The 56,388-nt window shown below is 72.5% G+C and carries 53 protein-coding genes and 7 pseudogenes (1 of these 60 cut by a window edge); 31 read left to right on the forward strand and 29 right to left on the reverse strand.

What is annotated here, in order from left to right; all coding sequences use genetic code 11:
- Positions 1-4: 4 nt before the first annotated feature.
- Positions 5-235: a hypothetical protein gene (locus tag ACIP5W_RS11010; RefSeq protein ID WP_401470472.1), complete on the reverse strand. Its 231-nt coding sequence runs from the start codon at positions 233-235 to the stop codon at positions 5-7.
- A 211-nt stretch (positions 236-446) separates the two neighbouring features.
- A pseudogene (locus ACIP5W_RS11015) lies at positions 447-1,559 on the reverse strand (IS3 family transposase); the annotation flags it as partial.
- Positions 1,560-1,873: 314 nt separating this feature from the next.
- On the opposite strand from ACIP5W_RS11015, the pseudogene ACIP5W_RS11020 reads away from it, so the two are divergent.
- The 4 genes and pseudogenes from ACIP5W_RS11020 to ACIP5W_RS11035 form a co-directional block, all read left to right on the forward strand.
- Positions 1,874-2,026, forward strand: a pseudogene (locus tag ACIP5W_RS11020) (helix-turn-helix domain-containing protein); the annotation flags it as partial.
- Positions 2,027-2,233: 207 nt separating this feature from the next.
- A complete protein-coding gene (locus ACIP5W_RS11025) occupies positions 2,234-4,096 on the forward strand; it encodes an NB-ARC domain-containing protein (RefSeq protein ID WP_401470454.1) in 1,863 nt (620 codons plus the stop codon).
- Between the two features lie 438 nt (positions 4,097-4,534).
- A complete protein-coding gene (locus tag ACIP5W_RS11030; protein ID WP_401470033.1) occupies positions 4,535-4,762 on the forward strand; it encodes a hypothetical protein in 228 nt (75 codons plus the stop codon).
- A 117-nt stretch (positions 4,763-4,879) separates the two neighbouring features.
- Positions 4,880-5,293: a hypothetical protein gene (locus ACIP5W_RS11035; RefSeq protein ID WP_401470036.1), complete on the forward strand. Its 414-nt coding sequence runs from the start codon at positions 4,880-4,882 to the stop codon at positions 5,291-5,293.
- An 84-nt stretch (positions 5,294-5,377) separates the two neighbouring features.
- On the opposite strand, the gene ACIP5W_RS11040 is transcribed toward ACIP5W_RS11035, so the two are convergent.
- Both ACIP5W_RS11040 and ACIP5W_RS11045 read right to left on the reverse strand, forming a co-directional pair.
- The gene (locus tag ACIP5W_RS11040; protein WP_401470038.1) at positions 5,378-5,533 is read right to left on the reverse strand and encodes a hypothetical protein; all 156 of its coding nucleotides are present in this window, start codon (positions 5,531-5,533) and stop codon (positions 5,378-5,380) included.
- 353 nt (positions 5,534-5,886) lie between these two features.
- Entirely contained in the window at positions 5,887-6,339 is a 453-nt protein-coding gene (locus tag ACIP5W_RS11045) for a hypothetical protein (RefSeq protein ID WP_401470041.1), read from the reverse strand.
- 86 nt (positions 6,340-6,425) lie between these two features.
- Between ACIP5W_RS11045 and ACIP5W_RS11050 the strand changes: the two genes are divergently transcribed.
- From ACIP5W_RS11050 to ACIP5W_RS11060, 3 genes are all read left to right on the forward strand, one after another.
- Positions 6,426-6,677 carry a fibronectin type III domain-containing protein gene (locus tag ACIP5W_RS11050; protein WP_401470044.1) on the forward strand — a complete coding sequence of 84 codons (252 nt, stop codon included), beginning with the start codon at positions 6,426-6,428 and terminating at the stop codon, positions 6,675-6,677.
- A 417-nt stretch (positions 6,678-7,094) separates the two neighbouring features.
- Positions 7,095-7,391, forward strand: a complete 297-nt coding sequence (locus ACIP5W_RS11055) for a DUF1778 domain-containing protein (protein ID WP_401470047.1) — start codon at positions 7,095-7,097, stop codon at positions 7,389-7,391.
- Positions 7,388-7,771 carry a fic family toxin-antitoxin system, toxin component gene (locus ACIP5W_RS11060; RefSeq protein WP_401470050.1) on the forward strand — a complete coding sequence of 128 codons (384 nt, stop codon included), beginning with the start codon at positions 7,388-7,390 and terminating at the stop codon, positions 7,769-7,771. The genes ACIP5W_RS11055 and ACIP5W_RS11060 overlap by 4 nt, the downstream gene beginning before the upstream one ends.
- 138 nt (positions 7,772-7,909) lie before the next feature.
- Here the strand turns inward: ACIP5W_RS11060 and ACIP5W_RS11065 are convergent, their stop codons facing one another.
- The 4 genes from ACIP5W_RS11065 to ACIP5W_RS11080 form a co-directional block, all read right to left on the reverse strand.
- Positions 7,910-8,788, reverse strand: a complete 879-nt coding sequence (locus ACIP5W_RS11065) for an IS3 family transposase (protein WP_401470053.1) — start codon at positions 8,786-8,788, stop codon at positions 7,910-7,912.
- Positions 8,785-9,096 (reverse strand): transposase, encoded by a 312-nt coding sequence (locus ACIP5W_RS11070; protein WP_401470056.1) that lies wholly within the window; start codon positions 9,094-9,096, stop codon positions 8,785-8,787. The genes ACIP5W_RS11065 and ACIP5W_RS11070 overlap by 4 nt, the downstream gene beginning before the upstream one ends.
- A 285-nt stretch (positions 9,097-9,381) precedes the next feature.
- The gene (locus ACIP5W_RS11075; RefSeq protein WP_401470059.1) at positions 9,382-9,789 is read right to left on the reverse strand and encodes a hypothetical protein; all 408 of its coding nucleotides are present in this window, start codon (positions 9,787-9,789) and stop codon (positions 9,382-9,384) included.
- A gap of 507 nt (positions 9,790-10,296) precedes the next feature.
- Positions 10,297-10,818 (reverse strand): hypothetical protein, encoded by a 522-nt coding sequence (locus ACIP5W_RS11080; protein WP_401470062.1) that lies wholly within the window; start codon positions 10,816-10,818, stop codon positions 10,297-10,299.
- 335 nt (positions 10,819-11,153) lie between these two features.
- Here ACIP5W_RS11080 and ACIP5W_RS11085 point away from each other — a divergent pair, with 335 nt between their 5' ends.
- Both ACIP5W_RS11085 and ACIP5W_RS11090 read left to right on the forward strand, forming a co-directional pair.
- Positions 11,154-11,369: a hypothetical protein gene (locus tag ACIP5W_RS11085; RefSeq protein ID WP_401470065.1), complete on the forward strand. Its 216-nt coding sequence runs from the start codon at positions 11,154-11,156 to the stop codon at positions 11,367-11,369.
- A gap of 591 nt (positions 11,370-11,960) precedes the next feature.
- Positions 11,961-13,190 carry a hypothetical protein gene (locus ACIP5W_RS11090; protein ID WP_401470068.1) on the forward strand — a complete coding sequence of 410 codons (1,230 nt, stop codon included), beginning with the start codon at positions 11,961-11,963 and terminating at the stop codon, positions 13,188-13,190.
- A gap of 195 nt (positions 13,191-13,385) precedes the next feature.
- On the opposite strand, the gene ACIP5W_RS11095 is transcribed toward ACIP5W_RS11090, so the two are convergent.
- Positions 13,386-14,129 carry an SDR family oxidoreductase gene (locus ACIP5W_RS11095; RefSeq protein ID WP_401470071.1) on the reverse strand — a complete coding sequence of 248 codons (744 nt, stop codon included), beginning with the start codon at positions 14,127-14,129 and terminating at the stop codon, positions 13,386-13,388.
- A gap of 95 nt (positions 14,130-14,224) precedes the next feature.
- Between ACIP5W_RS11095 and ACIP5W_RS11100 the strand changes: the two genes are divergently transcribed.
- A complete protein-coding gene (locus ACIP5W_RS11100; RefSeq protein WP_401470074.1) occupies positions 14,225-14,785 on the forward strand; it encodes a TetR/AcrR family transcriptional regulator in 561 nt (186 codons plus the stop codon).
- Between the two features lie 475 nt (positions 14,786-15,260).
- Here the strand turns inward: ACIP5W_RS11100 and ACIP5W_RS11105 are convergent, their stop codons facing one another.
- Positions 15,261-16,400 carry a PucR family transcriptional regulator gene (locus ACIP5W_RS11105; protein ID WP_401470077.1) on the reverse strand — a complete coding sequence of 380 codons (1,140 nt, stop codon included), beginning with the start codon at positions 16,398-16,400 and terminating at the stop codon, positions 15,261-15,263.
- Positions 16,401-16,487: 87 nt separating this feature from the next.
- On the opposite strand from ACIP5W_RS11105, the gene ACIP5W_RS11110 reads away from it, so the two are divergent.
- From ACIP5W_RS11110 to ACIP5W_RS11120, 3 genes and pseudogenes are all read left to right on the forward strand, one after another.
- A complete protein-coding gene (locus ACIP5W_RS11110; RefSeq protein ID WP_401470080.1) occupies positions 16,488-17,543 on the forward strand; it encodes a ferredoxin reductase in 1,056 nt (351 codons plus the stop codon).
- Between the two features lie 7 nt (positions 17,544-17,550).
- Positions 17,551-18,669, forward strand: a complete 1,119-nt coding sequence (locus ACIP5W_RS11115) for a fatty acid desaturase family protein (protein WP_401470083.1) — start codon at positions 17,551-17,553, stop codon at positions 18,667-18,669.
- 69 nt (positions 18,670-18,738) lie between these two features.
- A pseudogene (locus ACIP5W_RS11120) lies at positions 18,739-19,062 on the forward strand (transposase); the annotation flags it as partial.
- Between the two features lie 340 nt (positions 19,063-19,402).
- Here ACIP5W_RS11120 and ACIP5W_RS11125 read toward each other — a convergent pair.
- From ACIP5W_RS11125 to ACIP5W_RS11140, 4 genes are all read right to left on the reverse strand, one after another.
- On the reverse strand, positions 19,403-19,744 hold the full coding sequence (locus ACIP5W_RS11125) for a universal stress protein (protein WP_401470086.1): 342 nt from the start codon (positions 19,742-19,744) through the stop codon (positions 19,403-19,405).
- The gene (locus tag ACIP5W_RS11130; RefSeq protein WP_401470089.1) at positions 19,734-19,907 is read right to left on the reverse strand and encodes a universal stress protein; all 174 of its coding nucleotides are present in this window, start codon (positions 19,905-19,907) and stop codon (positions 19,734-19,736) included. Before ACIP5W_RS11130 ends, ACIP5W_RS11125 begins: the two co-directional genes overlap by 11 nt.
- Positions 19,904-20,596, reverse strand: a complete 693-nt coding sequence (locus ACIP5W_RS11135) for a hypothetical protein (protein WP_401470092.1) — start codon at positions 20,594-20,596, stop codon at positions 19,904-19,906. The genes ACIP5W_RS11130 and ACIP5W_RS11135 overlap by 4 nt, the downstream gene beginning before the upstream one ends.
- A 103-nt stretch (positions 20,597-20,699) precedes the next feature.
- Positions 20,700-20,807: a hypothetical protein gene (locus tag ACIP5W_RS11140; protein ID WP_401470095.1), complete on the reverse strand. Its 108-nt coding sequence runs from the start codon at positions 20,805-20,807 to the stop codon at positions 20,700-20,702.
- Positions 20,808-20,811: 4 nt separating this feature from the next.
- On the opposite strand from ACIP5W_RS11140, the gene ACIP5W_RS11145 reads away from it, so the two are divergent.
- From ACIP5W_RS11145 to ACIP5W_RS11170, 6 genes and pseudogenes are all read left to right on the forward strand, one after another.
- Positions 20,812-21,558: a LysR family transcriptional regulator substrate-binding protein gene (locus ACIP5W_RS11145; RefSeq protein WP_401470098.1), complete on the forward strand. Its 747-nt coding sequence runs from the start codon at positions 20,812-20,814 to the stop codon at positions 21,556-21,558.
- A 161-nt stretch (positions 21,559-21,719) separates the two neighbouring features.
- Positions 21,720-21,947 (forward strand): hypothetical protein, encoded by a 228-nt coding sequence (locus ACIP5W_RS11150; protein ID WP_401470101.1) that lies wholly within the window; start codon positions 21,720-21,722, stop codon positions 21,945-21,947.
- A 373-nt stretch (positions 21,948-22,320) separates the two neighbouring features.
- Positions 22,321-22,884, forward strand: a complete 564-nt coding sequence (locus tag ACIP5W_RS11155; protein ID WP_401470104.1) for a dihydrofolate reductase family protein — start codon at positions 22,321-22,323, stop codon at positions 22,882-22,884.
- A gap of 163 nt (positions 22,885-23,047) precedes the next feature.
- Positions 23,048-23,218: pseudogene (locus ACIP5W_RS11160) on the forward strand (zinc-binding dehydrogenase); the annotation flags it as partial.
- A gap of 189 nt (positions 23,219-23,407) precedes the next feature.
- Positions 23,408-23,800, forward strand: a complete 393-nt coding sequence (locus tag ACIP5W_RS11165) for a hypothetical protein (protein WP_401470107.1) — start codon at positions 23,408-23,410, stop codon at positions 23,798-23,800.
- 328 nt (positions 23,801-24,128) lie between these two features.
- Positions 24,129-25,016 (forward strand): restriction endonuclease, encoded by an 888-nt coding sequence (locus tag ACIP5W_RS11170; protein ID WP_401470110.1) that lies wholly within the window; start codon positions 24,129-24,131, stop codon positions 25,014-25,016.
- On the opposite strand, the pseudogene ACIP5W_RS11175 reads toward ACIP5W_RS11170, so the two are convergent.
- A pseudogene (locus ACIP5W_RS11175) lies at positions 25,007-25,111 on the reverse strand (IS481 family transposase); the annotation flags it as partial. The gene ACIP5W_RS11170 and the pseudogene ACIP5W_RS11175 overlap by 10 nt on opposite strands.
- Positions 25,112-25,332: 221 nt before the next feature.
- Here ACIP5W_RS11175 and ACIP5W_RS11180 point away from each other — a divergent pair.
- From ACIP5W_RS11180 to ACIP5W_RS11200, 5 genes are all read left to right on the forward strand, one after another.
- Positions 25,333-26,154 (forward strand): helix-turn-helix transcriptional regulator, encoded by an 822-nt coding sequence (locus tag ACIP5W_RS11180; RefSeq protein WP_401470113.1) that lies wholly within the window; start codon positions 25,333-25,335, stop codon positions 26,152-26,154.
- A gap of 115 nt (positions 26,155-26,269) precedes the next feature.
- Positions 26,270-27,211: an NADP-dependent oxidoreductase gene (locus ACIP5W_RS11185; protein ID WP_401470116.1), complete on the forward strand. Its 942-nt coding sequence runs from the start codon at positions 26,270-26,272 to the stop codon at positions 27,209-27,211.
- Between the two features lie 192 nt (positions 27,212-27,403).
- Entirely contained in the window at positions 27,404-28,378 is a 975-nt protein-coding gene (locus ACIP5W_RS11190) for an alpha/beta hydrolase (RefSeq protein ID WP_401470119.1), read from the forward strand.
- Between the two features lie 47 nt (positions 28,379-28,425).
- Complete coding sequence (locus ACIP5W_RS11195; RefSeq protein ID WP_401470122.1) at positions 28,426-29,493, forward strand: alkene reductase; 1,068 nt, start codon at positions 28,426-28,428, stop codon at positions 29,491-29,493.
- Between the two features lie 3 nt (positions 29,494-29,496).
- Positions 29,497-30,027: an SRPBCC family protein gene (locus ACIP5W_RS11200; protein WP_401470125.1), complete on the forward strand. Its 531-nt coding sequence runs from the start codon at positions 29,497-29,499 to the stop codon at positions 30,025-30,027.
- Between the two features lie 267 nt (positions 30,028-30,294).
- Here ACIP5W_RS11200 and ACIP5W_RS11205 read toward each other — a convergent pair whose 3' ends face one another.
- The 4 genes and pseudogenes from ACIP5W_RS11205 to ACIP5W_RS11220 form a co-directional block, all read right to left on the reverse strand.
- Complete coding sequence (locus tag ACIP5W_RS11205; RefSeq protein ID WP_401470128.1) at positions 30,295-30,828, reverse strand: 2'-5' RNA ligase family protein; 534 nt, start codon at positions 30,826-30,828, stop codon at positions 30,295-30,297.
- 276 nt (positions 30,829-31,104) lie between these two features.
- A pseudogene (locus ACIP5W_RS11210) lies at positions 31,105-31,458 on the reverse strand (DoxX family protein).
- Positions 31,428-32,282: a CAP domain-containing protein gene (locus ACIP5W_RS11215; protein ID WP_401470130.1), complete on the reverse strand. Its 855-nt coding sequence runs from the start codon at positions 32,280-32,282 to the stop codon at positions 31,428-31,430. The pseudogene ACIP5W_RS11210 and the gene ACIP5W_RS11215 overlap by 31 nt, the downstream one beginning before the upstream one ends.
- 687 nt (positions 32,283-32,969) lie before the next feature.
- Positions 32,970-33,279: pseudogene (locus ACIP5W_RS11220) on the reverse strand (transcriptional regulator); the annotation flags it as partial.
- On the opposite strand from ACIP5W_RS11220, the gene ACIP5W_RS11225 reads away from it, so the two are divergent.
- Positions 33,259-33,543 carry a hypothetical protein gene (locus tag ACIP5W_RS11225; RefSeq protein ID WP_401470133.1) on the forward strand — a complete coding sequence of 95 codons (285 nt, stop codon included), beginning with the start codon at positions 33,259-33,261 and terminating at the stop codon, positions 33,541-33,543. The pseudogene ACIP5W_RS11220 and the gene ACIP5W_RS11225 overlap by 21 nt on opposite strands.
- 233 nt (positions 33,544-33,776) lie before the next feature.
- Here the strand turns inward: ACIP5W_RS11225 and ACIP5W_RS11230 are convergent, their stop codons facing one another.
- Positions 33,777-35,516, reverse strand: coding sequence for a protein kinase (locus ACIP5W_RS11230; RefSeq protein ID WP_401470136.1), 1,740 nt, complete (start codon positions 35,514-35,516; stop codon positions 33,777-33,779).
- A 550-nt stretch (positions 35,517-36,066) separates the two neighbouring features.
- On the opposite strand from ACIP5W_RS11230, the gene ACIP5W_RS11235 reads away from it, so the two are divergent.
- Positions 36,067-36,711 (forward strand): dihydrofolate reductase family protein, encoded by a 645-nt coding sequence (locus ACIP5W_RS11235; RefSeq protein WP_401470139.1) that lies wholly within the window; start codon positions 36,067-36,069, stop codon positions 36,709-36,711.
- A gap of 859 nt (positions 36,712-37,570) precedes the next feature.
- Here the strand turns inward: ACIP5W_RS11235 and ACIP5W_RS11240 are convergent.
- The 4 genes from ACIP5W_RS11240 to ACIP5W_RS11255 all read right to left on the reverse strand — a co-directional run bounded on the left by ACIP5W_RS11240 (position 37,571) and on the right by ACIP5W_RS11255 (position 42,922).
- Positions 37,571-38,341 carry a phosphatase PAP2 family protein gene (locus ACIP5W_RS11240; protein ID WP_401470142.1) on the reverse strand — a complete coding sequence of 257 codons (771 nt, stop codon included), beginning with the start codon at positions 38,339-38,341 and terminating at the stop codon, positions 37,571-37,573.
- 2 nt (positions 38,342-38,343) lie between these two features.
- Positions 38,344-39,297 (reverse strand): YihY/virulence factor BrkB family protein, encoded by a 954-nt coding sequence (locus ACIP5W_RS11245; protein WP_401470145.1) that lies wholly within the window; start codon positions 39,295-39,297, stop codon positions 38,344-38,346.
- A gap of 1 nt (position 39,298) precedes the next feature.
- A complete protein-coding gene (locus ACIP5W_RS11250) occupies positions 39,299-41,053 on the reverse strand; it encodes a diacylglycerol kinase family protein (protein WP_401470148.1) in 1,755 nt (584 codons plus the stop codon).
- Between the two features lie 462 nt (positions 41,054-41,515).
- Positions 41,516-42,922: an NAD(P)-binding domain-containing protein gene (locus ACIP5W_RS11255; protein WP_401470151.1), complete on the reverse strand. Its 1,407-nt coding sequence runs from the start codon at positions 42,920-42,922 to the stop codon at positions 41,516-41,518.
- A gap of 298 nt (positions 42,923-43,220) precedes the next feature.
- Between ACIP5W_RS11255 and ACIP5W_RS11260 the strand changes: the two genes are divergently transcribed.
- Positions 43,221-43,598: an ArsR/SmtB family transcription factor gene (locus tag ACIP5W_RS11260; protein ID WP_401470154.1), complete on the forward strand. Its 378-nt coding sequence runs from the start codon at positions 43,221-43,223 to the stop codon at positions 43,596-43,598.
- A gap of 494 nt (positions 43,599-44,092) precedes the next feature.
- Here ACIP5W_RS11260 and ACIP5W_RS11265 read toward each other — a convergent pair whose 3' ends face one another.
- Positions 44,093-45,277 (reverse strand): RNA polymerase sigma factor, encoded by a 1,185-nt coding sequence (locus tag ACIP5W_RS11265; RefSeq protein ID WP_401470457.1) that lies wholly within the window; start codon positions 45,275-45,277, stop codon positions 44,093-44,095.
- Positions 45,278-45,285: 8 nt separating this feature from the next.
- Positions 45,286-45,693 (reverse strand): YciI family protein, encoded by a 408-nt coding sequence (locus ACIP5W_RS11270; RefSeq protein ID WP_401470157.1) that lies wholly within the window; start codon positions 45,691-45,693, stop codon positions 45,286-45,288.
- Between the two features lie 925 nt (positions 45,694-46,618).
- Between ACIP5W_RS11270 and ACIP5W_RS11275 the strand changes: the two genes are divergently transcribed.
- Positions 46,619-47,524 (forward strand): ParB/RepB/Spo0J family partition protein, encoded by a 906-nt coding sequence (locus ACIP5W_RS11275; protein ID WP_401470160.1) that lies wholly within the window; start codon positions 46,619-46,621, stop codon positions 47,522-47,524.
- A gap of 171 nt (positions 47,525-47,695) precedes the next feature.
- On the opposite strand, the gene ACIP5W_RS11280 is transcribed toward ACIP5W_RS11275, so the two are convergent.
- From ACIP5W_RS11280 to ACIP5W_RS11290, 3 genes are all read right to left on the reverse strand, one after another.
- Positions 47,696-48,517 (reverse strand): BTAD domain-containing putative transcriptional regulator, encoded by an 822-nt coding sequence (locus ACIP5W_RS11280; RefSeq protein WP_401470163.1) that lies wholly within the window; start codon positions 48,515-48,517, stop codon positions 47,696-47,698.
- 930 nt (positions 48,518-49,447) lie between these two features.
- Positions 49,448-51,040 carry an acyl-CoA carboxylase subunit beta gene (locus ACIP5W_RS11285; protein WP_401470166.1) on the reverse strand — a complete coding sequence of 531 codons (1,593 nt, stop codon included), beginning with the start codon at positions 51,038-51,040 and terminating at the stop codon, positions 49,448-49,450.
- A gap of 30 nt (positions 51,041-51,070) precedes the next feature.
- Positions 51,071-51,286, reverse strand: a complete 216-nt coding sequence (locus ACIP5W_RS11290; RefSeq protein WP_401470169.1) for an acyl-CoA carboxylase subunit epsilon — start codon at positions 51,284-51,286, stop codon at positions 51,071-51,073.
- Positions 51,287-51,569: 283 nt separating this feature from the next.
- Here ACIP5W_RS11290 and ACIP5W_RS11295 point away from each other — a divergent pair, with 283 nt between their 5' ends.
- The 3 genes from ACIP5W_RS11295 to ACIP5W_RS11305 all read left to right on the forward strand — a co-directional run.
- Positions 51,570-53,588 carry an FAD/NAD(P)-binding protein gene (locus ACIP5W_RS11295; RefSeq protein ID WP_401470172.1) on the forward strand — a complete coding sequence of 673 codons (2,019 nt, stop codon included), beginning with the start codon at positions 51,570-51,572 and terminating at the stop codon, positions 53,586-53,588.
- Positions 53,585-55,021 carry a lyase family protein gene (locus tag ACIP5W_RS11300; RefSeq protein ID WP_401470175.1) on the forward strand — a complete coding sequence of 479 codons (1,437 nt, stop codon included), beginning with the start codon at positions 53,585-53,587 and terminating at the stop codon, positions 55,019-55,021. Before ACIP5W_RS11295 ends, ACIP5W_RS11300 begins: the two co-directional genes overlap by 4 nt.
- A gap of 442 nt (positions 55,022-55,463) precedes the next feature.
- Positions 55,464-56,388, forward strand: the 5' portion of a protein-coding gene (locus tag ACIP5W_RS11305; protein WP_401470178.1) for a methyltransferase. It continues 161 nt past the right edge of the window; the window shows 925 of its 1,086 coding nt (coding positions 1-925); the start codon lies at positions 55,464-55,466; its stop codon lies off the right edge, out of view.

Here is a 56,388-nt window from a genome sequence, read left to right on the forward strand (position 1 = left end):
TGGCTCAGGCCGTGGTCCGCAGCACAGCCGACTCCGGGAGAGCGGGCAGGAGTCCCCGACGCCTTCGCCCGAGCCGTAGCGGCCGAGCACGGTTGCCGGACTGGTGGCATCCGGGGAGGAGCCGGCCTATGGCGACGTCCGCGCCCAGGTCGCCGCTCTTGCCGCTGACGATGACGTCTCGGCCGACCGGCGCGCCCACAGCAGCGCCCAGCGCGGCCGCGGCGAGCACTGCCACCGGAACAGGCCACACCGTCGACCGGTTCGCGACCACCCGCACCACTGCTGCGGCGGCCGCCACCACACCCCAGAGCTGCAGTTTCTTGCGAGTCTTCTTCAGGCGCCGTCGACGTGCCGTCCTCGTCGTCCGGGTCGTGCGGGCACGGAGGGACCGCTGCGGGGTTGGGTGACAGCGGGGTTGATGCCGCCAGGGCTGCGGGTGGGGTCATGATGGTCTCGTACTCGACGGGGTCGATCGGGCCAGGCGTCTTTGACGCCGGCGTCGGTGACAGGTGCGCTCGATGCAGGTCACGATCGCGATCCGCAGCTCCTGGCGGGTGGCCCAGTACGGCGGTCGAGGACGTTCTTCTGCAGCAGCGCGAAGAAGCTCTCCACGGCCGCGTTGCCGCCGGCCGCACCGACCCGGCCCGTGGAGCCGACCAGGCCGTGACGTGCGAGGACGGACACGAACTTCCGTGAGCGGAACTGCGATCCGCGATCGGAATGAACCATGCATCCGGCGGCCTGGCCGCAACGGGCCACCGCGGATTCAAGGGCTCTCACCGCGAGTCTGGATTTCATCCGGGCGTCGATGGAGCAGCCCACGATGCGGCCCAAGTACACGTCCTTGACGGCACACAGATACAGCTTGTCCTCGCCGATTGCATGTTCGGTGGTGTCCGTCAGCCACAACCGGTTCGGTCCGGCTGCGGTGAACTCCCGCCGGACCAGATCATCATGGACAGGTGTCCCGGCCTCGGCGTTCTTCCCACGGCCCCTGCGCCTGCCGAACACGCTCCACCAGCCGTTGTCCCGGCAGATCCGCCAGGCGGTCCGCTCGGCCGTCGACTCACCGGCGGCCCGGGCCTCGTCGAGCAGGAAGCGGTGGCCGAACTCGGGATCGTCGCGGTGCGCGTCGAACAGAGCGTTGGCCCGGTATGCCCCGGCGAGCTCGGCGTCGGTGACCAGCCTGGTCAGCCACCGGTAACAGGGCTGGCGGGCCGGCCCTGGCACCCGGCACGTCAACGCCACCGGCACCCGGCCAGGGGCAGCGGCGGCAGCCGGCTCGCGGACGAGCGGGTACGTCATTTTGACGGCAGGTTCGCCTGTGACAGATACGCCGCAGCCCTCCGCAGAACCTCGTTCTCCTGCTCCAGCAGCCGGATGCGCTTGCGGGCCTCGTGCAGCCTCGGGGCTCGCTCGGCGAGAAGGTCGACCGTCTCGCTCACGTACCGGCTGACGGTAAAGACGCCGAACCCCGCGGCGACCTGGGCCAGAGTCTCGTTCTTGCGCAGGTGCACCGGAACCAGCAGGGCCTGCCGGAAGCAGCACAGCCTGCGCAGGCGGGAGTTCAGCTCACGCCTTCGGGCGGAGAGGAGCCGGGAAACGTGCTCAACGACCTCGTGCGGGACATCGAGCACGGCTCGATACAGGACCAACAGGGCTCCTGTGTCGAGACGTTGGCGAGTGAGATCACCAGCCGAAACGACCAGGAGCCCTGCCGCGTTACGCCCTCCGACCACCAGCCGTCATCACCCGCGAACCACAGGATGAGAAGCGTTCAGTGCCTTTCACCTGCAAAAGTAATGTCGTGCATACTTTTGCAGGAGAGGTGCGGCATTCCGGCTGGGCCGCACTGAGCAGGGGATTTCCAGACATGGACACCGGTACACCGGCCACCGGCGGCTTCGGCGCACTTTTGCGTGGTCTTCGCACAGGAGCTGGGCTGAGCCAGGAGGAGCTGGCGCTTGCTGCGGGGGTGAGTGTGCGGGCGCTGTCGTACATGGAGCGCGGACGCTCCCGGGGGCCGCAGCGCCGCACCGTGCAGGCGCTGGCTGCAGCCCTGGGCCTGGACGCGGATGGTGCCCGGCAGCTGGAGCACACCGCGAGCCTTGGCCGTCCCCGCAGCGCCCCTGCGACCGACGTCCCGCCACCTGCCGCTGTACCGGATGCTGTCACGCCGACCGGTGCACCCGACCTGCTGCCGCGCGCGCCTCGCGGCTTTCACAGGCGGGCGGTGGAACTGGCCGCTCTGTCGCGTGCTGCCGAAGGCGAGGCGCCCGTCTGTCTGGTCGTCGGGCCCGCCGGGGTCGGGAAGACGGCCCTCGTGCTGCACTGGGCCCACCGCGGCCGTGCCGGATATCCCGACGGGCTGCTCCATGCCGACCTACGCGGCTTCGGCGACACGGGCGAGCCGACCTTCGCAGAGGTGCTGCGCGAGTTCCTGTCGGCGCTGGGTGTGCCGCACGGCCGGATACCGCAGTCGGCGAACGGCGCGGCCGCGCTGTTCCGGTCGCTCACTGCCGACCGTCGGCTCCTCGTGGTACTCGACAACGCTCGGGACTCCGCGCAGGTAAGGCCGCTCCTTCCAGGCGGTCGCCGCTGCGTGACCGTCGTCACGAGCCGGCACCGGCTGCCGGGGCTCATCGTCACCGACACGGCCCGGCCCGTTGCCGTGGACGTGTTCGATCCGCAGGACGCCACGATGCTCCTCGCGGAGGTGCTCGGAGAGAAACGGGTGCTCGCAGAGCCGGCAGCCGCACGACGGCTGGCCGAGCTGTGCGGCGGGCTGCCCCTCGCGCTGCGGGTGGCAGCCGCCCGCCTGGCGCAACGGCCCTCCTGGTCGCTGGCCGCGATGGCCGCCGAGCTGTCCGACGAGAGCCGCCGGCTGAGCCTGCTGGACGTGGAGGACACCGGCGTACGAGCGGCGTTACGGCTGACGCTGCAACAGCTCCCGCGGGAGGTCTCCGATCTCTTCGCCCATCTCGGCCGCCACCCCGGTACGCACGTCGACCGGTACGCGGCGGCGGCCCTGGCGGGCACGGACCCGGGCGCCGCCGAAGCGTCCTTGGAGCGACTGGCCGTCGCGCACCTCGTCACGGAGACGGCGCCCGGCCGTTGGACGATGCACGATCTCGTGCGGCTCTACGCACGCAGCCTGGACACCGGGCCCGACGCGCTCACGCGCGTGCTCGACCACTACATCGCCACGGCCCTCGCGGCGATCGCTGCGGCCGAGCCCGGCAACGAGGACTGCTTCCCGCTGCCTGCGGACTACCTCCCGCCCGCCGCCGTACGGGAGTTCACCGACCGGTCCGCCGCCGTGGCCTGGTACACGACCGAGAGGAACGACCTCACGCAGGCGGTGTCCGCAGCGCACGCCGCCGGACTGCACGACAGGACCTGGCGCATCGTCATGACGCTGTGGCCGCTGATGGTGTGGCGTGTCCGCGACGGCTGGGCCCCGCTCCTGGAGACCGGCCTCGAGGCGGCCCGAGCCGACGCCGACCAGTACGGCGAGGCGCGGGTTTTGAACGTACTCGGCTGGGTGCTCACCGAGGAAGGACGCATCGCGGAGGCGCTCACCCGTCTGGAAGCCGCCTCCGCGCTCGCCTCGTGGGCAGGCGACACGGTCGCCGAGGCGAACGCCCTGATCGCCCTGGCCATGGCACAAGCGGCGCTCGGCAGCCTGGACGACGCTGCGCAGGGATGCGAACGGGCGGTGGAGCTGGCGCGGAAGGCCGGTGACCGGGTCCTCGAGAGACTGGCCATGCAGCACCTCGCCCGCCACCGGGCCGACGCCGGCAGATGGCGCGAAGCCCTCGACACCACGACCGAGGCCCTGGCCTTCGACGACTGCTCGGCCACTGCCGACATTCCTCGGATCCTGCTCCTCGTCGTGAGGGGAGAGGCCCTGTTCGGGCTCGGCAACAAGACCGAGGGCATCGCCCAACTCGACATGGTGGCCCGAGAGGCGGAATCGTCCGGCAACGAGGACGGCGCAGTACGAGCCCTCGGCGCGCTGCTGCGCGTATCCCCGAACGCGGCCCTCCGAACACGCTACGACGCGGCACTCGCCCGTCTCACGACGCGCACCTGAAACCGGGCAGGTCTTCGCCGGGCTCGACGCACTCGGCGTGGTCGTCCCAGCCGTAGTGGCTGCGGTGTGCTGTGAAGCAGGCCCTCCCGGTGCTCACCCGGACGCGGAGCGCCTCGAGGTGAAGGGTCTGCCCGGTGGTGCCCGCGGTCACCCCTGACGGATACCCCGGCATCGGCAGCGCGGCCCCGCCGGTACAGCGGCAACCGCGCCGGTGCAGCACATCCGAGGCCCGGCAGAAGAACACCGACCGTATTTTTGCAGGTGGAATTGCCTGGGACCGTACCCGTCCACCGTGATCGACTGGGCCTGCCGCAGAGGCGCTGCCCCGCACCGGCGGACAACCCCACCGCCGACGCACAGCGTCCCCGCCTGGCCCCTCTCGGTGGTCCAGGAACGAAAAGCGGGAAATGTCGAGCAGAGCGAAAGGTAAGAGCGAACATGAAGCAGAAGATCACTTCGCTTGCCGGTGCCATGGCCATGGCCGGTGGCGTCGTCATCGCGGCCGTGGCCGCGGCCACCGGCCAGGCGTCCGAGGCGGACCACGGACGGCCCGTTTCCGCCCCCACCCCGCACGCGACCGTGGTCTTCGGTCACCAGCTGTCCGATTCCGAGCTCGCCGCGCCGCTCGGCGAGTGGGGCGTGGGTCGGCGGACGCCTCGCGCCTAGGTCCTGTCTCTTTGGCCAGCGTCATGTCCAGATCAGGACGGCCACGAGGTGGAGAGTCTGCTGTCAGCCCCGCGTGCCTGCCCGAACGGGCCGGTCGCACGTCCGAAGGAGAAAGTCATGCTGGTCCGTAAGTTCAAGGCAGCCGTGATTGCGGCCGCCGCGGTCGCGAGTGTCTCGGTGGTGGCCACGCCGGCCGAGGCGAGTAACTGCTCGCGCGGAGGCGGCGTCTACCTCTGCGAGTACGGCGTGACCAGCCACAAGCTGCCCGACGGTACGAAGCAGGAATTCGCCGTCGGTACCGACCGTGCGGTGTGGACCCGCTGGACCGACTCCGACGGGGACTGGTCGGGATGGATGTCCATGGGCGGAAAGGCATGGAGCACGGCGCGCGCCTACGACTACGACACCAGCGATCCCTGGACCTTCAGGGTGTTCTATTACGACCAGACCGCAGAGTACTGGGGCCGCAACCGTGATCACGACGGCAACTGGTCTCCGTGGACCCGCTACGATCTCCCGCTCAACGGCTGATCACCGCGCGCCCGGGCCGTACGGCCCCATCACCCCGGCCGGGTCTCCCTCACCTCGTTCGACGGCCTCCACGGGTGGAAGTGCTCACTGAGGTTTTCGGGGTGGGGTCGGTGGTGCGAGGGTCAGGCCGGTGGTGGTGAGGCAGCCGTCGGTCAGGTGGGGGCGGAGCTGGATGCTGCGTAGCTCCCGGCGGAGGACACGGTCGAGGTCGTCGGGTGTGTCGAAGGCGGTGCCGGCCATGGCCCGGCGTACGAGTGACCGGAGGGCCTCGACGGGTTCAGGTCGGGTGCATACGGCGAATGAAACTGACCACAGCTGACCGACACTCATCCCCCCTGACAAAACACCAGTTCAGCACGCAGCCCAAGCCCTCGTTCCCCCGTCACCGAGCCGTAGCGGCCCAGCCTGAGGCCACCAGGCACCAGGCACCAAACTGATCAGCCCAGGCCAACCCCATGACCCACTGATCAGAAAGACCGCTCCTGGACATGGACGCCAGAGCGGACGTGCGCCACCTCTGGCGGCCCGGGCTGCTCGATGCGCTCGGTGTGTTGCCGGCCGAGCGCGCCGGGTGGTGTGACGCACGAAGTGCCTCACACCCTGGGCCCGCCCACGTAGGCGCTCCCATCCCCTGGCACGGTTTCACCGTCCTCACGACGGCACCGGAGCGTTTCGCGGAAGTCGGGCGAGTTCGCTTCGTGGTTTTGACGGAGGTGTATGAGACCCGGCTGCCGGATGTCACCGAGGCCCTCACCTCGCCCACCAGCCGGGCCGAGCTCCTCGACGGCGCCGGCCGATCCGATCCGCTCATGCAGGACGCGCTGGAGACCGTCCTCGACCGCGGCGACTTCGTCCCGTCGGTCCCGGACCCTCAGCCCGCAGCCCGGCCGGCCGATGCGCCCCTCACCTCCCTCCCGACAGACCCGGCCCTCGTCACCGAGCTGATCGAACGCAACGAGGCGTCCCTCGCCGACCTGGAACGCGGCATCCGGGACAAGACCGGACCGGCGCTGTTCGACTTCCTGCTGGAGGCGTTCGAGGAGCACAAGCGCATCCTCAGGGACCCGCTGAGCATGCAGGCGATCATGGCGGGGATGGAGTCCACGTGGTGGCTCAACGACAAACTGGGGGATTGGCTCGGCGAGAAGAACGCGACGGCGACACGTCCGTCAAGGTCGCCGGCACCACCGGCACCTCACAGACCATCACCTCACTCCAGTCCGACACCACGTACACCTTCACGGTCAAAGCCCGGGACGCCGCCGGCAACCTCTCACCGGGCTCCCCCACCGCCACCGTGCGCACGGCGGCCAGGCCCGGCACCCTAGGGTGCGGCACTGACAACGGGCCGGGCTCAGTGATGCTGATGGCGATGTTGCACTGACCGGCTGCGGCGGCCGACGACGGCCTGACCAACATCACCGCCTGTTCGCCTTCCCTCCCCGACAGCGCGGCCGCCGTCGAGCTCGGCGAACGCCTCACCGCCCACGCCTGAGACGCCCGGGGAGCACCGCCCGGGAGACCGGCGACCCCGCCCGCGGGGAAGACCTGATCCACCCGGAACGTCGGCCGGACGGCCGGTGCCGTTCGTCAGGCCCGCCGGCACCGGCCGCCCGTTCCGGGCAGCGTCTGCAGCAGGGGTGCAGGGGGGGGAGCGCCACAGTCGTCCGCGACGGCATCACCGGGGGGATCGCCCTGCCCGCGGTGGGCGTCGTCCTGGGCGGCGTCAGCGTCAGCGCGATGCGGAAAGGGGTGCCGTTCCGCACCGACCGGGGATGGTACCGCTGGTACCGTTGGTGCCATGTCGGATCCCAAGGCGATGAATCTGCGTTTCCCCGACCCCGCGCAGCGGGCGGCCATCGCGGCGGCCGCCAAGCAGGCGGGGGTGAGCATGCAGGAGTACATCCTCTCGGCCGCCTACGAGCGGGCGACCGCGGTGGAGCAGCGGTTCCTGGAGGGCTTCAAGGCGTCCATGGCCCGCAGTGGCGCGGCGTTCGCGGCCGAGTCCGGCAGTATCGACGCGAGCGCGGAGCAGCGGGCGAGGGAGCGGGAGGCGCTGCGGGAGCTTGAGCAGCGGGAGCGGGGCCACGCCGCGTGAGCGAGCACGAACTGCACCCGCTCGACGTGACGTTCCTGCTGCACGCCGCCGAGCTGCTCGAGGGCGATCCCCAGGTTGATGATCTGGGGCCGCTGTATGCGGCGGTCGCCCGGGTCAACGCCCGGGCGATGGAGCGCGACGTCTACGGTTCGCCGTATCTGAAGGCCGCCGCTCTGTTGCAGACCCTGGCGAAGCTGCCGTGCCTGGAACACTCGAACGAGGCCTTCGCCTGGCACGCGGCCGAGGCCTACCTGCTCCTCAACGAGCGGGCCCTGGACTATCCGCCCAAGGAAGCTGTCGTGCTGGTACGCGACGCCGCCACCGGAGCGCTCGGCGTCGCCCGGATCGCCCGGCAACTGCGCGACTGGACCACTGCCTGACCCGGTACGGGACCACCCGCAGGGGCAGGAGGGCGAGAGGCAGGACGCCTGTGGCAGGGCGGTGAATTCAGGTGCCCCGCAGGGGGTTAGGCCAGGTGGGAAGGGCGCGCCACATCCGCCAAGACGCGGGCGCACTTGTCATGCCGGGACGAAGCGGCAGCGGTCCGGCTGGAGTTCGCGCTCGACCGGGCGCCCTGGTGCGGGGCCGGTGAGCCGGCGCAGGGTGGCCGCCGCCGACGGGGTGTGGGTGCAGCAGGCGCCTGGCCGGTCAAGGACGAGGACCTGGTCGCTGTGCTCGGCCATCCCGGCCGGCAGGTGCGCGGCGGTGACGGGTTCGTCCGGGTGCTCGGTGACCACCCTCGAGGTGACCAGGACGGCCAGGTGGTACTCCCAGGCCAGGAAGTGAAGCTCCGCCATGGTCGCGGCAGTGTCGGGGCCGTCGTCTGTGAGCCTGCTGAAGTGGCCTACGGAATCGACGATCCACAGCTTGAGCGTTCGGTCGGTGCCCGCTGCGGCCGGCAGTCCCCGGCGGAGGCTGTCACGTGCGCTGCTGCTCACGCGTACCCCGTGAAGGGCCAGGGGCAGGTCCTTTGAGATGAAGAGAGGGAGAGCAGGCGGTTCCTGCCCACGTCCGCCGCGCCCCGGAGCCCTTGCCTCTCCCCCGCACTGTCGGGTGGAGCGAGCCGACTGCGCCAGGAGATGATCCCGTGCGTGGCGGAAGAGACGGGTACGGATGCGGATGACGCCTTCGAGGCCCAGCTCGGCCATCAGCCGCTCGACGGTGCAGCGGGCCACGTGAACGCCCTTGCGTCGTAGTGCGCGGGTGATCCGGCGGACGCCATGGGTGCCGCCGGAGTCGGCATGGACCTGTTCGATCAGCGGCATGAGCTGCTCGTCACGCAGCCGTCGGGCCGACTTCGGCCGCTTCCTGCGCGCGTAGTACGCCGACTCGGACAGCCCCAGCACCCGGCAGGCGAACCCGACCCCGAGGGCCTTGTCCCTGAGGTGCTCGATCACCTGGTCGGCCTCGTCCGGGGACGGTCGAGTTCCGCCGCAAAAAACGCGCTCGCGGCCTTCAGGATCTCGTTCGCCCGCCTCAACTCGGCTACTTCTTTACGGAGTTGCTTCAGCTCTTCCCGCTCGGCAGTGGTCAGCCGGTCGTCGCGTTCGCCGGCGTCCGCCTCGGCCTGACGGACCCAGCCGCGCAGGGCCTCCTTGTGGATGCCCAGATCCTTCGCGACATGAGCGATCGGACGGCCGGTCGTGCGGACCTCACGGACGGCCCGCTCACGGAGCTCGTCCGGGTACTTACGTGGTGCTGGCACTGCTCGTGGTTCTCCTTCGGGCCAGGATCATAAGCCTGGCTTCAGAAACTCCACGAAACCGGGGTCAGCTCAGCGCGTAGGCGACGCGGAGCTTCGAAGGACGCGCTTTCCGGCCCCGAAGTGGCGGTCCATGGCTTGCCCCGGGCAGTACCGGAAGGTGTGGCGGTCCATGTCGTCTCGCATGAGTGATGGGTACCGGTACGGCGGTGTACCGCAGGTACGGCGCGCGGAGGTCGTCGCCCGGACGGAGTTTTGACGCCGGCAGACCGGCCCTACCGGTGGTTGTCAAGGCGTGAGGAAGCGGGCGTTGTCCGGCAACTGGTGGCGGAACCGGTCCGGAATCGAGCCCATCAGCCACAGCCAGGGCGCGTTCCGTACGATCTCGTCCTCGAGCAGGACGTACGGGCGGTCGGTGCGGCTGGTGTGGCCGGTCTCGCGCGGGTGCCCTTGTTCCTGGGTCCATGTCAGGTAGTGCCGTCCGTCGATGCGCAGGACGCGCCGGCCGTCGGGGTCCTGGTCGCCGAGCGCGCGGTAGCCCACGCACGTCAGCCAGAAGTCGCACGAGCGGCACACCCGCCAGCGCGCCATCCGCTCGCCCACGCCTGCGATCTCCGCCGCCGACCCCTTGCCCGGGCACAGCTTGCAGTCGAACACCTCATACTGCACCTGCGGGTACGCCCCCCATCGAATCACCGCTCGTCCTTCCTCCGTGCCCGGCCGTCAGCACCCTCGAGGGGACGGCCAGCGTTCCGTGGTGGACACGGTAACCGGCTCGATCGCCCGAAGTGACGTCGTCCCACTCGATGCCGCCGCCCGCGGGGACCAGCCAGGCCACCGGAGGACGCCGCACAGGCGCACCTGCGGCTCATCCAGAACACCGCCCGCACCGCCGGTGAGGAGCAGCGCGTGCGGCTGGCCGCCGTCGGCAGCGAAGCGGCCAGTCTCGCCGGACGGCTGGCCTGGTCGCCTTGGCCGGAAGCGGACGGCGCTCGGGGCGGACTCGGTGTCCACGTCGCCGGATCTCCGCGAGGCCGTCGCCCGGCTGTCGGCCGGAGGTGAATGCCGCTGATGCCCTACGGGGAGCTGCTGACCGGCAGCACGAGGCTCCACCGCATGGCGGTGTTCCGGGTGCAGCACTGCCTGCGGCACGAGTCGGCAAGGGTCCCCGGGTATCCGAGACCGCGGTCGACCCGACGGCTGCTATCCGGCCGGCTGCAGTGCCCAGTAGTGCGGTTCGATGGAAGCCCGCCTCACCACGATCCGGCCGGTCACGCCGGGATCGTCCACGATCTTTCCGTACGAGGGGGAGAGGTCGCCGGGCGTGTGCTCGATGTCGGCCCACACCACGCTGCCGGGCCCGTCGGAGCCGTAGGAGACGGTCCACTCGGTGTATCGGTCACCGCAGCTGGTGACCGACACGCTGTACTGCGACGTCACCTTCAGGCAAGTGCGCGGGTCCGAGCCCGACGGGGAGACCTCCATCATTCCGTCGGGGCGGCGCAGCACCTGCCAGTTCGCCGAGGTGGACGCGGTCTCCGTGCAGTCGCCCAGCGACACCACGCCGATACTCGCGTGTGTCTTGGGCCAGACCAGACACTTGCCGTCCGTGAGAGCCGCGAACCGGTAGACCCCGTCGACGAGCGGGGCGGCGTGGGCGGGTTGGGCGAGTGCCGCAGTGGCCGCGAGCGCGGCGGCCGTGACGGCGATGACGCGTGAACGCATAGGGGTGGGACTCCTCGAACAGCCGTGGTCGATCCGATCGCACGGCACCGGCGCGGTGGAGGGCAGCTGCCGCCGGAGACGGCGGCGGCACTGATCTTGGAACACCGGTTCGTCCGGCGGCGGCTTTCGGCGGCCGCTGCCACTCGTCTGGCCGAGCCGTGTCATCCGATGGCGTGGCGCGGGATGCGGCCTCGCCGGCTGCGGCCGGTGCCCCCGTGAACTCGGGCTGATCAGCCGCGACGAGGTGATCACCGCGCTTCACGAGTTCCCTGTTGTGCTCGGGCCTGGACGTCCCCTGGCTGCCGGTTCCGGCAGGGAACCAGGGGGCGAAGGAGGTGCCTCGTCGTCAGCCGGCGGGACGTGATCTACTGACCCGTTGGTCGGCCGAATGCCCTGCGGTTCGCCTCGCCCTCGCCGGCCTCGCCGTCGTCTTCCCAGCAGAGCGCACCCTGCGCGCCCTGACACCGCGCCTGAAGACCTTCCTCCACCAGCTCGGCCAGATGCTGTCCAAGGCCGGAGCCGCACTCACCGCGCCACGCGCCCAGCAGTGACGGCATCGCGTGCACGACAAGCGACGCGCCACGCGTCGCTCACGCTGCTATTTCCCCTGAACATTCACTGACCCCAAGATCCACGGCTGCCGCCCGGACCGGCCAAGAAACGCTGCCCTGGAAGTGAACAAAGCCACCCAGCCGATGACGGTGGCCGCGGTACGGGCAATGCGCACATCGATAGTCTTCGCGGGGCCGTGCGCGTCGGCGCGCCCGGCCGTGGAGGTGGCCGGGCGCGCCGGTGCTTCATGCGTGCGCGCGGGTGGGGCGGTCAGCCGTCACCGGCGTGGTGGTGGGTGGCGGTGGTCGGTGGCGGCCGCCGCGGGGGTGGCCCCAGCAGGTGGAACTACGCAACTTGCAAAGGGAATTGGCTTGGGGGTTCTGCAGGGGGGAGGTGTCGGTGGGCACGGTTACAGTGCCGGTCATGTCTGGTGGTCTTCAGGATGGCGGGTGGGGCGGGAAGCGGGCCCGGGCGGACGGGCTGCTGACGGATCCGGGGTTGCCGCTGGGCTTCGTGCGAGGCGGGTCGGCCACTTCTGCGGGATGTCCGTCGGGCGATGCGCCTGGTCATGAGCGTGACCGGAGGAGCCGATGAGCGATCCGGGCCGCTACGTCGAGGCGCTGTTCGATGACGACGTCCCCATGCCGGCGGGCATGGGGCAGGCATGGACGCCCGAGTTTCATGGTGCGGTGATGGCCCGGCTACGGGCCGGGTCCGGGCCGAGGACGTGCAGCGTCTACAAGTACGTTTCCGGTATCCACAAGACGCCGGGGACGTACAGGTCGGGACGGCAAACCGAGTTGCGCAACGACCGGGAGGTCATGGAGGCCACCGATTTCTGGGTGGGACGCCGGGTGGAAGGGACCGATTCCAAGCTGGCCGCGAGCATCCTCGAACACGGGGTCGAGGCCGCGGTGCGTCAGTACGACCGGGGCCGGGCGGCCGCGTGGTATGCGCTGTGGCGTCGGTGCAAGACCGGCCGGCCGCTTCGCAAGCACCGGGGGTTCCACACGTTCACGGAAGGCGGCGTCGACGACTGCCCGGACTGCGTTCGCGACATGGACCGGCTCGCCAGTGGCGCTTTCGACCGGGCCGCCGCCGAGTTGCTCGACGCGGGTGGTCCCGCCGCCGAGTGGCCGGAGCAGGCGGTCAGGCAGGTCGCGTGGGTCACCGCACAGCACCATCCGCACTCCCGGCTGTTCGCCCGGCGCGGCGCCATCTGGTACATCGACCTGTTTCGCGCAAGTGTGGTCGTGTTCGACGGCCGGTCCATCGCCGCCTCGCCCGTGCCGTTCACCCTGGATCCCGAAAGCGACGTCGATTTCGTCGCCGACGCGACCAGATGCGACCAGCAGATCGTGGCCTTCTCCGGCAAGCACAACTACCGGGCGGCGCAGCGCTACGGGCGCCACGTGCTGCTCGTTGAGGGCACCTACTACACGTCCCGTGGTCAGGCCGAGATGAACTACTCGGTTTGGCTGTCCCCGCCGACGACGGAGGAAGCGGCCGGTCTGGTCGAGGACTTCGCCGCCTCACTACCGCGGTCGTTCCGGCGGGTTCCGGTCTGGTCGGCCCCCGAACGCGGCTCCGTCATGCGCGAGTACAGCGGCGAGTACGCCGTCGGAGTGTGGGGCAGCAACTGGACGACGGGACTCCAGGGCGCCCGTCTCGACCACGAGTTCGCCGGCGAGGAGGAAGCGATCGCCGCGCTGGAGGCGCAAGAACTCGACTGGCTCAGAGCCGGAAAGGTACTCACCAACCTCTACCTGCGAATGCCCGAACCGAAACCCGACCAGAACGACACCAACAGATCATGCTGATCGCCGAGCCCTGCGCAGCGGGTCGGCAGACCACCGGCGGTCGCGCACCTGAAGTTTCCCCGAGTTTCCCCGTGATCTCGGACACGGTGTGGCACCGCGGCACCGGCCCTGGGTGGCCGTGCCGCGCGACCGGACTGTCCGCGGCGGCCGGAGGCGACGGGCGGCCGTCCGGCTCGACCGGGGGGGCAGCGAGTGTCATGCCTGGACGGTGGGGCGGACGTTGATCTCGCCGATCTCGACGTCGCCGGGTTGCTCGATGGCGAAGGCCACCGCGCGGGCGACCGCCGCCGGCGGGATGCCCATCGCGTCCATGTACTTGCGCGTCTGCTCGCGGATGTGCGGATCCGCCATGGAGCCGGCGAGATCGGTGCGGACGTATCCCGGCGAGATGGCTGTCGTGCGCACCACCCCGTCGGTGGACTCCGCGCGCAGTCCCTCGTGGACGGTGCGCACTGCGTTCTTGGTCGCGGCGTAGACAGCCATCGAGGGGGACGCGCCGTACAGGCCGGCCACGGAGACGATGCTGACCAGGTGGCCCGACCCTTGCTCGCGGAAGACGGGCAGCGCGGCGGCGACGCCGTTGAGCATGCCGCGAAGGTTGACATCGATCATGGCCGACCAGCCTTCGGTGTCGAGGTCGGCCAGCGGGCTGATCGGGGCGATGCCGGCGTTGTTCACCAGTACATCGATACGGCCGTACCGGTCGATGGTGGTGGAGACCAGGCGCTGCAGGTCTTGGGCCTTGGTGACGTCGACGACGCACGTGGCAGCACGGCCCCCCTCCTCCCGGATGTCCTGCGCCACGGCGTCGATGCGCTCGCCGCGGCGCGCCGCGAGGACGACCGCGGCGCCGCGGCCGGCGAGCAGGCGGGCCGTGGCTTCGCCGATGCCGCCGCTCGCTCCGGTAATGGCGACGATCTTGCCGTGAAGGGAAAGCACTACTGCCTCCAAGTAAAGTGGACACGTGTCCGGTACTTGGTCCACCCTACCGGACACGTGTCCACTTGTCGGGGGCGGAACATCAGGAGAGGCCCATGAGCGCGCCAGCACGCCGTCCGGACGCGGAGCGGAACCGCACCCGCATCATCGAGGCCGCCCGCGCGGCCCTCGCCGAGTCCCACCACGTCCACCTCAACGAGATCGCCAGACGGGCCGGCGTGGGACAGGGAACGCTCTACCGGAACTTTCCCAACCGCGAAGCGCTCCTCGCCGAGGTCTACCGGCGCGACGTCGAAGAACTCGTGACCGCCGCCTCCGCTCTGCTGGCGGAACACGAGCCCGTGGAGGCCTTGCGTCACTGGCTCGACCGAGTGATCGACTACGCCGAGATCAAGTACGGCGTCCTGGCCGTGCTCGAGCCGGCCGCATGGCAAGACCTTGTCGCCCACAGCCAGAACCCCATCGAAAACGCCCTCGGCCACCTGCTGGACGCCGGGAAAGCAGCCGGTTCCATCCGCACGGACGTGGACGCCCACGGGGTCCTCCTGCTCATCGCCTACCTCGGCCGGCTGGACCGGGACGAGTGGGAATCGACGGCACGGCCTCTGATGAACGTCGTCCTCGACGGCCTTCGCCGACAGGACGCGAACCGGTGAGGCGGCAGAACACCGAGGACGTCCCGAACAGCACCCCCAAGCATCACCGGGCAGCAGCGGAGAGGCATCGGCTCCGCCACCGAGCGGTGTCCGTTCTCATCGACGCTTCACGGCCCGGTGATCGACAGGTGCTGCCCGAACTCGTCGACAGGCGGTGGCCGCTCCCCCTGCGAAGCCACCGTGGGCCGGCTCGTGCCGGAACAGCGTCCTTTACGACGGCGTGAAAGCCGTTCCACCGGGCCCAGCGGCCCGGATCGCCGGCCAGGTGCCCGATGAGCGCGTCGACGAGCGGGCCGGTGCGCACCGTCCACCGGATCCGGCCGAGCCGTGTCCGCCACCGCGCTTGTCGGAGACAGCGCCCCCGGCGGGCTTCCCGAGGCCTTGTCCGGTTTTCCCCTCAACCTCCGGTCCCAGCCGTACCGCTCTTCCCCGGGGCATGAGCCAGTTGACGGCACCGAGGACGAGGCAGTGCCCGTCAGCCGGCCCGAAGGCCGACCGCCAGCATCAGTTCGAGGACCCGGTGCGGCGATGCGAGATCCGGAAACAGCTCCCGCAGCTGCGACATCCGGTACCGGACGGTCTGGGGGTGGACGAACAACGCCGCCGCCACCTCCTCCCGCCTGCCCTGGTGCAGCAGCCACGCCCGCAACGTCTCCTCCAGCCGCCGTGCGGTCGCGACAGGCAAGGTCCGCAACGGTGCGAGGGCTCGGGCACGCAGGTCCGCGAACGCGTCCGCGTCGGCGCTCAGCACCAGCTCGGGCAGGTGGTCCTCGGTGTCGCGGACACCGGAGGAGAGGGAGCGCGCGCGTACGGCCCGTGCGTACGAGGCGGACGCACGAGTCCATGGCCGGGCCGGGCCGACCACGGCGGTGCGGTCGGTCAGCTGCCTCAGGAGATGTGATCGGTCGGCATCGGGGACGAGCAGCACACCGGTGGCGTCCGGCAGATCGTCGAGGACGAGGGTGCTCGGGTCGAGCGTGCGGTAGGCGGGCCGGGCCTGGGCGGCGGGCAGCAGGACCGCGGTCAGCGACACCGGAGGCTGCCAGCCGGCCCGTTGGGCCGAGGCCAGCAGCACGTCCTGGCTCGCGCCGGCGAGGAGGTCGCGGGCCAGGTGTTCCAGGTGGCGCTCCTGCGCCCTGCCCCGGGCGGCCAGTTCGTCGGCGTGGCCCGCCGCGCTCGCGGCGGACAGCTCGTCGATGTAGGCGAAGGTCAGCTCGGCGAACTTGGCGACCTCGGCGGCGGGCAGACCTGCGGATACGGCGCCCGCGGCCAGGCAGCGCCAGGCCACGCGGGCGCCGACGCGGTAGGCGCTGAGCAGGGCGTCCATCGAACGGCCGTCGCGCACCTCGCCGCGGCCGAGCTCGTAGGCCGCATCACTGCCGTCGCCCCCGGTGGCGTTCCCGCTCGCGAGGTCCAGGTAGTGCCCCAGGGCGGTGCGGACAGCTCGGCGGATGGTGGCGCCCATGTGGCCGGACAAGGCGTTGGCGTAGGGCGGGACCTCGTCGATGATCGCCTGGACGACCTCGTCGGCGGTGGTCCTCAGCGCGGCCCGAAGCGCGGTGACGGTCGTCTCATCCAAGGCCAGTTCGCTGGCCCTCCGCATCGCATGGCTCACTTTTTCATTCCCTGCGAACAAATCGATCGAGCAGATTCACGTCCTGCGGTCAGGACTTTACGCCGTGAGGCACAGCAAGCTGGAGGCATGACGAGTGCAGCCCTGCGCAGCAGGGCGTGGAAACTGCTGGAGATGGTCACGACGCCGCTGCTGCCGTCGGACTACCTCGACCTGGTCAGCCCGCTGCGTGCGGGCGCCGACCTGCGTGGGCGCATCGAGGCCGTGCACCCCGAGACGGGTGACGCCGCGACCCTCGTGATCAGGCCGGGACGGGGCTGGCGCGGCCACACGGCCGGTCAGTACGTGCGGATCGGGGTCGACGTCGACGGGGTGCGCCTGTGGCGTGCCTACTCCGTCACCTCGCCGACGAACCGCCGGGACGGCCGCGTCACGATCACCGTGAAAGCGATCCCGGACGGCAAGGTCAGCAACCACCTGGTCCGCAGGGCGAAACCGGGCACGCTGATCCAGCTCGACCAGGCGACCGGTGACTTCGTGCTGCCGCGGGCCAAGCCCGCCAAGGTGCTCTTCCTGACGGCCGGCAGCGGCATCACGCCCGTGATGGGCATGCTGCGCGACATCGAGTTCGACGACGTCGTCATGGTCCACTGCGCGCCACGGCCGCAAGACGTGATCTTCCGCAACGAGCTGCACGGCCTGGTCGCGGACAAGAAGCTGCGGCTCACCGAGCTGCACACCGACACGGACGGCATGCTCGACATCGCCCGTCTCGACGAACTCGTGCCCGACTGGGCCGAGCGCGAGACCTGGGCCTGCGGGCCCGCGGGCCTGCTCGACGCCGCCGAGGAGCACTGGAGCGAGCACGGCGTACCGGAGCGCCTGCACACCGAACGCTTCCGCCCCGGCATCGTCGTCGCCGGCGACGGCGGCGAGGTCACGTTCAGCACCACCGGCAAGACCGTCGACGCGGACGGCGCCACGCCGTTGCTGGACGTCGGCGAGGAGGCCGGCGTGCTCATGCCGTCCGGGTGCCGCATGGGCATCTGCTTCGGCTGCGTCACGCCCCTCAAGGCGGGCGCCGTCCGCGATCTGCGCACCGGTGAGATCACCGAGGCCGAGCCGGGCGTCCTCATCCAGACCTGCGTGTCCGCTGCGGCGGGCGCCTGCGCCATCGAACGGTAGGAGCACCTTGACCGCCATCGACCCCACCGCCCACCTGACCGCGGAGCAGATCGAGGAGCTCGGCCGCGAGCTGGACGCGATCCGCGACGAGGTGATCGCCGGCCGCGGCGAGAAGGACGCCGCCTACATCCGCAAGGTCATCTCCGCGCAACGCACGCTCGAGCTGGTCAGCAGGGGCGTGCTGCTGTTCTCGGTCTTCCCGCCCGCGTGGCTGGTCGGCACCGCCGGTCTGTCCGTGGCGAAGATCATGGACAACATGGAGATCGGCCACAACATCCTGCACGGCCAGTGGGACTGGATGCGGGACCCGAAGATCCACTCCACCACCTGGGAGTGGGATCACGTCTCGCCGGCCGACCAGTGGAAGCACTCGCACAACGAGCTGCACCACACGTACACCAACGTGATCGGCAAGGACAACGACCTCGGCTACGGCATCATGCGCGTCGACGAGGACCAGAAGTGGCACGCGTTCCACCTCGGCCAGCCGCTGTGGAACTTCATCAACGCCTGCTTCTTCGAGTACGGCATCGCCGCGTACGACCTGGAGCTCGGCAAGAACCTGCACAAGCGCCGCCGCAAGAACCCGGAGTTCCGCGCGCGGGCCAGGGCCGTGGGCCGCAAGATCCGCAAGCAGGTGCTCAAGGACTACGTGATCCACCCGCTGCTGTCGGGCCCGTCGTTCCTCCCCACGCTCGCCGCCACGTTCACCGCGAACCTGGTCCGCAACCTCTGGTCCCACTCGGTGATCATGTGCGGGCACTTCCCCGAGGGCGTGCAGGTCTTCGAGCGCCGGTCGATCAAGGGCGAGACGCGCGGCCAGTGGTACCTGCGCCAGATGATGGGCTCGGCGAACATCAGCGGCAGCAAGGCCATGCACTTCATGACCGGCAACCTGTCGCACCAGATCGAGCACCACCTGTTCCCGGACCTGCCGAGCAACCGGTACGCCGAGGTCGCGGTGAAGGTGCGCGCGCTGTTCGAGAAGTACGAGCTGGAGTACGTCACCGGGCCGCTGCCCAAGCAGGTGTTCTCCGCGTGGCACAAGGTCTTCCGGCTCTCACTGCCGAACAAGAAGCCCGGGGTCAAGACGCCGGACCGCGAGCAGGAGCTCGTCGCGGCCTGATGCCCGGTAGTGGTTCAGGTCTTTCGGCCGCAGCGGCGGCACCGCCGGTTTCGGTGAGATCCGTTGCGGACGGTGGATGTCGGTCCGGTCGAGGTGAAGGTGCCCCGCGACACCGCCGCCGCCTTCGAGCCGCAGACCGTCGACAAGCGTCGGCGCCGTCTGACCGGCGCCGACGAGATGGTGCTGTCGCTCTCGGCGAAGGGCCTCACCCATGGGGAGATCTGCGCGCACCTCGCCGAGGTCCACGGGGCGCAGGTGTCGGAGCGGACCGTCCCCACCATCACCGACAAGGTGACGGACGGCACGGCCGAACGGCAGAACCGGCCGCTCGATCGCGTCTGCCCGGTCCTGTTCGTGGACGCCGTCAACGTCAAGACCGGGGGCGGGCAGGTGGATCTTCGATCCCCGCGCCCTCGGCCACCTCGGCGAACGCACCGTCTTCAGCCGGAACCCGAGTGGTGATCACGGTGCCGGCGAGGCTGGTGCCACGGTCGCCTTCACGTGCTTCATGAGGGGCTGATCACTCCGTGCGCTGTAGTCGCTGATCGCGCACGGCACGTTCGTCTCCGGCATGCAACCGGCCGCGCAGCCCCGTGGAATGCCGTACGGAACCGCCAGGAAGCCGTCCGGAGGAACTGTCCGACACTCTTCGCCGCGCCCCGTCCGGCTGCGGGATGCCGGTAGGGGCTGGACTGCGGAGCCTTCCTCCCGCTCCGGGCTTCTTCGCCTGCGGTCACCGTGATTCCTCCGCCGCCGGTGCACGGGGGGTCCGGCCCGCATCGGGCTCGACCGCCGGGGGAAGCTCATCGCCGTGGATGATCAAAGCGGGACAGAGGGCGTGCTCGGCGCATGCGGCGCTGACCGATCCCAGCAGGAGACCCGTGAAACCGCCGTGCCCCCTGCTGCCGAGCACAAGCATCCGGGCCCCGACGCTCTCGGTGAGCAGGACGGCTGTGGCGGCGCCTGGACGAACCGTGGTCCGCAGGTCCTTGGGCGGGGCATCGCCGAACACCTCGTCGCAGCAGCCGGACAGCATGGTGCCGGCCTCGGTGGCGGGGTCCCAGTCATCCGCCACGCCGGTCCAGGAAGGGGGGGCTCTGCCACGCTGTCACCGCCTCCAGCACCCCTCCCATCGCGGAGGCCGTGTAACTGCCCCAGGCCGGGGCCCGTTTGGAGGCCGGGGAGCCGTCGACGCCCACGACGATCCGCGGGGCCGTGCCGGGTGTCGGCTGGTTCATCTGGTTTCGTCTCCCTTGTGCGCCGGAGCGCTGCCGTGCGAGGAGGAAGGGCGCCCGGGCGCAGCACCGGTGCGGCATGCGTCGGCGCACACGTCCACCGCGGGACCGCCCGGGCGGGAAGCGGGCGCTGCGGGGGTGGCCGGGATCCGCGCGGCTGGGCGTGCGAGCGTGCCGGCGAGAGCCAGTGCGGCGAGCAGCATCACTGCTGTGCCGTACTCGTAGGCGGCCCTTGCCACGCCGCCGTGTACGACGATCACTGCGGCGACGATCGTCGGCAGACCAAAACCGAGATAGGAAATCAGGTACATGACGGACAGCAATCCCGACCGCTGATGTGGTTCGGAGAGCGGCACGACCGTGCGGACGCCGCCCTGGAAACCGGCTCCGAACCCGACACCGGCGATCGCCGTGCCCATGAAGAACAGCCCGGCGGAGCCGAGCGCGACAGACACCAAGGTGACCGCTGCACCCCCGATGAGAGCCAGGGCTCCCACCTGCATGGTGGTGCCGGGAGCGGCACTCCGCAGCACGAGGACGGTCAGGGCACCGCAAGCCGTCAGTGTGAACAGGGCGAGTCCGCCCAGCAGCGCGCCTTGGCCGGGGACGACGCGACGGACCGGCGCCGGGCCCAGGGAGCCGTAGAATCCGGCCAGCGCCCAGACGGCCAGCACCACCGCAGCGGCCCTCACCAGCGGACCGTGCGCCTGCGCAGGCACGGTCCGGCTCACACGCAGTGGACGAAGGGCACCTGGGGTGCGGGCAGCGGTCTCGGCCATGACGGGGTGCGCGTTGTCAGTCCAGGAGCGTGCGGGCCGCGATGGCCGAGGCGCTGACGGCTGTGGGAAAGCCCGCGTGGAACGCGATGTGCGTGATGATCGCTGCGAGCTCATCCCGTGTCACACCGTTGTCGACGGCGCCACGCAGTGTCCGGCTGACCGAGGCCGGCCGGGTGCTGCTGCCCTTGGCCGGCCGGACTCTCGCTGACGCGGACAGGGTGATCGCCGAGTTCGCCTCCCGCACCGCTCTGGTCACCGGCACGCTCCTCCTGGGCGCCGTGGACGACGTCGAGCACACCCGTCTGCCCGCGCTCCTGGGCGCCTTCCACCGCCAGTACCGGGGCGTCGCCGTGCAGCTCGTCGAGGGGCGCAGCGCCGCGCTCATCGCGCGCGTCGGGAACGGCGAGCTGGACGCCGCCGTGGTGGCCCTGCCGGAGCATTCCCTGCCCCAGGGCATGCGTAGTGCGGTCATGCTCGAGGACGAGATCGTTGCCGTCGTCCCGGCGGACTCCCCGCTCGCAGGCCGCAAGAGCATCCCCATCGAGCTGCTGTCCGGAAAGACCCTGATCAGTTACGGCCGGAACAGCGGACTGCGGCCACGGCTGCAGTCCGCCTTCGATGCCGCCGGCATCGACTTCAGCACCCGGTACGCGATCAACGACGGGGCCCTGCACGTCGCTCTCGTGGAGGGAGGTGTCGGCGTCTCCCTGACAGTGGGTGGCGACCGGGCTCTCGTCGGGAACCCCCGAGTCAGCGCCGTCCCGGTCAGTCCCTCCCTCGCTTACCGCAAGGCACTGATCTGGCGGGGCACCCCGCAGCCCACCCGGCCGCTGCGGGCCTTCCTCGCTCTTGGCCCCGCAACGCCCTGCCCCTGATGCCCCACCGACGCAGGACGCGACACAGGCCATCACCACTCGCAGGCGCTCAAGAAAGTCCGGCATTGCATGGACTGCCTCACCTCGCGTGCCCCCTTCTGGAGCCGGGAGGCACAAAGCGCCGCGGCACTGCTGAGAACGCCTCCTGAAACTTCTACCGGTTGCGGTCTGGATCCCACTCGGCCGGCCGGGCCCACGCGTACCGCTGGTGTGCGGGCCGGCTCGCCACGACGGGCGAGTGCCGTTTGGCGATCCGGCTGTCGTCGGCCTTCGGCATCCTGCCGGGCCACGCGGTGACACCGCGCGCCGACCGGCCGCGCCCGCATGCCGGCTCGGACGCCCTCCTGGCGGCCCGCGCCGAGCAGCTGGGTGTGCCCGCAGGCGACTGACCGCGTGCCGGTGCTTTGCCCGGGCAGGGGCGGCCCTCGGCATCCACCGAGCGGGGCGGCCCTGCCTTCGGCTCGTGCACCCCGTGAACGCGCAGGCCGACGGAGGCACCACGGATTGCCGGGCTGGGCCCGCGAGTGCAGCGGGATCGTCGCGGGCCGCGAGCGGGGGCTCCGCGTGCTCGGCACCCGCTCACGCCGGTGTCAGGCCGTCCGCGGGCGGCGAGGCCACCTGGATGCCGTCTGCCCGGGGCCCGTCTGCCCGGGGCGGGGGGAGCCGGCCGGTGTCCGGATGCGTCCACGTCGCCGGCACCGATGAGTTTCCCGCGCCGCGCCGGTCTGCACGCGTGAGACCGACTCACAGAAGGCTGGCGCCATGCGGAAATTGATCTACGGCATGAACCTGACCCTGGACGGCTACATCGCCGCGCCCGGCGACGACATCGGCTGGAGCGTGCCGAGCGAGGAGCTGTTCCGGTTCTGGTCCGACCGGTTGCAGGCGACCGACCTGTCGCTGTACGGGCGCAAGCTGTGGCAGACGATGAGCTCCCACTGGCCGACCGGCGACCAGCAGCCCGACGCCACCCCGGCGGAGATCGAGTTCGCGCGCCGCTGGCGGGACATGTCGAAGGTGGTGTTCTCCTCGACGGTCGACAAGGTCGACTGGAACACCCGCCTGGTCACCGGCGACGCGGTCGCCGAGATCACCCGGCTCAAGGCCGAGGACGGCGGCCCGATGGACATCGGCGGCGCGACGCTCGCCGGGGCGGCCATGCGGGCCGGGCTGATCGACGAGTACGTGCTGGCCACCGCGCCGGTCCTGGCGGGCGGCGGCACGCCGTTCTTCACCGCGCTGGACAGCTGGGTGAACCTGGACCTGGTGGAGACGCGGACGTTTCCCTGCGGCGTGATGCTGACCAGGTACGAGACGAGGCGCTGAGCGGCCGTCCGGGAGTCACGGGCCGTGTGCGTCGACGAAGCGGGAGTGGCGGCCCCGGGCGACGCTCCTGCTGGACCTCGTCATGGACGCGCTCCGCGTCGGAGCGCCCGGGCGCTGACGTGCCGGGGCCGCCAGGGGCGCCGGCCTGCCGCGGCGAGGGCGCCGGGGCCGCTCCGACGGCGTACGGCCTGCCGAACCGGGACGCCCGCTCGACGCGGGCACGGTCCTCGCCCTGATCGGCAGCACGTACGCGCTCGCGGACGCCCGAGCAGCACACGAACGCGCCGCCCGAGGACACGTCCAGGGCAAGACCGTGCTCACGGTCGCCCGGTGACGGGCCGTGCCGGGGAGCAGGCAGCCCGGCGGCGGCGCCCGGGGAAGCCGACGGGCGAAGCGGCGGGTCTCTTCGGCCACGGCGGGCGCCCGCGTCGGCCGGCGGGCTGACCCGGGCCGGCGGGCTGACCCGGGCCGGACGGGGCATCCGCAACTGCACCAGGAACAGCCCACCCACCGGGAGCCACCCGTGACCCGACACCTCGCCCTCGCCCGCGCCTGCCGCACCCTTGCCCTCACCGAACTGGCTGCCGCGGCCTGGCTCCTCGTCGACCACGAGTGGCTGCTCGGCATCCTCGTCGCCTGGGCCGCGCCCAGCCTGCTCGCCGCCGACGCCGTATGCCGGTGCGCACACCACCGCGCGCGGGCCGAGGCGCAGCGCGCGGCACGGCGGGAGGCCGGCGAGCAGGTCCGGCCGCTCACGCCGTGCTGCCCGTTGTGGAAGCACTCCGACGGCCAGGTCCACGGACCGGACTGCACCCGCCCGCCCCTGCCCCGCCGCGACACCTACCGCCTCGACGACGCCGGCCGAGCCGCGTTCGACGAGATCGTCCGCCACTACAACGACCGGAGTGCGGCCTGAGCGGCCCGTCGTCCGCGCCGGGCCGGAGGTGCGGAGGCGGCCCGGTCGTCGCGGGACACGACGTCGCGGCCGCCGTGCCCCGCGCCGGATCGCGGCCTGCTGCACGCGGTAGCGCCACTCCCCCGGGATCACGCGCGTCGTGACCCACGGCGCGTCACGACGCCGTCCGGACGCCCGCGGACGGGCGGGACGAGAGCGGACGGCGCCGACGGTGCGCGACGAGGGGGTTCTGCGCCAGGTGCCCGCGGTCCGGATCCGGACGGGCGCAGGGCGGTGACGTGCACGGTCCCAGGTGAGGCCCTGGATCGCATTGGCGATACTTCCTGGCGTGACACACGAAGACACCCAGGCGGTCAGACCGCCTGAGCCTGCGGCCAGACGCCAGATCCAGTCCTGGCAGGAGGCCGAGCACAATGCCGCGGCCTGGATGCGTCACTGGGGCTACCAGGACGCCCGGGCCCGGCCCGGCGGGAGCGACGGCGGGGTCGACGTACGCTCGCGGCGGGCGCTGGGACAGGTCAAGTACCAGGCGGCCGCCGTGGGCAGGCCCGAACTGCAGCGCCTGTTCGGGGCCCGCGGCCGGGCCCTGGACAAGGACCTGCTCTTCTTCACCGGCAGCAGCTACGCCGCCACCGCGGTCGAGTACGCCGCCGAGAACGGCATCGCTCTGTTCGTCTACGGCCTGGACGGGTCGATGACCGCGGTCAACGCCCCGGCCCGCCGTATCGCCACGGCACCGGCTTCGACGCCTTCCGTGTCTCTGGCCAAATCAGCACCGGCGACGTCGGCACCGGCGCTCACCCCCGCGCCGGCTCCCGGACCTCCCCGGGGGGTGCGGCCGGGAACGGGCCGGATCGTGCTGGGTCTCGTCCTGATGGCCGTTGCGCTGTTCATTCCCGGGGCCGAGAGCTTCGAGCCCCGTCCGAGCCGGGCCCTGGTGACGCTGCTGATGGCCGTCGTACCCACCGTCCTGATCGTTTCGGGCCTCCGGGAGAAGTCCCGCCGCCGCTACTGGCCGACGGGCCTGGGCCTGCTCCTTGTGGACCTGCCGGCCGCCTGGCTCACCAACGCGCGGTTGTGGCGCGGAGACACCGCGGACGTCCTGGTGCCCGCAACGTTCACCGTGCTGTCCCTGACGGCCGCTGTCCTCCTGCTGCGCTGGAACACCCGCGACACGGCTCGCCCTTCGGACACGGCGGCGTCCCAGACGTATTGACCCGCAGCGTTGTTGACACGGCTGATCGGCGGGTTTCCGTCGAGTGCGGTGTGGCAGCGGTGGTGGTTGCAGGTGTGGAGGAAGTCTGCCAGGGCGGCCGCATCACCGACGTCCACGCACCGATCGCGGCCTGTCCGGCGTCCGGCCGGCCGTCTCCGACGCCCACGCCGCCCTCGTCGTTCGCCGAAGCCGACGCTCCGGCGAACCTGTGCGGTCACAGCACCAGCCAGGGACAACTTGTCCGCGGTTAGAACTCCCCTTCATCCGGTTCCCGGTTCGCGTCAGGATTGCCCTGTCGAACAGAGGAGGTCGGACGATGGACCGGGCGTTGCTGGCTGATTTTCTCCGAGCGCGTCGTGAGACGTTGCAGCCGGAGGATGTCGGGCTTCCCCGCGGGCAGCGGCGCCGCACCGGCGGGCTGCGGCGCGAGGAGGTGGCGGCACTGGCCGGGATGTCGGCCGACTACTACAGCCGGATCGAGCAGCAGCGAGGTCCGGCACCGTCGGAGCGGATGCTCGTCGCGCTCGCCCGGGCGCTGCGTCTCAACCAGGGCGAGCGTGACCACCTCTTCGTCCTGGGCGGGATCCCGGCGCCGCGGCGGATCCTGCGGGACGATCACATCGGTCCCACGATGATGCGGATCGTCGCCGGCCTCTCGGACGTGCCCGCGATCGTGCTGTCACGGCTCGGCGAGGCGTTGCTGCAGACGCGCCCGGCGGTCGCCCTGCTCGGTGACTACACCCAGTACTCGGGCATGTCCCGTTACCTGGTCTACCGCTGGTTCACCGGTGATCCGCGGATCCGTGGCCTGTACCCCGTCGAGGATCATCCGATACGGGGCAGGGTCTTTGCCGCGGAGATCCGGGACGCGTACACGGCGAATCCCACGGGGAGGGCCGGCGAGATCGTCGCGGCGCTCCTGGAGGCCAGTTCCGAGTTCGCGAACATCTGGCGGTTGCACGAGGTGGGGGTGACGCATCATCACGACCTCAAGCGCTACCTGCACCCCGAGTTGGGGGAGCTGGAGCTGTACGCCGAGATGCTGCTGGATCCGGAGCAGTGCCAGACGCTGCTGGTGTTCACCGCCGTGCCCGGCTCCCCGAGCCACGGCAAGCTTCAGCTCCTGACCGCCGTCTAGCGGCCGTCTCGTCCCTCACACGTCCGAAGGCACGGTCTCGAAGCCGGGGCGTGCCCGGATCCCACGATGATTCAAATTCGAAGCATATTCTCTGCCGCGAAAGGTGGCATTTGTCATGAAAGCAGTGCGTTTCCATGAGTACGGCGCTCCGGACGTCTTGCGTTACGAGGACGTGGAACAGCCGGTCCCCGCGGCCGGGGAGGTCCGGATCCGGGTGGCCGCGACGTCGTTCAACCCGGTCGACGGCAACATTCGCGCGGGCTTCATGCAGGGCCCCATCCCGGTGACCCTGCCGCACACCCCCGGCATCGACGTCGCGGGCACGGTCGACGCGCTGGGCGAGGGCGCGGACACGGTCAGGGCGGGTGACCAGGTTGTCGGCTTCCTGCCGATGACCGGCGCCGGCGCGGCGGCGGAGTACGTGCTCGCACCGGCCGGCCTGCTGACGGCGGCGCCCGCGAGCGTCCCGCTGGCCGATGCGGGCGCGCTGCCGCTGGTCGGGCTCACCGCCTGGCAGGCCCTCTTCGACCACGCCGAGCTGACTGCCGGCCAGCGGGTGCTGATCAACGGTGCGGGCGGCGCGGTCGGCGGCTACGCCGTCCAGCTGGCCAAGCACGCCGGCGCGCACGTGATCGCCACGGCCGGGCCGCGCAGCAGCGAACGCGTCCGGACTGCGGGTGCCGATGAGGTGTTCGGCCACGGGGTCCCCGAGCTGTCCGCGCTGGTCGACGTCGTGCTCAACCTCGCGCCGGTCGATCCGATGCAACTGACCGCGCTGACCTCCGTGGTCCGCGACGGCGGCATCGTGGTGAACACCACGGTGTGGATGCCCGCGCCTTCCGACGAGGAGCGCGGCGTGCGCGGCGTCAACCTCTTCGTCAACAGCGACGCCGCGCAGCTGGCGAGGCTGGTGACGCTGGTCGACTCCGGAGCGCTGCACATCGACATCGCTCGACGGGTGCCGCTGGCCGAGCTGCCGGCGCTGCACGCGCAGGCCGCAGAAGGCGCGCTCTCCGGCAAGGTCCTCGTCCTTCCCTCCGCCGCCCCTCTCACCTAGGCGGCCTTCTCCGGCACAGCGATCGCGTCGCGTCTGCCTGCAAGCGGTCGGGCCATCGCAAAAAGCCGCGCGCTGCCAGACCTGGCAGCGCGCAGCCCCAGCACATTCATGCCGGCCACAGCCGGATCCCGGCCTGAGGCTCCACCGCTCCTACGCATCACACCAGCTCAGACCCATGAGCCAGTCAGACCTATGAGCCAGAAAGACAGGACAGCCATGTCACTCGGTTTCGACCCCGAGTTCGCCCAGGTTTTCGCCCCCATGGCCGAGGCCATGGCGCACACCACACCCCCGGCGGTCGGCGACGTGCCCGCCCGCCGCGCCATGTGGGAGCCGATCATCGGTGCCGCCTCGGCGGCCCAGCCGATCCCGGCCGACGTCACGACCGCCGAGCACCACGCAACCGCCGACGACGGCACACGGATCAGCATGCGCTGGTACGCCAAGACCGGCGCCGCAGCGGGGCCGGCAGTGCTGTTCTTCCACGGCGGCGGCTACATCTTCGGCCACATCGACCTCTTCGACGGACCGGTCTCACGTTACGTCTCCGCCAGCGGGGTGCCGATGCTGTCGGTGGAATACCGCCGGGCCCCCGAGCATCCGTTCCCGACGCCGGTCGAGGACGCCTACGCCGCCCTGCGCTGGCTGCACGAACACGCCGACGAACTGGGCGTCGACCGGGGCCGGATCGCCGTGATGGGCGACAGCGCCGGGGGCGGACTGGCCGCGGCCCTGTCGATCCTCACCCGGGAGCGCGGCGGTCCGGCGATCGCCCGGCAGATCCTGCTCATGCCGATGCTCGACGACCGCACCCCCACGCCCGACCCGCACATCGAGCCGTACCTGCTGTGGTCCTACGACGACAGCCGCACCGCGTGGCCGGCGCTGCTCGGCGACGCGGCGGGCAGGCCGGACGTGCCCGCCACGGCGGCTCCCGCCCGGCTCGAGGACGCGACCGGACTGCCCCCGGCATACATCGAGGTCGGCCAGCTCGATGCCTTCCGCGACGAGGACCTCGCCTACGCGGCCAAGCTCAGCCGGGCCGGTGTCCCTGTGGAGTTCCACCTGCACCCCGGTGTCCCGCACGAATTCGACTCCATCGCCTTCACCACCGATGTCGCCCGCCGTGCCGTCGCCGACCGCGTCCGCGTCCTCGCCTCCCTCTGACCCTCACCGCTCACCCGACAGCTCCGAACAGCAGAAAGCGACGTCCCGTGACTCTTTGGACCCCCTTCACCGTGGGCGCCATGGAACTGCCGCACCGGCTGGCCATGGCACCCATGACCCGCGACCGCTCCCTGGCGGACGGCACACCCAGCGAGCTCAACGCCGAGTACTACCGGCAGCGGGCCTCGATGGCCCTGATCATCACCGAAGGCACCCAGCCCTGCGACGACGGCCAGGGCTATCTGCTGACCCCGGGCATCTACACCGACGCCCACATCGCCGGCTGGCGCAAGGTCACCGACGCCGTGCACGCCGAGGGCGGCCGCATCGTGGTCCAGCTCATGCACACCGGCCGTGTCTCCCACCCGGAGAACACCCCGCACCACCGCACACCGGTCGCCCCTTCGGCCATACAGCCCAAGGGTGTCATGTTCACCACCAGCGGCCCCCAGGAGATGCCCGTCCCGCGGGCCCTCAGCGCCGACGAGATCACCGGTGTCGTCGACGAGTTCCGCCACGCGGCGGCGGCGGCCGTCGCCGCCGGGTTCGACGGCGTCGAGATCCACGGCGCCAACGGCTACCTCCTCCACCAGTTCCTCTCAGCCAATGCCAACAACCGCACCGACCGGTACGGCGGCTCCGTCACCAACCGCATCCGCTTCACCGCCGAGGTGACAGCCGCGGTCGCCGCCGAGATCGGCGCCGACCGCACCGGCCTGCGCATCTCCCCCGGCAACCCCTACAACGACATCACCGAGCACGACACCCACGACGTCTACCCGGCACTGCTCGACACCGTCGACCCGCTCGGCCTGGCCTACCTGCACGTCGTCCAAGGGCCTGACGAAGAACTCCTGCAGCGGATGCGCCGGCAGTGGTCCACCGCACTGATCGTCAACCGCGCCGGCACCCCGCTCGACATCCGCTTCGCCGATCTCGACTCCGCTCTGGCCGACGTCGTCACGGTCGGCGCCACAGCACTGGCCAACCCCGACCTGCCCCACCGCATCCGCACGGGTGCGCCCCTCAACGAGCCCGACCCGGCCACCTTCTACGGCGGCGACCACCGCGGCTACACCGACTACCCGGCCCTCACCACCACCGCTGCGAGCTGAACCATGACCACTGTCCTCATCAAGCCCGACGACAAGACCGTCAGCGTCACCGTCCAGCAGCGAACCCTCAGGGCACCTCAGGACGCCTTCCGCGTCCTGGCCCCCATCGACCTTCCCACCGTCTTCCGCCCGGTCTTCCCGTTCCCCGGGATCAGCGGTGTGAAGAACCAGACCGAGACCTGGGACCACGCGGGCCCCCGGAGGAACCCGCAGTTCGACGACGGCTCCCAGGCCGACGAAGAACTCACCGAATACACGCCCGGATCCAGCTTCGCCTACCAGCTGACCAACTTCACCAACGTCCTCTCCCGCCTCACGGCCGGAGTACGGGGCGAGTTCAACGTCAGCCCCGACGGCGAGGGCGCACTCATCCGCTGGACCTACGAGTTCAAACCACTGCCCGGCCGACGCGGGATCCTCGCCGGCCCCTTCGCCCCGCTCTGGCGCCGCTACATGGCCGCCGCCCTCGACCGGTGCGTCCACGTCATCGAAACGGAGAAGAACAGCGAGCCGGTGCCACCCCGGGTCAGCTGACGGCCCGGAGCAGCACGACACCGCTGATGCTCCTGCCGACCGTCGGGCCTCGCGGCTCGGGCGAGCCGTATTGCGACCGGGTGCGGTACTTGGCGGAGTCGTTCCTTCTCGGGGCCTTGCAGCGGGGCCGTTCGGTCGAGCAGTCCCTCGGGCCGTGCGGCTCAGCCGAGCGCCCTGGTGGGCGCTGTGCCGGGGTTCGCGCGCGGCCTCGCCGCCGCCCTCTGCTGCTACGGGCGACTCCTCCGCCTCACCCCACGGGACACGGTCTCAGGGGCGCGACTCCAGCACCTCCAGGGCGCCGCTCTCGGTGTCGTAGCTGCGCAGGGTGGTGAGCCGGGCCGACAGCGGCGGCGCGGGCAGCAGTCCGGGGACCCGCCGGCCGGCGAAGGCACCAGGGCGTCGGGTCCGGCCGAGCGTGACGTGCGGGCTCCAGCGCCCGGGTTCGTGGAAGGGGTTGAGGGTCTCGGGCGCACTGTCCGAGGCCACCGCCTCCCACACCCGGCGGTGCAGACCGGCCAGCGCCACGTCGCAGTCCAGCGCCCAGGCCAGTACCGAGGTGGGCCGCTCGAAGCGGACCACGCCGGTGAAACGCACCGGCAGCGGCAGGGCGGCGGCCACCTCGGCAAGTTCCCAGCGGATCGGGGCGGTCAGCTCCGGGCAGGCGGCCAGGGTCAGGTGCGGGCTGTTCGTCGGTGAGCGGTGGCGCGCCTGACTGGGCAGCCCCGCATCCGCCAGCCGTCTCCAGGCCTCCCGGACCGCCAGCTCCGCCGCCTCGTCCAACACAAGCTCGACCGTGCGCACCCCCGCAGCCTACCGGCGAGCGCGTGCGGTACCGCCGCCCGCCCGACCCGGCCTTCAGGCAGTGCGCGACGCCTGCGGTGTGGCCGGCGATCACGACGGCGTCAGCCTGCGGCTGGGCGTGCAGAAGCTGTTCGAGGAGGTGGTGTCGGGTGACGAGGAGCGCTTCGACGGCACGGAACGGGCGTGGCCGGCTTTGTTCACGAGTTGCGGTTGTGGCTCCACTTCTGTGGTGCGGCCGGCCCTGGATCGCGTCCTCAGGCCGAGGACCGGGCTCGCTCACCGCCCGGTGGCCGGCCAGATGGTCACGGCTGCGGTGGCGGTGAGCCCGGCGTCGAGTGCGATCCGGCGGTCCCCGGCGGTCAGCTGGACGGCGATCGCACCGGTCCTCAGGAGGACGAGGCCGAGACCGATGGCCGCCGACGCCGACGCCGACGCCGACGCCGGTGAGGGTGCGATGCCGGTCAGCGGCGGCAGGATCAGGCCGGCCGCGCCGAGTCATTTCGGCCATCCCCACGCGTTCTGAGGGCGGCAGGGCATGCGGTCGGCCCAGGCCGTCATCGGGCGGAGTCGGCTCGTGCCGGGCGCGGGCCCCGTGAGTGTCAGCGGGCCGTGCCGAAGTCCTGCGTCCAGTAGTCGCCGGGCTGCGCCACCCCCACACCGATCTCCCTGAAGCCGCAGTCCAGGATGTTGCGCTTGTGGCCGGCGCTGGCCATCCAGCCCGCCATGACCTGCTCGGGCGTGGAGTACCCGTACGCGACGTTCTCGCCGTAGGTGCTCCAGAGGTAGCCCGCGCGCGTGATCCGCTGTCCCGGGTCGGACCCGTCGGAACCGGTGTGCGACATGGTGCGGTGGCTCGCCATGTCCGCGCTGTGGGCCTGGGCGGCCTGCGAGAGCTTCGCGTTCAGGGTGACCGGGGAGCAACCGGCCTTGGCGCGCTCGCTGTTGACCAGGGCGACCACGCGGGCGACGGCGGCGGATGCGGGGGTCGCCGTGCCGGCGGCGGGAGCCGTGGCGGCGGGCGGCTTCGGTGCGGCGGCCGTCGGCGAGGGGGGCGCGGCAACCGGCTCCGGTGCGGCGGTGGTCCTCGTCGGGGCGGGCGGGGTGCTCGTCTTCGCGACGGGCGCCTTGGGCTTCTGCGGGGTGGGCGCCGCAGTCCCGGGAGATGCCGTCGGCGAGGCCGAGGGAGAGGCCGTCGCCGTGGGCTTCACGGTCCGGACGTCCCGTCCCCGGTGTCCGTCCCAGGGCGCCTTCCTGCCGTCCGTGCGGTGTCCGTCCCAGGACGTCTTCCTGCCGTCCGTCCAGGGACCGCCGGACGTGGCGGTGACGGCCTCGGCTCCTGCGTCGTCCCTGCATGCCATGGCGGCCGACGGCACCGCCACCGCGCCGATCGCCAGGACGGCGACGGCTATGGGCCGGCGGCGCGTCTTCCTGCGGTGCTTCCGGTGGTTCCTCATGCGGACCTCGTTCGGTCGACTCTCCTTGCGCCTCCGGCAGGCTCGGTCTCGCACCGACACTGGGCTTGACCTGCGGAGGACGCCGTGCGGGGCCGTCATTGTTAAAAGCCGCGTGAGGGCGCCGCAACGAGGGCTTCCACTACCTCACCTAGTAGACGAGGGCACCCTTGAATCCGGCCCGGGATTGTGCCGAGCCGCCGCGCCGAACGCCGACGGCGCCTCACACTCCGTCAGAAGGACGGCAGAGGCGGCCCGGCGGCTCGAGGCCGGTGACACCGGCCGGTGACCCCGGCCCGGGTGCCGCGTATGCCTGCTTCCATAGGCCAGATCCGCCTATGTCGCCCACACGCCACGTACTATCGCGGCACGTTGACGGGGACCGGGCACGTGAGGGATGTCACTGGCTTTCTCCACAACCCTTCCGGTGCCTGGTGCCCGGTGCCCGGTGCCCGGGGGCGGGGCGATGCGGTCGGGCGTCGGCCGGGGTGAGGACGCCGGGCCGTTCGCCCCGGGGCGTCTCCGGCTCGCCGGGCGCCTCGTGGACGGTGACCAGAGGGGGTGACCCACCCGCAGGAAGGACCGGCGGCATACGCGAGCAGGTCCGGCCCCACCGGTCCGGTGCCACCGGGCACACGGCGAGAGCGCGCCGGCCGGCCGAAGCGTCGGTCGAGCCCCACCCGCGTCTTCGGCGACCGGGTACCGGCCGGTGAACGCCGCGTGTTTGACGATCTTGCGGTGGAGGTTGATGCGGGTGCGGGAGATGACGGCCGCGCGGATGTCCGGCCGCCAGGTGGGCCGGGGACAGGGCGCGCCACCGCTCGCCGGGCCGCCGGCCCTCCCCGCGCGGGCGTTCGCGCAGCTTGCCCAGGCCGCCCTTCACCGTCGCCTTGACCGCCGAGACGACGATCGCCAGCTCCGGATCGCGGCTCTTGTGGTCGTCCGTCGCTGCGAGGAAGTCGGCCGGCTCCATGTCCGCGTGCACGCCCAGGTCGGCCATAGGTACGGCAACCGGGGCTGCGGCACTCCGGATTCCGACGGCGCGCCGTTCGAGACGGTCGGCAAGGAGACGTATCTGGTCATGGACCAGGCCGCGTACGTCACCGTCACCGACCCCGTCGTGGCGAGCACCGAGAACCAGCCCATCGGTGTCCAGGAGTTCCTGAACCGGCTGGAGGCGCACCCCGGCAGCGGCCTGGTCTTCCGGTACCACCTCGGTGCGGACGGGGCCGTCGACCGTCTCGAACAGGTCTTCACCCCTTGATCCGGGGTGATTGGCCGCAGGTGGCGGCGTGCTCCGGAGATCGGGGGTCCGCGGAGGGGGCGCAGGTGTTCGGGGGTGGTGCCGGACGGCTGTGCGCGCATGCCGCCGGGGACTCCGGCGGCGAAGGCGGTGCCGCCCTCGCGGCGCAGGACGTCGCGGTAGGTGGGGGTGGGCGGTGCGGCCGGCGGGGCTGTGCGGCAGCGGCCGGGGAGCATCGTGGGGGGGAAACGGCCTCAGTGGTGCGTGCCCGAGGCCCAGAGCACGGTCTCCCCTTCGAGGATGACGATGTTGCCGTCGGTCTGGAGCTTCAGTACCGCGGACTCGTGCCCATTCGTCCGGCTCGCCCACACGGCCCGGTTCTGCGTGTCGTACACGACGAGATTGCCGTCGGTCTGGAAGTCGGCGCGCGCGCCGGTGCCGAGCGTCCGGGTCGCCCAGCGCGCCTGGCCGGTCTCGTCGTAGGCGACGAGGTTGCCGTCGGGCTGCAGGACGAGCCGGATCCGGGCCGCGGCAACCTCCTCGCCGGGGCCCAGCGTCATCGGCGCACTGATCACCCTCTGCGCGGGGACGCCCTGTGCGCCGCCCTCGTCCGGACCCGCCGTCGCGCCGGGATCGGTGCTCTGCCGCGGCGATGCCGTGGCATCCGGCTCCGCGTCGGCGTTGCCGTCCGTGGTCCTGTCCTTGTCCGTGGCGTCGGTCCTGTCCTTGTCCGTGGCGTCGTCCGGGGCCTCGTCCGTGGCCGTGGCGCTCGCCCGGGTGCCGGAGCGCGTGCCGGCGGATCCCTTCTCGTCCTGCCAGGGCTGCAGCGCCAGCAGGGCGGCGGCCAGGGCGCCCGCGCCCGCGACTGCCGTGCCGGTCAGGACGGTCGTGCGCCGGAAACCACGCCGGCCCGTTCCGCCGGGGGCCGGCGAGTCCGGTGCCGTGCCGGCCGGCTGCCGCGGACCGGGGTGCCCGCCCGAACGGCCGGAGGCCGGGGAGACCCCGGTCGGCCACGCCTGGGTCGGGGCCGGGGGCGCCGCGGCCAGGACGGTCGGGATCTCGTGGGGCCGCACGGCCGGGGCCTGCTGGGAGGCGTCCCGTTCCGTGGGGACGGGGGCAGGGGCCGAAACCGCGGCGCCGGACGTCGTGGCGGGGGTGGCGATCCGCTGGTAGGCGGGGTCGTTGGCCAGGGACGTGTGCGACTGGCACAGCTCCACGATCCGCCCGGGCGCCGGCCGCCGGGCCGGGTCGCGGTCGGTGCAGGCGGTGATGATCGCGGCGAGCCCCGGCTCGACTCCTTCGACATCGATGTCGCCGTGGACGGTGCGGTAGGCGACCGCGGGGAAGGCGCCGTCACCGAACGGTGGCCGGCCGGTCGCCGCGAAGGCCAGTGTGGCGCCCAGCGCGAACACATCGGCGGCGAAGCCGACTTCCTCTCCGTCGAAGGCCTCGGGAGCGGTGAAGCCCGGTGTGCCCGCGGTGAGGCCGACCTGGGTCAGTGGACTCTGCCCGCTCTCCCGGGCGATCCCGAAGTCGATGAGCTGCGGGCCGACCGGGGAGAGGATGATGTTCTGCGGTTTGACGTCGCGGTGCAGCACCGCGTGCACGTGGATGTCGGACAGCCCTTCGGCCAGCGCCGCGAGCAGGCTGCGGCAGAGCGGCGCCGGCAGAGCGCCCGACGCGGACACCGCGGAGTGCAGGGTCCGGCCGGGCACGTACTCGGTGGCGAACCAGTACGGCGGGGTGTCCAGACCGCAGTCGATGACCGAGGCGGTGTAGGCGCTTCGCACGGTGTGCAGGGTGTCCACCTCACGGCGGAACCGTTCCAGGGCCCTTTCCTCGTGGGCGAGTTGGCCGCCGATGACTTTGATCGCGACCGGGCGGCCGCCGGGAGTGCTGCCGAGGTAGACGGTGCCCATGCCGCCCGCCCCGAGGCGGCCGGTGAGACGGTAGCGGCCGATCCGGTCCGGATCGGCGTCGGTGAGCGGGTGCACGCGCGGGATTCCTCCTGGAACGATCTGTCCGGCCGCACGACCGCCGTGCGCCTGCCCACCGTGGACCGATGGCTCGCGGTGGTGCGCGCCGCCCGCGCTGCGCGGTGCGTGGCTGATGTGCTGTCTCTCCGCAAAAGCGCCGGTGAGCGGATCATACTCCAGCGCCCGTACGGCAGTTCGACGACCAGGCGGCCCAACGGCCTTGTGTACGGGGGCAGATGCACCGCTTCTTCACGGCCGGGGGATGCCGGCGGGCACCGTCCGGGGACGCCGGTCGCGGCGGTGGGAGCCCGAGGGGGACGACGCGGTCCCGGGCGCGGATCCGGAGACCGGGAGCGGGCCGTTCACCGCACCGGGGTCCACGGCGGCCGCCCCGGGCCGTCTCGATGCCGTCGGCGCCCGCCGCGGCCGCACCGCCGGCCGCACCGGTTCCTGACGCGCCTCGGAAAAAAGGGTGCGGGCCGCTGTCGATCCGGCCACGTCCCGTTCGACGTCTTGATGTGCGGCGCCTCGCCGCACGACGGCACGACAGGACCTGACGAGGAAACACGTGGATCAACTACTGAGAGTCATGAACTTCAGCGTCTCGAGTGACGGAATCGGGGCCGGTGAACACCAGAGTCTCGAGCGGCCGTTCGGCCACGACCGTCCCGAGAGGCTGTTCGCCTGGGCCGGGGCCACGGCGAGCTGGCCCATGCGCACCGAGCCCGGCGGGAGCCGGGGCCTGGACGACTACTTCACGCGGGACTTCGCACGCAACATCGGTGCCGAGATCATGGGCCGCAACAAGTTCGGGCCCCAGCGCGGGCCCTGGCAGGACCACGGGTGGCGCGGCTGGTGGGGGGAGGAGCCCCCGTTCCGCACGCCGGTGTTCGTCATGACCCACCACAGGCGTCCGTCGTTCACGCTCGGCGACACCACGTTCCACTTCGTCGACGGCGACCCGGCCGCGGTCCTCGAACGGGCGCGGGTGGCGGCGCAGGGCAAGGACGTCCGGCTCGGCGGCGGCGTCAGCACCATCCGGCAGTTCCTCGACGCCGGCCTCGTCGACACCCTGCACGTGGCGGTCTCACCGGTGAAGCTCGGGTCCGGACTGCGGCTGTGGGAGTCCCCCGACGAGCTGCTCGACCGGTTCCATCTGGAGGTCGTGCCCAGCCCGAGCGGCGTGACGCACCACCTGTTCTGGCGAAGGTGACGCGAGGGCCCCTGCGCCGATCACACGGGGGATGCCGGGGCCGGGGCCGCGGGCGGGCACCGGGCGGGGTGCGGGCGCGCGCGCCGAGCGCCTCGTGACTTCCGCGTCGGCCTGACGGAGCAGCCGGCGGCTTGCGTCCGTTGCCCGTTCCCTCCCGCCGCCGCGGTGGCGCGGGTTCTTGCCGGCCACCCGGCACCGGGCCGTGCGGTTCTCGCACCCGGCCGCCCTCGCACCCGGCCGGACACCGGAGCCTGCGGTGCCCGGCCGGGACGGTCACGGTCTCGGCCGGCCGACGTGGTGTGCGCGGGCCGCCGGGGCGGCGGACGGGGGCGGCGAGCGCCCCGGGAGGCAGGAAGCGTGGACTGACGGTGCGCGGTGGCTTCCTGCCGTCCCCGCACTGTGCGGTGCGGCATGCGGGGAGGAAGGTCCGCGCTCCCCCGGCGGCGGGTGGCCGGACGCGGGTGTCCTGCGCGGCGTCGGCAGAACCGCGCCTGTCCGGCGCGACGCCGAAGGCCAGTGCGGGGAACCGGCCGGCGGCGGGTGGGGGGCGGGGACGTCGAGGAGCCCGGCCGCGGCGAAGGCGGCGAACCGCTCGGCGATCGCCTCGTGCGACTTGCCGCGCACCCCGTGGACGAACGGCAGCGGGCCGCGCAGATGGTGCGGGGCGTTGCCGGGCGGGCCCGTGCAGGGCGGGGAAAGGGGTCACCGGGCGCCCTCCTTCACGCGGGCGCCGCGGGCAGCGGGCAGAAAGTCGTCCTCCGGCTCCGTGAGGGTCGGGCGGCCGTTCGGCGCCGTCGGCGCCGGTCCCCCACGATGCGGCCGGCCGGGCCTGGACCCTGGTGGCCGGTCCTGTCGCCGGTCAGGGCTCGGGGCGGGCGTCGACGAGTTCGGGCTCCAGTCCCTCGCTCACCTCGGCCCGGCCCCGGCCGGCCTCCGCGCGCCAGGCCTCGAAGGCCCAGGCGGTGAGGACGACGACGGCCAGGCCGAGCAGCCAGCCGCCCACCACGTCGCTGAACCAGTGCACACCGAGCGCGACCCGGGTGAAGCCGACCCCGATCACCGACACCACGGCGACGCACCAGCACAGGGGCCGCCAGGCGCGCGGCACCAGGGGCAGCAGGACCAGCAGCAGGACGGCGAACGACGTGGTGGCCGTCATCGCGTGCCCCGAGGGGAAGGAGAAGCCCGGAGCGTGCGCCACCGGATCCTCCAGGGAGGGCCTGGCCCGCTCGACGACCGTCTTGACCAGGAGCCCGGTCAGGCCGCCGGCCACGGCCGTCACGGCGGACCAGGCGGCCAGCCGCCAGGCCCTGCGGTACAGCAGCCAGACGGTCAGCAGCGCGACGGCCGTGCGCAGGACGGCCGGGTCCCAGACCCAGTCGGAGAGGAAGCGCAGGACGTCGGTCCACGCCGGATGTGTCACGGCCGTGTGGTGCAGTCGCCGCGCGGCGCCCGCGTCCAGGCGGCGCAGCGGCTGCCACCGGCCCTCGACGAGGACCAGCAGCAGTGCGAAGGGCACCGCGGCGACGGCGGCGACGGCGGCCGCTCCCAGCAGGCGGGCGCCGAATCTGCGGTCGGCTGCCCGACGGCGACGGTCTCGAAGGTGCAGGACCGCGGCTCGCACCACCATGTTCAGACTCCGGGGTCGGGTTCGATCGGGTCGGAGCGCAGGGCGCGCGCGGCTTCCAGCTGCGCGGCGAACGCCAGCCCGAGGAAGAGGGCGATGGAGGTCAGATAGGCCCACAGCAGCAGGGACATGAAGGCGCTGAGCGGGCCGTAGACCGTGTCGAAGGAGCCGCTGATCCGCAGGTACAGGCTCAGCAGCCAGGTCAGTGCCGTCCACAGCACCAGGTACACGGCGGCGCCGAAGGCCAGCCAGGTGTATCCGGGCTGTCTGCGGCGGGGCGACCTGCGGAAGATCACGCTGGCCGAGATGAGCGCGAGCAGCAGCCCGAAGGGCCAGCGCAGTATCTCCCAGGCGGTCCGGGCGTCTTCGTCGAGCCGGTAGACGGTCACCGCCGCGGAGGCCAGGTCGCCGCCGGCCACCATGACGATGAACCCGAGGCCGAGCGGCAGTCCGGCGCTGACGGACATCACCAGTCCGCGCAGGTACTTCTGCCCGAAGGGGCGGTCGCGCTCGTTGCCGTAGATCCGGTTGGCGCCGCGCTCCACCTGGCACATCGCGGTGGTGGTGTTGACCAGGGAGAAGATCAGGCCGAACCAGAGCGCGACCTTCGCACCGTCACCGGCCGTGCGGCGGCTGCGGTCCAGCGCGTCGTCGACCACGTCGGCGCTGGGGCCCTCGGCGAGCCGGTGGATCGTCAGTTCGACGACGCGGCCGATGTTCTCGGTGTGCAGTGTGGTGGAGAGTCCGACGAAGGCGATGGCCAGCGGGATCACCGACAGGACGGTCTGCAGGGCGAGGGCGCGGGAGTGGGTGAAGCCGTCGGCGTAGCGGAAGCGGACGAAGGCGTCGCGCAGCAGGGCCCAGCGGCCGTAGCGGCGCAGCGATGCCAGCGCCTCGTCGGCGGAGAGTTCGTCGCCGGCCATGTCGCGGGTCTCGGGGACCTTGGTCGCGGTGCCCATGTCACCGGCCTCCGGCGGGCAGCAGCACGGTCAGTGCACCGGGCCTGACCTCGGCGGTGAGCCGGCGGCCCGGTGTCACCGGGTCACCGTCGAGTTCTCGGGACTGCGGGGAGTCGAAGGCCAGTTCGGCCCGCCGGAAGGTGAGGAACTCCACCGGTACGCCGCTCCTGTCGCCGTCCTGCGCCGTGGTGGTGTCCACGGCGGACGGCCGGGGCGGCTTCGCGCCGCCGCGTACCAGCGTCGTCAGCGCGCGTGTCCAGCCGCCGACGCCGTGCGGGTCGAGGATCAGCAGATCGAGCAGGGCGTCGTCGGGGCGGGCGGCGGGCAGGAGCGTCGTCCCGCCCTGCACGGTCCCGACGTTGCCCATGAGGACCATGCGGGCCGTGCGGCGCACGGCGGGTGCGTCGTCGAGCCGCAGGGTCAGGCGCATCCGTGGTGTGCGCAGCGTGCCGATGGCGGCCAGCACGTAGGCGGGCCAGCCCAGGACGGACTTGGCGCGGTCGTCGGTGTGTTCCATGACCGCGGCGTCGAGGCCGGCTCCGGACATGGCGGCGAAGTGGGTGGCGGGCAGGCCGTCGCCCTCGACGCGGCCGAGGTCGATGCGGTGGGGGGTGCCCCGCAGTGCGGCCTCGAGGGCGTCGGTGGGGGTCAGGGGCAGTCCGAGGTTGCGGGCCAGCAGATTGCCCGTGCCGCAGGGCACGACGGCCAGCGGTACGCCGCTGCCGGCCAGGGCGTCCGCGGCCGCCCGCAGGGTGCCGTCGCCGCCGCAGACCACGACCAGCTCCGCGCCGTCCCGGAGCGCGCCGGCTGTCTGGCCGGTGCCGGGGTCCTCGGCCGTGGTCGGGGTGAACACCGGTGCGCGGTGGGCGTGGCGTTCCAGGACCTGCCGCAGCGCTTCGCGGTCGGCTTCACCGGTCACCGTGGGGTTGAAGACGACCACGGTGCGGCCCGGGCCCGGTGTGTGCGGGCGCGTGCCCGCGTTCGCCGGGGACGGTGCCGGGCGCGCCCCGGCCGGCGCGGTCACGGTGGCGCCGGTGAGCAGGGCGCGGCCGACGATCAGCAGGGACAGGCTGCCGTTGGCCAGCCCGCCCACGACGTCGGTGGGGTGGTGCATGCCCCGGTAGAGGCGGGCGAGGGCGACCAGCACCGGCACGATGAGCAGCACAGCGCCCGCGATCCGCCGCCACGGCCCGCGGAGCCGGGACAGCGCGAGCACCGCGAGTCCGCCGTAGAGGGCGGTGGCCGCCCCGGTGTGGCCCGAGGTGTAACTGGAGGTGGGCGGGGAGGCGTCGAGGCGGTGCACCTCGGGCCGGTGGCGGTCCACCGCCTCGGTGATGACCAGGAAGACCAGTGACTGCAGCGACACGGCGACGGCGAGGAAGGACGCCTGACGCCACATCGGCAGACGGGGGATCAGGAGCAGTCCCGCGCACGTCAGGACGGTGACGGCGATCACCGTGAGGGTGTTGCCGGCCTCCGACGCGAAGAGGGAGGCGGTGGTCAGGGTGCCGGTCCGGGCGTGTTCCAGGCCCTCGTTGACGTCGTCCTCGACCGTCATCGGCCACAGCCCGCGGGCGGGCCCGGTGATCAGCAGCCCGAATCCCACCATGAGCGCGCCCTGGCAGACCGTGAGCGCCGCGACACGGGCGGCGGTCCGGCCGGTGCCGCGGGGCAGCGTGAACGAGCGGCTGGTCGGTCCGGCTCCTGGTCTCCCGCCGGGAAGTTCGGCCGGTCTTTCCGGTGCGGCGGTCGGCATCAGGTCTCCCACGGGTAGGCGCGGTACGGCGTGTCGGCCCGAGGTGTCGGGCCGATGCACCGCCGGATGCCCCCGATACGGGCGTGCAGACCTGCTCCTGGTGACCTGTGACGGTGTCGTGGGCGTCCGGCGTCCCGCCACGGCGGTGCTGCCGTGGCGATCGCACGACGCGCCCGCGGGCACCGTGTCCGGCGACGGACGGCACCGCCCCACGACGAGCGGAGCGGTCGTCGTGGGCATCGGACCGCCCGGGCCGGACACGGACCCCGCGGGCGTGAGGAACCCCGCGGGCGTGAGGAACCCCGCCCCCGCGTTCCCGGACCACGCACAGGATGCGTGCCGCCGGACGCGGAGCGAACGCGGGCGAGCGGTGTATCGACAGCCGTCCGGGATGCGCCAGATGCGCGGGTTCGGGTCCAAGGCCCGCTCCTGCTCACTGATGAGGAACGGTGTCGGGGCCGGTCACGATCCGCAGCAGCCGCCCGCGGGCGCCTCGCCGCCGGCCGCCGCGGTGACGGGCGGGGCGGCGGGGGCGGTGAGCTGGACCAGTTGCGGTGCGGGGGTGCAGCAGCCGCCGGTCTCGTCGGCCTCGGGGGCGTCGAACAGGCCGGCACCGCCGCAGACGCCGGTCTCGGGGAGGGTGAGTTCGACCTTGTCGGCGGCCTCCAGGTCGCCCGCGAGGGCGGCGGCGACGGAGCGGACCTGCTCGTAGCCGGTCATCGCCAGGAAGGTCGGGGCGCGGCCGTAGGACTTCATGCCGACGAGGTAGACGCCCTGTTCGGGGTGGGCGAGTTCGCGGTGGCCGTGGGGGTGGACGGTGCCGCAGGAGTGCTGGTTGGGGTCGATCAGCGGGGCGAGGGCGACCGGTGCCTGGAGGCGCTCGTCCAGGCCGAGGCGGATCTCGGACAGGAACGACAGGTCGGGGCGGAAGCCGGTCAGCACGATCACCTCGTCCACCGCGTCGAGACGGCGGCCGTCCTCGGCGAGGAGGACCAGGCGGCCGTCGCCGTCCCGCTCGATCGCCTCGGTGCGAAAGCCGGTGACCGCGTCGGCGTGGCCCTGGTCGACCGCGGCCTTCGCCGCGAGGCCGAGGGCGCCGCGGGCGGGGAGCTGGTCGGCTTCGCCGCCGCCGAAGGTGGCGCCGGAGATGCCGCGGCGCAGGATCCATACCGCCTTGGTGCCGGCCCCGTCGTCGGCCCTGGCCAGGTCGGCGAGGTGGGCGAGCGCGGTGAAGGCGGAGGCGCCGGTGCCGATGACGGCCGTGCGCCGGCCCGCGAAGCGGGCGCGGACGGCCGGGTCCTTCAGGTCGGGGACGCGATAGGTGACGTGCTCCGCGGCGGCGCGCTCGCCGAGGGCGGCGAGGCCGCTGCCGCCGGCGGGGCCGGGGGTGCCCCAGGTTCCGGAGGCGTCGACGACCGCGCGGGCGAACAGGCGCTCCTCGCGGCCGCCGGCGTGCTCGACGTGGACCACGAACGGCTGCTCCTCGCGGTCGGCGTCCACGATGCGGTCACGGCCCGCGCGGGAGACGCCGGTGACCCGGGCGCCGGTGCGCACGCGCCCGCCGAGGGCGTCGGCGAGGGGCTGCAGGTAGAGCCGGGCCCAGTCTCCGCCGCAGGGGTGGGCGGCGGGGTCGGGGCGGGTCCAGCCGGTGGGGGCCAGGAGCTTCTCGGCGGCCGGGTCGACGACCTCGCCCCAGGTCGAGAACAGCCGCACGTGCGACCATGCGCGCACGGCCGCCGCGGCGACCGGGCCCGCCTCCAGCACCAGCGGCTCGATGCCGCGTCCGACGAGGTGCGCGGCGGCGGCCAGGCCCGTGGGCCCGGCTCCGATCACGACGACGGGCAGGTCGGCGGTGGCAGGCGCGTTCACGATCGACTCCTCTTGTTTCGACATTCGTCGATGGCTTGCGCCGCCAGCATGGCACTGACATCGACAGTCGTCAACATAGACATTCATCGAATCATTGGGGGGAGCGGGCCCGCGGGGGTCCGCCAGCCCGCGGGGGACGCCGGCCCGCGGGGGACGCCGGCCCGCGGGGGTCCCTCCGCGGGCCCGCGCCCGGCGGGCCCCTGCCCGCGAGCCCGGCACACCTCTCCCCGCAGACCCGGCCACCCACCTCCCCCGCGGACCCCCTCCGCCCTGGTTCGACGTATGTCAACATAGACACATGTCGAATGCGAAGGCACTGCCGCTGCTGGAACCCCAGGCGCCCGGGGCCGTGGCGCCGTGCTGCCCCCCGCTCACCGAGCGTCCCCTCACCGCGCAGGAGGCCGAGACGGCCGCGCGGATGTTCAAGGCACTGGGCGACCCGGTACGGCTGCGCCTGTTCTCCGCCGTGGCCTCGCACGAGGGCGGCGAGGCGTGCGTGTGCGACATCTCCGACGTCGGCGTCTCCCAGCCGACCGTCTCCCACCACCTGAAGAAGCTCAAGGAGGCCGGGCTGCTCACCTCCGAGCGGCGCGGCACCTGGGTGTACTACCGGGTGGAGCCCTCGGTGCTGGCATCGATGGGCAAGCTGCTGGCCATGGTGCCGGCGGCTGCCTGACGCCCGGCGCCCCGTTCCGGCGCAGAAGTGCCGCGACCTTTCTCGCGGCGTCCCGAGCCGGCCGCCGCCGATCACCTGCACGCCGATGAAGCCCGCCACGGCCGGCCCGGGGCCGCACGGCCGCGGGCCGGCCGCACCGAAGCCGTGTGATGACCCGCACAAAGGCGAAACCGGTCCGCCGGATCGCGCACCGGCAGGCCCGGCTCGGCTCAGGGCGGCTCGTCCACCGCCCGGACCGTCGTGGCCGCGGTGGCCGGCCGCACCGCTGTGCGCTTCGGCCGGCCACGTCGGTGCTCGGAAGGCACGACAGCCGGGATGCCCGCAGACGGCCGTCGTCGCGGGGGCCGTCGTCCTCGCCCCGGCCCCGAAAGCCTGCGCGGGAACAGGCGTCCAGGCCGCCCGGCCCCGGCCGGTAACCGCCGGGGCCGGGCGGCGCGGCTGTCGGGCACCTCGTCGGTGTGGCAGGGGGCCGGTGTGGCAGGGGGTCAGGCCCGTCAGCGGCGTCGGAGGGTGTTGAGGCGGGCGGCCTGGCGTGTCAGGTGGTCGCGCTCGGCGAGGTGGGGTGCCTTGTGGGCCGCCTCGGCGTACAGCCGTGCCGCCCTCGCCAGGTCGCCGTCGCGCTCGTGGAGGTAGGCCGCCACCGCGGTGTGGCGGGGCAGTGAGGCGTCCAGTTGGGCCAGTGCCGCCAGGCCGGCGCGTGGTCCGTCGGCCTCGCCGACGGCGACCGCGCGGTTGAGCCGGACGACGGGGCTGTCGGTCAGGCGCGTGAGTTCGTCGTACCACTCGAGGATCTGCACCCAGTCGGTCTCCTCGGCGGTGGGGGCGTCGGCGTGGAGGGCCGCGATGGCGGCCTGGGCCTGGAACTCGCCCAGCCGGTCGCGGGCGAGGGCCGTCTGCAGGATCGCGACGCCTTCGGCGATCGCCGCGGTGTCCCACCGGTCGCGGTCCTGCTCGGCGAGCGGCACCAGAGTGCCGTCGGGCGCGGTCCTGGCGGCGCGCCGGGCGTGGTGGAGCAGCATGAGGGCGAGCAGCCCCGCCGTCTCGGGGTGGTCGACGCGGGCCGCGAGCTGCCGGGTGAGCCGGATGGCCTCGGCGGCGAGGTCGACGTCGCCGGAGTAGCCCTCGTTGAAGACCAGGTAGAGGACGCGCAGCACGGTGGCGACGTCGCCGGGCCGGTCGAAGCGCACGCCGGCCACGGTGCGCTTGGCCCGGCTGATGCGCTGCGCCATGGTCGCCTCGGGCACCAGATAGGCCCGGGCGATCTGGCGGGTGGTCAGCCCGCCGACGGCGCGCAGGGTGAGCGCGACCGCTGATGCCGGGGTCAGCGACGGGTGGGCGCACAGGAAGTAGAGCTGGAGTGTGTCGTCCACCGCGGGCGCCGGGCCGGGCGCCGGTTCCTCCTGGACACGGTTTTCACGCCGGCGGCGGGCGGTGTCCGCCCGGGTTCGGTCGAGGAACTTGCGCCAGGCCACGGTGACCAGCCAGCCCTTGGCGTCCCGAGGGGGCTCTGCCCTGCTCGGGCGAGGCCGAGAGCTCGCAGAGGGGCCGGCCGGCCAGACCCGGAGCGCCTCGAGGAGGGCGTCCTGCACGGCGTCCTCGGCCGCCGCGAAGTCGGCTCCGCGGCGGACGAGGGCGGTGAGCACGCTCGGGATGAGGCTGCGCAGCAGGGCCTCGTCCATGGGTGAGGTCACTCCGTGATGGTGGGCGGCGCGGTCAGGAACGGGCGCAGCTCGAGCCACTCGTGGATCGGCCTGCCGCCGGCACCGGGGGCGGCCGACAGTTCCCCGGCCAGCTCGACGGCGCGTTCGTGGCTGTCGACGTCGATGACCATCCAGCCGGCGATGAGGTCCTTGGTCTCGGCGAAGGGTCCGTCGGTGACCGGCGGGCGCCCCTCGCCGTCGTGGCGGACCCATGTTCCCTCGGGGGCGAGTGCCTGGCCGTCGACGAACTCGCCGGTCTTCTCCAGCCGGGCCGCGAAGTCGTTCATGTACTGCACGTGCGCCGAGATCTCCTTCGGGCTCCACTGGTCCATCGGCACGTCGTTGACCGCGGCCGGGGCGCCGCGGTAGTGCTTGAGCAGCAGGTACTTGGCCATCGTGGTTCTCCTCGCTGGTACGACCCATTGTGGTCGCGTTCACCCCGGGGACGGAGCGGGACGCGGGTTCTCGACATCGCCGTCCGGTTTTTTCCGGGCTTTCGCGCAGGAGCCCGGGTGAGCCGCCCGGCGGTGTCCGGGTCCCGGGACAAAAACGTGGGCCCGCGGGGTCCCGGACCGCCGGCACCGGCGGGGACACCTGCGGCAGGCGGCGCGTGTGCGAGCAGTGGCCGGCCGGCCCTCGCGATGCCGGTACGGCCTCGGGGGGCCTTGGTGCGCGGCGGTCGCTCCGTCGCCGGGTACGCCGCCCGCGCCGAGGGCGTCGAAGGTGCTGCGGAGCGCAGCGTGACGGGGCGGGTCCGGCTCGGGTCCGGGCGCTGAACCGGGGACGGGCCGGCGGTGGTCGGGGCGGCCGCCGCAGGGGCGTCGGCGGGATGTCGTACCGGTTGCGCACCGGGCCGCCGTGGCGGGATATCCGTGCGTGTCGCAGGCTGTGGGAGGCGTGCGCCGAGCGGCCCGGGCGCCGGCCGGTGGACGGCCTGCGGGCCAGGATCTCCGGGGCCGCCCACGGCGGCGTCGACGCCGGACAGAGCGGTCGGCGGCGGGCGCCGGTCCGACCGCCCGCCGGGCCCGGCGGGCCCGCCGGTACGCCGCAGGGGCGTCCGGGGAGTCCCGGCACCCCGCCCGACAAAAACTGACATAACACGCTCGTACAAAGTTCCGGAGAGTGCTCTGTTCGTGGCGGAATCGCAATGGTACTGTCGCCGCATATGCGCTTCGGTTCGGGGGGAGAAGCAGCGTGATGATCGGCATGCCGGGGGAGACCAACCCCGGAGGCGGACTTCCTCAAGATCAGATGTGTCGGCCTGTCAGACTGGATCACTCGGCCGAGCTTTCTGATTCAGTCATCCGGATTCCGATCGACATGCCCCGTGACGCCGATTCCCCTCGTCTGACCGGAATCGACCCGGACCATGTGCGTGCTCTGGCCGCGTGCCCCGACAGACTCCCGCCGATCATCGTGCACCGCTCGACCATGAAGGTCGTCGACGGAATGCACCGGCTGCACGCGGCCCGTCTGAACGGTGAGGAAACCGTCGAGGCCCGTTACTTCGAGGGGTCGGAGCGGGAAGCGTTCCTGCTCGCCATCGAGTTGAACATGAAACACGGTCTGGCGCTGACCCTCTCCGACCGCAAGAAGTCGGCGATGAGGATCCTGGAGAGTTTCCCCGAGTGGTCGGACCGGGCGGTCGCCGTGAAGACCGGCCTTTCCGGCAAGACCGTCGGGGTGTTACGCCGCAAATACGCGGGACAGATCGCGCAGGCTCCGCTCAGGGTCGGGCGCGACGGCCGGGTCCGGCCGCTCAATTCCCACAAGGGCCGCCCGAAGGCCACCGGAATCGTCCCCGAGGAGCCGGACACCGCCGCGCGGGAGAGCGCCGAGCCGGCCGGTGTGTCCGCGCCGGCGGTCCGGGACGCGCAGGAACGGTCGGGCAGGGACGACGGCCCGCCGCCGGGCGCGGGCGCCGAGGCGGGCGTCCGCGCGGCGCAGGCCGGCCTCTACCCGATGGGCTCGTTCGTCGACCCCGTCGCCCAGCTCGAGGCGTTGAAACGGGACCCCGCCCTGAAGTACAGCAACGACGGCCGGGAGATGATCCGCTGGCTGGAAGCCCGCATCATCCGCAGGACCGATCCCGTCCTGGTGCTGCAGGCGCCCGCTCATCAGGCGCGGAAGATCGCCGCTCTGGCGCGTGCGTGCGCGGCGCAGTGGAACCGTATCGCGATGCGCATGGAGCTGGTCTGCGACGAGTGCTCGCAGGCGCCCAACTGAGGAAATTCCGCAGTCGACCCGCGTGTCCCGGCTCTTGCGGGGCACCCCGCCCCCGGCAGGGTGTGCGGCGTCATGACCTCGTCGTGACGCCGCTGGCGGCATCCCCCGCGGGGAGGACGCACTGCGGGGAGATCCGCGGATGCCGCCGACGACACCGCCTGCGCCGGCCGCTCAGCTCGCGTAGCGGCCGAAGGTGGAGGAGGGCTGGCGTCCCGCGATCACGTCCAGCCGGGGATCGACGGTGAGGATCGCCTGGTGGAGCCGCTGTAACTGGGGGGAGGGTTCCACTCCCAGATCCTCGATCAGACGGGTTCTCAGGCGTTGGTAGACGCCCAGGGCCGATGCCTGCCGGCCCGAGCGGTACAGCGCCACCATGGCCTGGGAGTGCAGGCCCTCGTGCCGGGGGTGCCGAGCGATCAGGTCGGTCAGCTCGGCGATGAACTCGCAGTGCCGGCCGAGCCGCAGCTCGGCGTCGATCCGCCGTTCTATGGTGACCAGGCGGCTCTCCTCCAGGCGGGTCGCCTCGATCTCGAGCACGGAGCCGATCCGTACGTCGACCAGAGCGGACCCGTCCCACAGGTCGAGCGCCCGCCGGAAGAGGGTGGCCGCCATCAGGTCGTCGCCGCTGTCGAACGCGTGCTGCCCGGCGCTCACCAGGCGCTCGTACTCGTGGACGTCCACCTGCTCGGGCGGGATCTGGAGGAGGTATCCGCCGTACCGGGTGACCAGGACGTCCTTGGCGGTGCCCGGGGCGTCCGGGCCCATGGCCGCGCCCAGGCGCCGGCGCAGCTGGAGGATGTACGTCTGCAGCGTCGTCAGGGCACTCGCGGGCAGGTCGACTCCCCAGATCTCCTCCATGAGCGTCGAGATCGGAACGACCCGCCCTGGATAGAGGGCCAAAAGCGCCAGTATCTGCCGGGGCTTACTTGCGGTTGGTACGACATTCACACCGTTGACATCGGCACCAAGCGGGCCGAGGACCTTTACCCTCACAGATTCCTCCTAGAATCCGGCGGCTTCGCGCTTGCGAGCCGTCACCGAATCTGATCTGCAGCGCATGTCGCATTGGCAGACTCCGCAGCCTCTCTGTGCTCACCGAGCCGTCGAGTACGTTAACCGTTGGCGCGACCCGGATCCGCGGATACTCCACCGCTTTTCGGTTGTCCCTCTAATGGTGCTTTCGCCGTTGTCCACCGATAACTCATGGACCAGCGGGATTGTGTCGACTCATTGCCGGGTGCGGCAAGTGCTTCCCTCAGGCCGTGTCCGAGGAGGTCAAGGGCTGTTCAAACGGAGGAATTACCTCCGCCGGCCTTCCGGACGGGGGTCTCCCATCCCGCGCGCAGCTGTAATAAGGTCACCCTGATCGCCGTCCGGCCGGTGCGCCGGACCGGCGTCCGGCATGGCGTCGTGTCCGGCGCATTCCCGTTCGGAAACGTCCGGCGTCCTGGCCGGTGAACAGGTGAGGGCGGCCCGGGCCACGCAAATGCGGCCCTCTTCCGGCGCGCTCCGCCGGATTGCGCGGACGACCGGTGCCGGCGGTCCTCACCCGCCGGCCGGCACTCCCCCGCTCTCCCCCGCCGTGCGGGCCGCGCCGGCCGGAAGGCCGTCGGCCGGGGGCGGGAGGCCGTCGGCCGGCCGCCGGTGCCCCGCGGGTGCGCCTGGGCAGGGCCCCGTGCGGCTCACAGCCCGCTGCCGGGCCTGTGCCGTGCCGCCGGGGGCGTGGGGCGCGCCGGGCGGCACGGCACAGGCCCGGCTGCCGCGGCCGCTGCCGCCATGGCCGTCGCGGCCGTCACGACCGCCGCTGCCGCCATGGCCGTCGCGGCCGCCGCGCACGCGGCAGTGCCCGCCACCGCGTGGGTCCGGCGGTGGCGGGCGCTGCCGCGTGGGCGGGCGGGCCCGCTCGGCGGGTCCGCCCGGCGGTCACTGGGGAGGGTTGCCGTGTTTGCGCAGCGGCAGGCCGATCTGCTTGGTGCGCAGCATCCTCAGGGAGGAGACGAGGACCCGCCGGGTGTCGACGGGGTCGATCACGTCGTCCACCAGGCCGCGTTCGGCCGCGTGGTAGGGGTGCATCAGCTGGGCCCGGTACTCCTTCACCAGACGTGCCCGTTCGGCCTCGGGGTCCGCCGCCCGGGCGATCGCGCGGCGGAAGATCACGTTCGCGGCGCCCTCGGCGCCCATCACGGCGATCTCGTTGGTGGGCCAGGCGAAGGTGAGGTCGGCGCCGATGGACTGGCTGTCCATGACGATGTAGGCGCCGCCGTAGGCCTTTCTGAGGATCAGTGAGATCCGCGGCACGGTGGCGTTGCAGTAGGCGTACAGGAGCTTCGCGCCGTGGCGGATGACGCCGCCGTGCTCCTGGTCGGTGCCGGGCAGGAAGCCCGGCACGTCCAGCAGGGTGACGATCGGGATGTTGAACGCGTCGCACATCTGCACGAAGCGGGCGGCTTTTTCGCTGGCCCGGATGTCCAGCACGCCGGCCAGTGTCTGCGGCTGGTTGGCCACGATGCCCACGACCGAGCCGTCGAGGCGGGCCAGGGCGCAGACCACGTTGCGTGCCCACTGCTCGTGGACCTCGACGTACTCGCCGTCGTCGACGATCTCCTCGATGACCCGGCAGACGTCGTAGGGGCGGTTGCCGTCCACGGGCACCAGGTCCAGCAGGGCCTCGCAGGGCCGGTCCGGCGGGTCCTGGGTGCTGACCACCGGTGGGTTCTCGCGGTTGTTCTGGGGCAGCATCGACAGCAGGTAGCGGACGTCGGCGAGGCAGCTCTCCTCGTCCTCGTGGACGAAGTGCGCCACGCCGCTGGTGCGGGCGTGCACGTCCGCGCCGCCGAGCCCGTCGTGGGTGATCTCCTCCCCCGTCACGGCCTTGACCACGTCGGGGCCGGTGATGAACATCTGCGCCACGTCGCGGACCATGAACACGAAGTCGGTCAGCGCCGGGCTGTAGGCGGCGCCGCCCGCGCACGGGCCGAGCATGACGGAGATCTGCGGGATGACGCCGGACGCGCGGGTGTTGCGCTGGAAGATGCCGCCGTAGCCGGCCAGTGCCGAGACGCCTTCCTGGATGCGCGCGCCCGCGCCGTCGTTGAGGGAGACCAGCGGGGCGCCGGCGGCGATCGCCTTGTCCATCACCTTGTGGATCTTGGCGGCGTGCGCCTCGCCGAGTGCTCCGCCGAAGATGCGGAAGTCGTGGGCGTAGACGAAGACCGTGCGTCCCTCCACCGTTCCCCAGCCGGTGATCACCCCGTCGGTGTAGGGCCTGCGGTCCTCCAGTCCGAAGCCGGTCGCCCGGTGTGTGCGCAGCTGCTCCATCTCGCAGAAGGAGCCCTCGTCCAGCAGCAGGGCGATGCGCTCGCGTGCCGTCAGCTTCCCCTTGGCGTGCTGGGCCCGGGTCGCTGCGGTTCCCGGTCCGTGCACGGCGCGTCGGCGCACGGCGCGCAGCCCGGCCGCCCGCCCCCGGGAGTCGTCTCCCTCGGCGGGTGGGCGGCAGACGTCGTCGATGAGGGTCACGTTGCGTCCCTTCCTGCCTCCGGCCGGCCGCTACTGCCAGCTGTGCGGCGGCTGATAGGCCGCGAGTCGGTCCCACCGGTGCCACTGCGCGGCGGCCGGCCGCGGTGCGGTGTCCCGGCTGTGCCGGCTCGCGCGCGCCCGCTGTCCGGCCAGTGCGGCCATCAGCACCACCGTGACGACGGCCAGTTCCGCCTCGTCGGCCGATCCGCGCTCCACGCGCACCGCGTGGGCGGTCCGTTCTTCCACGGGGCACCTCCTGGGGTTTTCCCCCACGGTGGGGCCCGCTCCTGCAGAACAGCTGGTGTCCTGCTCGACATCCGCCGGTGCCGGCCGGCGGCGGGCGGCGGCGGGCGGCGGGCCTCCAACGGGACGCGAGTGCTGGTTGAGCGTTCCTCCCGGCGCCGCGGGGAGTGTGGTGCGCACCGGACGGCGGTTGTTCTCAAGGCCGGCAGGCCCTGCGTGACAAGGAGAACGCGACCATGCCCACAGGCCCCTTGGTTGACGACGATGCGCCGGGCGGAACGACGTGGTGAGCGGCCGGCGCACCGAGGTGTGCCTGGTCGGAGCCGGCCCGCGCGGATTCTCCCTGCTGGAGCGGCTGTGCGCGCAGGAGCGCAAGTCCCCGCTGTGGGAGCGGGTGGGCGTGCACGTCGTCGAACCCGAACCGCCCGGCGCGGGCCGCGTGTGGCGGCCCTCGCAGTCGCCGCACCTGCTGATGAACACCGTCGCCTCGCAGGTCACGGTGTACACCGACGGCAGTGTCAGCATCCGGGGCCCGCTGGAGGAGGGGCCGAGTCTGTACGAGTGGGCCAGGGCGCTCCACCGGGGTTCGCTGCCGCCCGGTCCCGCCACGCCCCGCGACGAGGACGTCCTGGCCGAGGCCCGGGCGCTGGGGCCGGACACCTATCCCACCCGTGCCCTGTACGGGCGGTACCTGACCTGGGCGTTCGAGCAGGTCGTCGCGAACGCGCCGGCGCATGTGGTGGTGCGGGTGCACCGGGTGCGGGCGGTGGCCCTGGAGGAGGAGCCGCCGGCGGGCGGGCCGGGGGGTGCCGGCGGGGCGGGGCCGCAGACCGTGGTGCTCGAGGACGGCACGCGGCTGACGGGGCTGTCCGCGGTGGTGCTCGCGCAGGGGCACGTCCCCGCCCGTCCCGGGCGGCGCGAGCGGGTGCTGGCGGAGTTCGCCGCCCGGCACGGTCTGGTCTACGTCGCGCCGGCCAATCCCGCGGACGTGGACCTGTCGCGCATCGCGCCGGGCGAGCCCGTGCTGCTGCGCGGGCTGGGGCTGAACTTCTTCGACTACATGTCGCTGTTCACCCACGCCCGGGGCGGCACGTTCGAACGGGTGGGGGGCCGGCTGGTGTACCGGCCGTCGGGCCGGGAACCGCGGATGTTCGCCGGTTCGCGGCGCGGGGTGCCGTACCACTCCCGCGGCGACAACGAGAAGGGTGCGCACGGCCGTTACCGGCCGCGGCTGCTGACCGTGGAACGGGTCGCGGCGCTGCGCGCGGCGGGCGCGGGGCCGCTGCGTTTCAACGACGTGCTGTGGCCGATGATCTCCACGGAGGTGCAGAGCGTCTACTACGAGGCGCTGCTGAGGGCGCGGGGCGAGGAGGCGGCCGCCGTGGCCCGTTTCGCGTCGCGTTTCCTGCGGGCGGCACCGGGCCGGGCGCAGGACGCCGTGCTGGAGGCCGCCGGGATCGGGCGGGACGAGCGCTGGGACTGGGGGGTCCTCTCCCGTCCGTACGCCGCGCGTTCCTTCGCCGGCCCGGCCGAGTTCCGTGCCTGGCTGCGCGACCATCTGGTCCGTGACGTCGCCGAGGCGCGCCGGGGGAACGTGCACGGGCCGCTGAAGGCCGCTCTGGACGTGCTGCGGGACCTGCGCAACGAGATCCGGCTGGCCGTCGACCACGGCGGGCTGGAGGCGGCCTCGCACCGTGACGAGCTGGAGCGGTGGTACACGCCGCTCAACGCCTATCTGTCCATCGGCCCGCCCGCCGGGCGGGTGGAGGAGATGATCGCGCTGATGGAGGCCGGGGTGCTCGACGTGACCGGCCCCGGCCTGCACGTGAGCACCGGCGTCGAGGAGGGGGAGGCCGTCTTCGTCGGCACGTCGGCCGCGGTTCCCGGCGTGCGGGTGCGGGCCACCGCGCTGATCGAGGCCCGGCTGCCCGGGACCGATCTGCGCCGTACGGCCGATCCGCTGATGCGCCGGCTGCTGGAGGCGGGCCAGTGCCGCCCCTACCGCATCGGCGGCGACGGCGACGGCGGCTACGAGACGGGCGGGCTGGCCGTGTCGGTGCGGCCGTACCACCTGCTGGACGGTGCGGGGGCGGCGCATCCGCGGCGCTTCGCGTTCGGGGTGCCCACGGAGTCGGTGCACTGGGTGACGGCGGCGGGGATACGGCCCGGTGTCGGGTCGGTGACGCTGGAGGACTCCGACGCCATCGCGGCGGCGGTGCTGGCGCTGCCCGCCCCGCTGCACCCGGCGCCGGACGCGGTGGACGGCATTGCGGTGGTTCCCGGCCCGAGAGAGGTGCATCCGTGAGGACGACGCGCAGCGAACCCGCCGATCGCATCCCCGGCGTGCAGCCGGACGCCGGGCTGCTGTCGCCGGTGCGGGTGGGCACCGAGGTGGAGGCCGCGGTGGGTGACACCGCCTGGCTGCAGGCCATGCTGGACGCGGAGGCGGCGCTGGCCCGGGCCCAGGCCCGCTGCGGCACGGTGCCCGCCGCGGCCGCCGCGGCGATCACGGCCGCCGCCCGGGCCGAGCACTTCGACGTGCGGGAACTGGCCCTGGCCGCCCGCCGGACGGCGAACCCGGTGGTCGCGCTGGTGGCCGCGCTGACCCGCCTGGTCGGCAAGGAGGCGCCGGAGGCCGCCGAGTACGTGCACCGCGGCTCCACCAGCCAGGACGTCTTCGACACCGGCGCGATGCTGGTGGCGGCGCGGGCCCTGCGGCCGATCGTCGCGGACCTGCGGGCCACGGCGGCGTCCCTGACGGAGCTGGCGGCCGCCCACCGCGACACGGCGATGGCCGGGCGGACGCTGGCCCTGCACGCCGTGCCCACCACGTTCGGGCTCAAGGCGGCCGGCTGGCGGCAGCTGGTGCTGGAGGCGGCCGCGCGCCTGGAGCGGATCGCCGGCGAGGGGCTGCCGGTGTCGCTGGGCGGCGCGGCCGGCACCCTGGCCGGCTATCTGCAGTACGCGGGGCAGGCCGCGGGCGGCGCCGGCGGCAGCCCGGAGCAGGTGGAGGAGGTGGTGGACGATCTGGTCGAGGCGTTCGCCGCCGAGACGGGCCTGGCCCGGCCGGTGCTGCCCTGGCACGCGCTGCGCACGCCGGTCACCGATCTGGGCGCGGCCCTGGCCTACACCGCGGGCGCGCTGGGCAAGATGGCGGCGGACGTGCAGGTGCTGGCCCGTACCGAGATCGGCGAGGTCGCCGAGCCCGCCGGGGCCGGCCGGGGGGTGTCGTCGGCGATGCCCCACAAACGCAACCCGGTCCTGGCGACCCTGATGCGCTCGGCGGCGGTGCAGGTGCCGGCGCTGAGCTGCGTGCTGGCGCAGTGTCTGCCGGCGGAGGACGAGCGCTCGGCGGGACTGTGGCACGCCGAGTGGCAGCCGTTGCGCGAGTGCCTGCGGCTCACCGGGGGCGCCGCGCACGCGGCCGCCGAGCTGGCGGCGGGCCTGAGCGTGCATCCGCGGCGGATGCGCGACAACCTCGACGCGACCGGCGGGCAGATCGTCTCCGAGCGCCTCTCGGCGTGTCTGGCGTCCCGGCTGGGGAAGGCGGCGGCCGGGGAGCTGCTCGGCCAGGCCTTGGAGCAGGCGCGGCGAAGCGGTCGCGCGCTCGGCGACGTGCTGGCCGCATTCCCCGGGCTGGAGGGTGTGCTGAGCCGCGAGGAGCTGGCGGAGCTGCTGGATCCCGGGCGGTACACCGGGGCCGCGGGGCCGCTGGTGGACCGGGCGCTGCGGGGGTGAGGGGCGGACCGCGGCCGTCGCTGTCGTACGGGTGCGGGCCGGGCCCGCCGTGCGGGTACGCCGCGGACCGGACGCGGCATGCGGGTACGCCGCGGGCCGGGCCCGCCGTGCGGGTACGCCGCGGACCGGACGCGGCATGCGGGTACGCCGCGGACCGGACGCGGCATGCGGGTACGCCGCGGACCGGACGCGGCATGCGGGTACGCCGCGGACCGGGCCCGCCGTGCGGGTGCGCCGCGGGCCGGGCGGGGCGGGGCCTGCGGCGGCCTCTGCCGCTCTTCCGCGCCGGTTGTTCTTCCGGGGCGGGTGGGCGACCCGTCGTCCTTCGAGACATGCTCCAGCGCCGCTCCGCCGGTCGCTGCGAGTTTCGCGAAAGGTGCTCTCCCCTGCCCCCTACGCCCGTTCGCAACCGTCACGCCATCGCCCCAGCCGGAGGAATGCCATGCCGCCACTGCCGCCCGCCCGTGTCGTCCGTGCCGTCGAAGGGGTGCGCGCAGCTCTGCAGAGTCTGACGCGCAAGCTCGCACCGCCGCCGTTCGCGCTCCTGGAACTCGTCCAGGGGGCCATGGTCAGCCAGGCGATCTACGTGGCCGCCGAGCTGCGGGTCGCGGAGACCCTCGTGGACGGCCCGCTGGCGCCGGAGCGGATCGCCGAGAAGACCGGTGCGGACCCCGACGCGCTGCACCGCCTGCTGCGGCTGCTGGCGACCTACGACATCTTCGCCGAGCACAAGGACGGGCGGTTCGCCCTGACCCCGATGGCCCGGGCGCTGTGCGAGGACGCGCCGATGTCCATGTACGGCATCGCCCGGCTGATGGGGCATCCCCTGCACTGGGAGGACTGGGGCCACCTGGTCGACGCGGTGCGCACCGGCGAGCCGAGCCTGCCCAAGCTGCGCGGCATGGGCGCGTTCGAGTACCTGGAGGCCAACGCGGAGTACGGGGCGGTCTTCACCAGCGGTATGGGTGCGATGTCGAGCACGGAGACCGAACCGCTGCTGGCCGCCTACGACTTCGCCCGCTACGGCACCGTGGTCGACTTCTGCGGCGGCCGGGGCGACCTGCTCGCCGGCGTGCTGAAGAAGACGCCGTCGGCGCGCGGGATCCTCTCCGACCCCCGGGTGGGCTCCAACGGCGCCGCCGCCTTCCTCGCCGAGCAGGGTGTGTCCGACCGGTGCACGATCGCGGACGGCGGCCTGTTCGACGCGGTGCCCGGCGGCGGGGACGCGTACATCCTCAAGCACATCATCCACGACTGGCCGGAGCCGCAGGCCCTGGAGATCCTGGGGAACGTGCGGGAGGCGATGAACCCCGGCGGCCGTCTGCTGGTGATGGAGATGGTCGTCCCCGACAAGCTGAACGGCCCGC

Origin of the sequence: Streptomyces sp. NPDC088766 (assembly GCF_044750845.1) — a bacterium.
Classification (GTDB): Bacteria; Actinomycetota; Actinomycetes; order Streptomycetales; family Streptomycetaceae; genus Streptomyces.

Coding starts and splice junctions, on each gene's coding strand:
- ACIP5W_RS11030 (WP_401470033.1), top strand. CDS start 4,535: ATGAAGCAGAAGATCACTTCGCTTGCCGGTGCCATGGCCATGGCCGGT.
- ACIP5W_RS11035 (WP_401470036.1), top strand. CDS start 4,880: ATGCTGGTCCGTAAGTTCAAGGCAGCCGTGATTGCGGCCGCCGCGGTC.
- ACIP5W_RS11040 (WP_401470038.1), bottom strand. CDS start 5,533: ATGGCCGGCACCGCCTTCGACACACCCGACGACCTCGACCGTGTCCTC.
- ACIP5W_RS11055 (WP_401470047.1), top strand. CDS start 7,095: ATGTCGGATCCCAAGGCGATGAATCTGCGTTTCCCCGACCCCGCGCAG.
- ACIP5W_RS11080 (WP_401470062.1), bottom strand. CDS start 10,818: ATGCGTTCACGCGTCATCGCCGTCACGGCCGCCGCGCTCGCGGCCACT.
- ACIP5W_RS11090 (WP_401470068.1), top strand. CDS start 11,961: ATGAGCGATCCGGGCCGCTACGTCGAGGCGCTGTTCGATGACGACGTC.
- ACIP5W_RS11100 (WP_401470074.1), top strand. CDS start 14,225: ATGAGCGCGCCAGCACGCCGTCCGGACGCGGAGCGGAACCGCACCCGC.
- ACIP5W_RS11110 (WP_401470080.1), top strand. CDS start 16,488: ATGACGAGTGCAGCCCTGCGCAGCAGGGCGTGGAAACTGCTGGAGATG.
- ACIP5W_RS11130 (WP_401470089.1), bottom strand. CDS start 19,907: ATGAACCAGCCGACACCCGGCACGGCCCCGCGGATCGTCGTGGGCGTC.
- ACIP5W_RS11155 (WP_401470104.1), top strand. CDS start 22,321: ATGCGGAAATTGATCTACGGCATGAACCTGACCCTGGACGGCTACATC.
- ACIP5W_RS11180 (WP_401470113.1), top strand. CDS start 25,333: ATGGACCGGGCGTTGCTGGCTGATTTTCTCCGAGCGCGTCGTGAGACG.
- ACIP5W_RS11185 (WP_401470116.1), top strand. CDS start 26,270: ATGAAAGCAGTGCGTTTCCATGAGTACGGCGCTCCGGACGTCTTGCGT.
- ACIP5W_RS11190 (WP_401470119.1), top strand. CDS start 27,404: ATGAGCCAGAAAGACAGGACAGCCATGTCACTCGGTTTCGACCCCGAG.
- ACIP5W_RS11200 (WP_401470125.1), top strand. CDS start 29,497: ATGACCACTGTCCTCATCAAGCCCGACGACAAGACCGTCAGCGTCACC.
- ACIP5W_RS11215 (WP_401470130.1), bottom strand. CDS start 32,282: ATGAGGAACCACCGGAAGCACCGCAGGAAGACGCGCCGCCGGCCCATA.
- ACIP5W_RS11240 (WP_401470142.1), bottom strand. CDS start 38,341: ATGGTGGTGCGAGCCGCGGTCCTGCACCTTCGAGACCGTCGCCGTCGG.
- ACIP5W_RS11245 (WP_401470145.1), bottom strand. CDS start 39,297: ATGGGCACCGCGACCAAGGTCCCCGAGACCCGCGACATGGCCGGCGAC.
- ACIP5W_RS11250 (WP_401470148.1), bottom strand. CDS start 41,053: ATGCCGACCGCCGCACCGGAAAGACCGGCCGAACTTCCCGGCGGGAGA.
- ACIP5W_RS11260 (WP_401470154.1), top strand. CDS start 43,221: ATGTCGAATGCGAAGGCACTGCCGCTGCTGGAACCCCAGGCGCCCGGG.
- ACIP5W_RS11265 (WP_401470457.1), bottom strand. CDS start 45,277: ATGGACGAGGCCCTGCTGCGCAGCCTCATCCCGAGCGTGCTCACCGCC.
- ACIP5W_RS11270 (WP_401470157.1), bottom strand. CDS start 45,693: ATGGCCAAGTACCTGCTGCTCAAGCACTACCGCGGCGCCCCGGCCGCG.
- ACIP5W_RS11275 (WP_401470160.1), top strand. CDS start 46,619: ATGCCCCGTGACGCCGATTCCCCTCGTCTGACCGGAATCGACCCGGAC.